The organism is Gammaproteobacteria bacterium (genome assembly GCA_019748175.1).
Taxonomy (GTDB): domain Bacteria; phylum Pseudomonadota; class Gammaproteobacteria; order JAIEPX01; family JAIEPX01; genus JAIEPX01.
Genome location: JAIEPX010000028.1, coordinates 1 through 40,836 on the forward strand (window position 1 = coordinate 1; position 40,836 = coordinate 40,836).

Here is a 40,836-nt window from a genome sequence, read left to right on the forward strand (position 1 = left end):
AACAGGATGTTTCGACCGAAGCCTACACGGATGTATTTACGGCGGTCTTGAAAAGGTTGTCTTGCCCAGTCCAACTCATTATCATCTTAATATTTACGTAATTGTTAAGTGAAATGACAGTCGGAATATCACGTCGACTTGGCGAGCGCTAAAAGATTTATTCCTACGACGCCTTAGCTCAATTCTGGTTCGCGCCATAAAGTTGAGAACAACACCATCACGACGGGACCAATAAATAAGCCCACTAGCCCTAGAGCTTCGACGCCGCCCAAAATTCCAAATAATACCGCGAGAAAATGGAGTTGGGTGGCATTACCAATAATGACCGGGCGCACAAAGTGATCTGCCACAAACATCAAGATAGAACCAATAACTAATACTGCAACAGCGCCTGCAAGACTTCCTTTAATCAATAGAACCAATCCTACAGTGATAAAGGCTATTGGAGCACCAAAGGGAATCATGGCTAAGAGTGCGGTAGCTGCACCAAGCATGACAGAAAATGGAACACCTAATATAGCGTAGCAAGTGCCCATAATCACACCAACGCCCAAACCTACTAAGACTAATCCGTTTACAGTTGCCTTGATCGCATTCGGTAAATTACTTGAATAAAGATGCCAACGATGACCTAAACAATAATCACCTAAGGCATTGATCTGCTTAGCCAAACTTTCCCCATCACGGTAAAAGAAAAATAAACACAAAAGAGCGAAGCCAAACACAACGGAGCGATGGGCCACTTGCAACCCTACTGTTTTTGCAAAACCACTAAGTGATTTAATGGAAGAGGTTTCAGTTTGAAGCAATTCAGATACTGCCCCTTGATGTCCCAATTTATCTTGCCACATGTTCTGTAGGTACTCACTTCCCCAGGGCAGACTTTTAATCCACTCCGGCTGAGGAACCCCTTCTGTATTGGATTGAATGAGGAAGTTCGCAAATACACGCGCCTCATGTAGCCCTTTAATGGTCAACCACACCAAAGGCACCATGACTACCAGAGTAAATGCGAAAGTCAGTAGCGCAGCAACTAAGGTTTTACGATACCCCATCCAACGTTCAAAACGCTGATAAACCGGCCAGGTTGCAATCGCGATGATTCCCGCCCACACCAAGGGAAGCAAAAAATGCATGGCTACAATCGCTGCCATAACAACAACAGTAATAGTAAATCCGATGCTAATTAATTCACGATGATTTTGATTCATGTATCCCTCATTAAAAGCTTATATCACTGACGTAGAATTATAACACTCTATAAGATATTTGCATAAACAAACTATTGCGCATAAAAATCATAATCCATGAATTGAAAAATCAGTAATAAATCAATCAAAACACAACATCTAGTTGCATTAGCAAAAATAATTCACAACATATTGCGCTAAAAATTCTTGTTCGCAAATGAAAATTTATTATGTTAATATGGAAAAATAAGTGATCACAGTTAAGAGAAGTTATTTGCACTCAAAGTGTTAAAAGATTTTCATTGCGCGATGAGGGGTTTTAGGGGAGAGAATCGTGATTCTTTCCCCTCAATATTTTTAAGGAAGCATCTACCGGTTTAATATCAGCTACATTAAATTCCGAGAATTGAATGAGCTAAACATATATTCCTTAACCGGTAGATGCTGTGCAAAGATAATTACGAATTAAAGGATGCTTTATGGAAGAAGCCAGCAGGGAATCGCTGCGCAGCAGTGGTTCTGGTCCCGTATCTGATAAATTTCTGCAAATATTTTTTAGTGCGGTAAAAGATGAAGAATTGCGCAAGCAACATTTATCTTCAAAACATCTTACTGGATGGAGCAATAATTGGAAAATAATGAGTGTGGAACTTCAAAAAAACTCCACAGTAAAGCCAGTCATTACAACCGATAATGTGCATCCTTTTTTTAATTGCGCATTAAATTATTGTCGCGCTAAAGGACATAATATCATTGTATTTCAATATTTAAAAATACTCGCGTTTTCACATTCAAATTTCCATGCTGCTAGAGCGGCTGTTAATATTTGTATTAATCAACTATTTTCAGAAAAAGAAAATGCAAATATAAATTTCAAAACTGTTATTCAAGATGGCTGTGAAATTGCATTACATGCAGCTGAAAAACACCAAACACCCGGTTATTTATTATCAGCAATAATGAATTTTTTTGCAGCTCAACATTTTACAAAAGCCAATAAAGTTCTCGCACTACAATACTACTCTACTTGCTATGAACATTTATTAATGGCAGATGCATTAGAACCTTATAGTGAAGCTCAAATTGAAAGCTGCTATGAAGGGCAAGGAATAATTGCAAGCAATAGTTGGGGCTGTGAAACAATTCAAGATCTGATTGCACATTTCTTTAAGCTAATTGATGCTTCGCTATTGCTTACACAAAAAATACAAAGAGAAGTGGCAAGTGAAGTTAGGCTGTTAATTCCTCTTCTAGAAGCCGTACCTGATCAAACCAGTGGGTTGATGATGGATCTGAACTAATCAACCTAGTTTCTGCAGTTGGAATCTGCGTCAAACGTTATCGCGTTAATCACCTCACCTAACTCATCGTGACCTAGTGTCGAGCTTCGGTGAGGTGACAGCTAATAGGTTATTACAGCCTTACAGTCACTGATTGTGTTCCTTGATTTTCAGTGCTTTCCTCTACCCTGATCTGCTGTGGCTCTTGAAAATTAAACCGAAGCCCCTTAGGTTTTAATGGCTTCAGTTTCAGATTCCTGTGTAAATCTACTGACAATGGACTATTTGACTGGTCACGCAATACTGCAGGATCAAAAGTAGGAACTTCAGTATCAACCTTGTTATTTTGATGATCTAGAAAAGCCTCTAAAACGGGATGGATTACTTGAAGCCCGTTATAGAAAAACTGAAGCAACGCATGATTAGTCGGATGTGCAACAAAATTAAATAACAACACATCTTTTGATATGGCATTCACAGTATCTTGTTCGGTTAGATCACCCAACGCTTCTAAAAGACATGTAAGAATAGGCACAAAAGCACGTGCTTTACCAGGGCGTACATCCACACAACCTCGTACAGCGCCTGTTTGACAATCCCCTGCGAAACTCTCTTCTGATAATTTCACCGGTCCTTCAACACATTGTATTAAAGCATTTCTGAATTCACTCGCAATAGGTTGAAATTCAGGATGATGCTTAATCCAGGTACGCCACTCTTTCTTATCAGCGACTAAGTGTTTCATCTCATCACGATATTTCTCTATGGTGGCCGCTACCCAAACCATTGCCCTCTCCCGATCTGGCCACTGATCATTAATTCCGGAAATTTTAGCAAGAAACCGCCATCGTCCATTGAAAAATCCAGTCAATAAATCATTAACGAGCGGGCGAAAATATTCTTCAGCTTGAGGATCAGTTAGTACAGTTTGTATATCTACAACCTGTAAGAACCTTCGAAGTCGCTGACCATGAGCTTGAAATCTTTGAATAAGATCCTTCGCTTGTGGATTTGCATCAACATACGATCTAAAAGCTGGATCAAAGGCATTGTAATTTAACGCTAACACTTTGAAAAAATTCTGATTGGCTTTAAAAAATTGTAGCATTTCGAAAGTTTTCGATGTGTCTAAAGGAGTGATTAATGACTTCAAACTCTGTAGTTGTTCAATGAGAGGATTCAAGAAATCGCGCGCAGCTTGTTTTTCAAGAACTTTCTGACGGTTACGCAAATTCAAAAGCCGAACTAATAGCCCTTTATTATCCTCCAAAATGGCTGTAAGGATTTCATCAGCCTGAGGATTCGATTGTCTATACTGATCTAAAACCTCGTTAGTTCTTCCCGCTAATATATCTACGAAAACGGATTTTCGTTTTTGAAAAAACTCTAGCACGCTCTCGACAGAGTCTTCTGCTAATGGAGAAATTATCGTTTTAAATGCGTTCATTTGATCAAGTTGAGCTGAAAATTTGAGTAACGCTTTACCATATTCTGGGTTTGATATTTTCGATGAAACTTTATTGAGCTGAATTCTAACCTGATCTTCATTCTTTGGTCCAACTAATTCAATCAGCCATAGAAAGTCAACAGCGGGCAATGTTTGTTCGACCATGTCGCCAGCTAAGAGAACAGGATTACCCGCATATTGTGTTAAAAGCGTGGGTAAATAATCCCTACGTCCATGACACCAGAGAATGAAATCTTGATTACAAACAACCCAACCATCAACTCGCCAACGTGCTAAGATTTGGAGAAGTTGGTCATAGATAGAGAGATGCCCTTCCTCAAGTAAAGTACCTAAACTTTCGAGCCCATCGATGTTGCTCAAAATGTCATAGAAATCTCTGCTACGAAAATGAAGTTCTGGATCATATTGTTTTTTCACAGCCCTCAACAACGATATCCCACTTCTAACATTCAAAGAATAACGTTTGACAAAGTCTGTAAAAGAGCGGGTACCAACACTGTTCAAAATTTCCGTGCTTCTAAACAGAATTTCGGCCAGACGATTTTTTGAGAGAGGTCGACTAGGGGTAGATGGAGCAATTTCCGTATTGCGAGCTCCGAGAGCACTTTTTTTCATAAAAACACCTTTTTCTATAGTATTAAAATTAAGAACTTATTATTAACTTTATGCCTTTGTGACATGAGCTATTACATTTATAGTAATATTTAACTCACTGATCGTCAACAACTTTATATGGAAAAAAGAAACTTTATATAGAAAAAAGGAATTATCCTAGATTTTATGATTATTATGAATCACCAGCAATTCCCGGCTAAGGAAAATTATTTGCCTTCAAGATAGAAGATTTTCCTTTCGCGATGAGGGGTTTTAAAATCAACAGCTATGAATACGGGGAATTGAGCAACCTAAATACCTAAAATCTTTAACCGGGAGATGCTTATGAATCTCGGTAATCATTCACCACCTTGGCTAGCATGGCAAAAAACGTTCCCATCATATGGTGAACAGTTACGAAGATCGTTGAATCGTCGCACCTAATTGAGTCAGTTTTTCTTCAATGCGCTCATAGCCTCGATCAACGTGATAGATTCGATCCACAACTGTCTCACCTTCTGCGACTAATCCTGCTAAAACCAAGCTTGCTGAGGCTCGCAAATCCGTCGCCATCACGGGGGCTCCTGTTAATTTTTCAACACCCCAACACGTAGCGGTCTTGCCTGTTAATTCAATTTTAGCACCCATTCTTTGTAATTCTTGAACATGCATAAACCGATTTTCAAAAACATTTTCAGTCACAACAGCAACACCTTCAGCCACAGTATTTAATGCCATCATTTGAGCTTGCATATCCGTCGGAAATGCCGGATAGGGGTTCGTGGATATACTGACTGCTTTAGGACGATTATTGTTCATCGACAATTCAATCCAATTTTCGCCTTGAGATATTTCCGCACCCGCTTCTCGAAGCTTTGATAGCACCGCACTCATAATCGTAGGATCAATACCTTTAATTTTGATTTGACCACGTGTCATCGCAGCAGCAACTAAATAAGTACCCGCCTCAATCCGATCAGGTAACACTGTGTAGTGCCCACCGCCAAGTTGTTCAACACCATCAATAATTATTGTATCTGAACCAGCACCTGAAATTTTCGCACCTAAGGTGTTGAGAAATTTCGCTAAATCTTCAACCTCAGGTTCTAATGCAGCATTTCGTAAGACCGTCTGACCTTCTGCTAAACAAGCTGCCATGATTAAATTTTCAGTCCCGGTGACAGTCACCACATCAAAAAGAAAATCAGTACCTTTCAAACGATTCTTTGAGCTCGCTTTAATATATCCATTCTCAACCTCGATATCGGCACCTAATGCTATCATCCCCTTAATATGTATATCGACGGGACGTGAACCAATAGCACAACCTCCTGGCAAAGAAACTTCTGCTTTTCCATAGCGAGCCAACAATGGGCCTAGCACCAAAACAGATGCGCGCATTGTTTTCACTAAGTCATATGGGGCGTAAAAATTTTCAACAGTAGAGGAATTCACACTGATTTGCATACGGTCATCGACACTCAGATGCACGCCCATCGACCCTAATAGTCGCATGGTAGTCGTTACATCTTGGAGATGAGGAACATTTGCTATGGTCACAGGCTCATGAGCCAATAAGGTTGCCGCTAAAATAGGTAATGCGGCATTTTTAGCTCCAGAAATTTTAATTTCGCCGCTGAGTGGTTTTCCACCCTTAATAATCAGTTTATCCATTGACTCACCCTGCAATTATTGCTGAGAAGAGCCAACCTAATTGGTAAGACTACTACTCAGCACGTCCAAAACCCCGTATACCTGAGCAATATCGACTAATTGCTGCGGCATCTGCGAAAATCGGATGACTCTACCCCTTTCTTTGGCATCACGCAACCAGGCAAGTAACAAAGCCACACCGGAACTATCGCATCGGGTAATATTGTTGAATTCGAAGATCGGTTCATCGGTCGCATCAATATATTGGCGCCCTATTCGTCGCCATCGGGGTACCGTCGTAAATACGAGATCCCCTGTTACAGTGAAAGATTCTTGACCCGCAAAACTCATGATATCGCCCTACTGTGAGAGCGGATTTGGGCGAGCAGTCCTGACATTCCTTTTGCTTCTAACACCTCAGCAAATTGAGAGCGGTAGCTGGCCACCATACTAATACCTTCAATACTAAAGTCGTACACCTTCCACGCAGCGCCGCTATTTTTCAAACTATAATTCACTGCAATTCGCTGACCTGTAGGTCTCACAATTATCGTTTGCACAACAACCCGAGATTGCCCCCCAATGTTTTCACGAAGTGGAAGAAAATGTACTTTGTCACCATTATAATCGAGCAACGGTGCTGAATAGACATTAATCACAAGATCAGTAAATTCGCGAATAAACGCTTGTCGCATTGCAGGAGAAGATTCATCCCAATAACGACGTCCGACCACAGACTGAGACATTGATGTAAGATCAAATTTTGGTACAACAATTCGACGAATTTGGTCTTCTAAATATTTAGGATGACTTTTCAAAGTCCCTTGATGAGATTTCAGAGCTGCCAACATTTCAATAGTGGACTCTTTTAACACCGTAACAGGCGCCGGGTCGTTTGCATAAATTGCACTACTCGCAAACACACTGCAAAAAAGCACTAAACTTGCGAAAAATTTTCGAATTACAACATTATCGATCATGAACTGGCTTCTCCTTTCCATCCGATTTAAAAAGCATTTGACCGATCAAATTTTCTAAAATTAATGCGGGATGGGTGATCGCAATCTGACCACCTTCCGTTAAATTAACTTGATCAAATCCCGGTGTTAACGCAACATAATTTGCCCCTAAAATACCTTCGGTTTGAATGCGCGCTTCAGTATCTGTGGGTAATTGATTACTATGATTTTCGATCAGCAATACGACTTTTGCTCTAAACGTTTTACGATCAAGAAGAATTGAATCCACTCGACCAATAGTCACGCCAGCAATGCGTACAGGTGCTCGTTGTTTTAAGGATCCAACATTATCAAATTCCGCAACGAGTCGATAATGATCACTCTGTGAAGCAGGTGTTAGCCCACTCACATGAATGGCCAAAAACAATAAGGCCAGCATTCCTATAACCATAAAAATGCCAACAAAAATATCGATCGATCGATTTCGCACGCTTACCATCCTTTTAACATTACAGCAGTCAGAATAAAATCAAACCCCAATACTGCTAATGAAGCATAGACCACAGATCGAGTTGTTGCCAGGCTAATGCCTGGTGCCGTAGGTACCGCATAATAACCCTGGTATACTGCTATCCAAGTCACCACAAATCCAAATACGCCTGCTTTAATAATGCCGTTTAAAATATCCTGATGAAAATCGACAGAACTTTGCATATTGTTCCAAAATGCGCCCACATCAATCCCCAACCATTTTACACCCACTAAATAACCACCCCAAATCGCTACAACATTAAAAATCATTGCTAAAATCGGCATAGAAATAACACCAGCCCAAAATCGAGGTGAAATCACGCGCCAAATGGGGTCTACCGCCATCATTTCCATACTGGCAATTTGATCAGTTGCACGCATTAATCCAATTTCAGCCGTTAATGCAGAACCTGCACGGCCAGCAAACAAAAGTGCCGTTACTACAGGCCCTAACTCACGCACCACGCTCAGAGCCACCAACTGACCTAATTGAGATTCAGCGCCAAAACGTTGCAACGTATTCACGCCTTGCAATCCGAGCACCATTCCAATAAATAATCCTGATACCATAATTATCGACAATGATAGCACACCTACAACATACAGTTGCTCTACCAGTAATTTAAAACCTTTTACCAATCGCGGAACACGAAATAAAATTCTCGTTAAAAATAATCCAGACGTTCCTAATTGTTGGAATTGTTGAATCCCAATTGCACCAATTTGCGAAAATTTGTCAATCATAGAACCTAATCCTTAGCTATCAATTCAAGATCTTCAACAAATGTTTTTGAAGGATATTGGAATGGAACAACACCATCGGGCAAACCTTGCATAAATTGTTGCACGACTGGAGAGGAATCTTTGAATAATTCTTCCGGCGTTCCTTCACCAGCAATTTTTCCATTAAATAATAAATAAATATAGTCGGCAATACTGGCCGTTTCTTGAACATCATGCGAAACGATTACAGACGTTAACTTTAAGGCCTGATGAATTTCTTTAATTAATTTAACCAATACTCCCATCGTAATAGGGTCTTGGCCTGTAAAAGGTTCATCATAAAACATTAACTCAGGATCCATCGCTAAGGCTCGTGCCAATGCCACCCTTCGTGACATTCCTCCCGATAATTCAGAAGGCATTAAATGTCGAGCACCTCGCAGTCCAACCGCATTCAATTTCATCAACACCAAATCGTTCAAAATATCATCAGCCAATCGTGTATGTTCACGTAATGAAAATGCGACATTTTCAAAAACACTGAGATTCGTAAACAAGCCACCACTTTGAAATAACATTCCCATTCGTTGGCGTAATGTAAATAATGCTGACTGAGAAATCTGATGAATATCGATGCCATCAAATAAGATTTGTCCGTGATCAGGATACAGTTGCGCACTCATCAATCGTAATAATGTGGTTTTACCTGTACCACTAGGTCCCATGATTGCTGTGATTTTCCCTCGTGGAATTTCCAATGAAATATTATCAAAGATAAGTCGGTCTCCACGAGAATACCTCATGTTTTTCAATGATACCAATGCTGATGTCACACCTAACTCCTTTGTCCAAGGGGTCAAGTCTTGACCCACTCTCGACCCCCTCTTTATCTTAGCTCATAACCTGAATTTTGCACTACATCTTATCTAACACTTTAACTCCCAACAGATCGAGGCCCTGCTTCAGAGTGATGCTCACTTTATGGCACAGCTGCAATCGACTATCGCGAATATCCGTGTCTGTAATATTGAGGATTTTACAGTGCTCATAAAACCGATGAAATAGCACCGCTAATTTATGGAGATAATTACACAATTTGTGAATGAGCAAATCCTCTACTACACGCGCAACCACCTCATGAAATTCCAACAAATGAATTGCTAATTCATGCTCAATTGGCTCGACTAAAGAATCCGTAGAAAAACTTTTTATTTTCTCTAATTGGCTCACATCAATTTCGCCCTTTCGAAATATGGATTGAATTCTCACAAACGCATTTTGTAAATAAGGCGCTGTATTTCCATCAAATGACAAAATGACATCCCAATCAAATACATAATCTTTAATTCGTTCATTACACAGATCAGCATATTTGAGTGCGCCAATTCCAATAATTCGCGCAATTTGTTTTTTCTCTTCTTCACTAGCATTAGGATTTTTTTCATCTACTATTTTATAAGCGCGATCAATGGCTTCATCAATTAATAATTCTAAACGAATTGTTTCTCCACTTCGCGTTTTAAAAGGCTTTTTATCTTTTCCTAGAACAGAACCAAAAGGCACATGTTGAAATTCAACCGATTTTTTTGCCCAACCTGTTCGTTTTACAGCCGCAAAAACCATATTAAAATGCTGCTCTTGACGAGCATCAGTAACATACACTAATCGATCTGCATTGTAATGATTCATTCGATATTTCGCTGCCGCTAAATCAGTCGTAGAATATAAATATCCTCCGTCTGTTTTCTGAATGATCATCGGCAATGGATTTTTATCTCGGTCAAAATAGCCATCAAGAAAAATGACTAAAGCACCTTGGCTTTCTTCAGCGATTCTTGCTTTTTTTAATTCGTCAACAACATCATCCAACATGGGATTATAAAAACTTTCACCACAATCATCTTCACGAGTCAGTAATACTTCTAAACGCTGATAAATTTTCTCAAAATATTGACGACTAATATCAACTAAATGTTGCCAAATTTGTAGAGTTTCTTTGTCCCCTCGTTGCAATTTAACAACACGTTCTCGTGCACGATCGGCAAATTCCGGACTGGCATCAAACGCAACTTTAGCTTGCTGATATAATGCTGTTAAATCACTCATGACTGTCAATTGATCGGTAATCAGCTGACGTTCCACCATATACTCAATCAACATACCGAATTGAGTTCCCCAATCACCCAAGTGACTTTGTCGAACCACAGTATATCCTGCAAAAGACAAAATTCGAACAATAGCATCCCCAATAACTGTCGAACGCAAATGTCCTACGTGCATCTCTTTTGCAACATTGGCACTGCCATAATCTATCACCACCGTTTTATCACGGTGTTCTGCACCCTCTGAATACTCTTGAGGATTAAAAGCAATGAGATGTTGGGCCACATTGTCTTTGCTCAATGTAATATTAATAAACCCAGGACCTGCGCTCTCTAATTTCTCAAAAACGGACGGCCCTGAAGTTTGAGCACTAAGAGCACGTTGAATCACCGCATCGGCCATTGCTTTAGGATTCTCTCCACGCGCTTTAGCAAACCCCATCACAAAGTTTCCTTGGTAATCACCAAATTCAGGACGGCTTGCCCGTTGAATGCTCGATTCTTTTATAATATTCCCCTCACCCAACAAATCGGTGATCGCTGATTGAAAAATGTTCAACAATTCTTTTCGAATCGATAGCATACAGTGCCCCTTAAGTATTCTGTCATTACCGCAGTCTCGCATATTCATTTTAAAATGTGTAGTCTAACAAAGTAATCCAGCAATATTTGTTGGTTTTGCGCTAATTTCTGATAGTTCAAAACAGTTGAAAACATCGAGAAAACTCGACTTTCAGAGCACATCCTGATACAATGGTCGGATTATGGAAGTTACCGCAATCACCGATCTTACCTCAGAAAAATTGAGCCAATTAGGCAAGTCTGTCGTTCGTGCAGAAATGCAAGCCATCGCTACATTAATTGAACGCATCGACGATAATTTTTCGCAAGCGTGCCGCTTGATACTAAGTTGTGATGGTCGAGTCGTTGTCATCGGCATGGGAAAATCTGGACATATCGGCGGCAAAATTGCCGCGACACTCGCAAGCACCGGTACACCCGCTTTCTTTTTGCATCCCGGCGAAGCAAATCATGGCGATCTGGGGATGATTACCTACCGCGATATCGCTTTAACCATTTCAAATTCAGGCGAAACCGCTGAAATTGTCAGCTTACTTCCTCTGATCAAAAATCTTCGTATTCCGCTGATAGCTATTACAGGAAATCCTTCTTCAACTATGGCCAAACGTGCAGACGTTCATTTGAATATTGGCGTGGTACAAGAAGCCTGTCCGCTGGGATTAGCTCCAACATCAAGCACAACGGCGACACTCGTGATGGGTGACGCCATTGCCCTGACGTTACTTGAAGCCAAAGGATTCACCGCTCAAGATTACGCCCGCTATCATCCTGCAGGGAATTTAGGAAAGCGCTTACTCCTGCGTATCGAAGATGTTATGCGACGCGACCAAGCCATTCCACGAATTCATTTCGAAGCAAACGTTCAAGATGCCTTGATCGAAATGACTCAAAAACAACTTGGAATGACATCCGTACAAGATAGCTCAGGAAATCTCGTCGGAATTTACACCGATGGTGATCTCCGTCGTACCCTTAATCAAGGTCTTGATTTACATACCACCATGATGAAACAAGTCATGACTCAAAATTACAAAAAAATATCACCACAAATGCTCGCGTATGACGCTCTAATGATGATGGAAAATCATAAAGTTACTTCCATTTTAGTCGTTGATGATCAACACACATTGCTGGGCGTTGCTCACATTCACGATCTCTTAAATGCCGGACTTTAGCGTCATGCGGAATTCACTTTATAAAGCGCGCGCAACACCTTGTTTAATAGATAAAAAACATCACTGGATTTTCCCTTGAATCGTTCATCTGCACTGAGCTATGCGCTCGTTACGCTCGTCATTGCAGTCAGCGCATTTATCTTTTGGCAAGTTAACGGAGATACAGGCCGAACAGTTAACCAAGCCGTAAACCCCGAGCATCATGATGCGTATATCATTGGCGCGCATTATCACAGCACTGATAAAAGTGGGAATCTTCATGAAAGACTGCATGTGAACAGCGCAAAACATTATCCTTACCAAAACACCTCGGAACTTCATGAACCTGAATTAGATATTTTTGGCCCGCACGGAGAAATGTGGCACATCCACGCCACGAAAGGCACTAGCACTCAAGGCAGCGATACCGTTATCCTTTACGATAAGGTTCAGATCGAACATCGCGTCCGTTCCAGCGCACCCGCCGTTGTAGTCACAACCGATAAATTGACTGTACATCCTAACTTAAAAACAGCCGATAGCGATTCCGTAGTGACCATCAATTACCCACAAATTGTTCTGCGGGGCAAAGGGTTGCACGGCGATATGAAAGCTGGCACATTAAAACTACTAACAGATATTAGAGGTCAGTATGAACCGATTGCTCGCACTGCTCAGCCTAGTGATAATACCCACGCTAAGCTTCGCACTCCCCTCTGATTCGCAATCCTCGATCACAATCCCTTGAAACGTTTATTAGATTTTCTCAATACAAGGACCACACTCTGTGAGCCTGCTCTTCCACCTAAGATCTTATACAAATATAAAAAAATAGATGACTTCACTATAAAATTACTCTTGGAAGATGAGCTCTATTTTGCAAAACCCAGTGAGCTTGGCGACCCAAACGAAGCGTCTTTCTATTACAAAGAAAACCCTATACCAATTCGTGAATTTGATAGTGGGAATATAACGAATGTTAGTGGCGCAGCTGCTGCAAAGCACGTTTCAGAAGCCTTAGAAAAATATGGCTGTCAACCTGGCGTTTTATGTTTAACAGAAAGAAACGATGACTTGCTAATGTTTGATTACTATGCTGATAGTCACAAAGGCATCTGCATTGAGTTTTCATGGGAAAAACTTGGGATATGGTATAAAACCAATAATCAATTACAGAGACCCACAATAGTTCAATACAACAATGTCCCCTTGTCGCTATCAGTCAGCATTGACAGAAATTGGGATAATCTATTCAACACAAAGTGGTCAGGATATGAGCACGAAAAAGAATGGCGGCTTTTTTACAAACCTGGGATACTGAAAAATTTAAATGTGCGTAAAGCAATTACTGGAATAATTTTTGGTTGCAAAACTCCAGAAGAAGATAAAAAATATCTAAAAAAATGCTTGGAAAACAGAACTGATTTCTCATTTTATCAAGCTGAAGTTGAGGAGAAAAAATATGCTTTAAAAATTATCTCTGGTTAAATATTCAAACCTACATAAAGTAAGAAAGTATGACTAAAATACTCGCAAGCGTTTGATTTTGGATGTCGCAATTAGCTGAAGCACATAGAATTATCAGGAACACACTTCAACAAGCACACAGCAAAACTAATTGTTAGCTATAATCGTTATGTTTGTTAAAAAAAATAAACGACACGTCAGCCTCATTTTCATCTGGAAAAACAAGAAGTGCGCAAAAATTTGTAATCCTAGGCTTTTTGAAAATATCCAAATAATCGATATGACCGTAACAATATAAACTTATCTCTTTATTCCTAGCCTTTTTTATTTCATTTAAATCTACCGGAAAGTTATACCAAGTGATCTCACCTGGAAGAAGAACAATTTGACTATTCATAGGGCCAATGTTATTTTGCTCAAACGTGTTAATATCAAGATAACTAAAATCTTTAGGCAACAAGTACCCAAAAGAAAAAGATTGCATACTGCAATGTGAATTTAAAATTCGTGCTGGTGTTTTACCGCCATTCTTAACAAATACCACTATATTATCCTGTATTAGGTCTCCAGGTTTTAACTCAAGAGGCTTGCTTTCTACTTCTTTAAGTTTTTTACAATTTAATTTAAATCCAGTAACGCCGATATACGCCCTCGATTCTTTTTTATTTGCGGAGATCATTACCAAAATATGCACCCCACCTACCACAACCAAGAGAAATGTAAAAAATGACAGGATTATATTGCCATATTTATCAACGTTTGAGCTTAAAGATTCCTTTGGCAAAGAATTATTATCATTGTTAATTGAGATACTAATAGGAGACACTGTGGAGCGATCTTGCAATTTTTGAGCCAAGGAAACGCTTAAGCAGAAAGCTAGAAAAAAAGATACAACTGTAACAACTAAACGACATCTCATGATAATATTCCATCCATTAAAATATATGGTTACTAAGAAACGGGATATATATTTTTTCAAATCTATACCCATCAAACACAACATTAACAATACAATTATAGACTATCGTATCAATAGCTGAGGGAGCTAAACTAAAAATGGAATTTGGGAAAAAGTTAGATATTAAAGCAGATCATATACCTAGGTGGATTAAAAATGCATTGTTAGATAAAGTTAATCCAACAACAGATGCCTAATCCAGGGTCTAATGTTGAAAATCTCTAGAAATAAAGCCGCCAAACCAGAAGCTTATATAATCTTACCCGCCCACAGATCTTCCAAGAATTCACGCCATGGGTAAACATCAATATCTTGTCCACTGTCTGTAAGTTTTCTTCTTCTAGGCGATGTATTCACAACGATTGATTTTTTTGGTCGATAACTTTCCTGGAATGCATGCAATCCTTTTAAATTGGATTTCTTTAAGATATCATTGATTTTGACTTCAATGGCGACTTCACCATCTCCGAGAATAAAGTCCACTTCAAGACCACTTTGTACCCGCCAAAAACTAATTTCAAATTCTAAATTATTTAATCCACGATAGGCCATCAATTCCATCAAAATATAATGTTCCAGCAAACGCCCAGCTACATCGCCTTGCAACGCCGCAATCTGCCGCTTCATTAAGCGATTTGTTATGCCTACGTCAAATAAATAAAACTTTGGGGTTCGCGTTAAATCTTTGCGCTTTTTATTCTCTTTATAAGGATATAAATAGTGACCAAGAAGAGTATCCACAAGAATCTGGTAATACTCTTTTACTGTCTTATTATCAACACCACAATCACTCGCTATATTTGTGTAATTGATCAACTCACCATTGGAAAAAGCAGCTATGTCCAAAAAATTAGCGAACGATCTTAAGTCGCGAACTAAAGCCTCCGCTTGAATCTCCTCTTTTAAATAATCGTTCACGTAAGCTTTTGCACTTTTTTCCCAATGATCTGCTAAATAATGCGAAGGTATCAGTCCATAATTCAATGCACGTAATAGATCAAAATCAGGGATTTCGGGGTAAACGAGTGGGTAAAATTCATAGCGCCAGGCACGCCCTCCTAGGAGATTAACATCCATCCGTTTTAACTTTCTCGCACTTGATCCGCAGAGAATAAAATTCGCGGGTGAATTTTCAATCAAATAGTGTACCTCATCTAATAATGCAGGTACTTTTTGTATTTCATCAATAATAATGGGGTGCTGATAAGATGCGTCATCCAAAGACAAAACCTCTTCGCGTAGTAGCTGTGGTGACTTTAATAAGCGTATATACACATCATTCTTTAGAAGGTTGTAATATGCCGACTCCGGGAACTTTGTTTTAAGATAAGTTGATTTCCCCGTTTTCCGGGCACCCCATAAGAAAGCAGATTGCTTTCGCGGCAACTCCAAATCGAGATACCGAGGCAATATAACGTGTTGAGTATTCATAAAGATAAAGCTCTGTTAATAGTCAGATCGCAATCATAGCACAAATATGGAATAGACTCCATATTTTGGCTCAAAATATGGGGTCTATTCCATATCCTCTAAGACTCTCGTATTTATTGGTTTATACCCTGATATGCACTAGAAAGTCATGCCATTCGAAGACCCACAAATTGTTCTGCGGGGCAAAGGGTTGCACGGCGATATGAAAGCTGGCACATTAAAACTACTAACAGATATTAGAGGTCAGTATGAACCGATTGCTCGCACTGCTCAGCCTAGTGATAATACCCACACAAAGCTTCGCACTGCCCTCTGACTCACAATCCCCCATCACAATTTCGTCGACTTCGGCTCAATTTAATCAGCGTACTAACACACTAACCTATCAAGGCAATGTCGTTTCAAAACAAGGCACTACCACACTTAACGCTGAACAAGTCGTCGTACACTTTACTACCGAAAATAAGATTGACAAAATGCAAGCATTAGGGCACCCTGCCGTTTATAGCACATTGACCAGCCCACAACGACAAAGACTCTATGCTTCGGCCAATACGATCGAATTCAACCCACTTCAATCAACCGTGCAACTGTTAGAGAATGGGAAAGTTTCACAAGGTGGAAACGTTATGAAATCGCCTCACATTGTGATTGATATTGCGAATGAAACGGTGGTTTCAAAACCGTCCGCACAGGGCAAAACCATCATTGTGTTAGAACCAATAGCCAAAGCAACTAGTGAAATCAAATGACAAACTCAGTAGAAGTCAAAAATGTAGTACTCATTCGACGTAAAAGACGTCTAGTCAACAACGTCTCGCTAAAAGTGAATCCTCGTGAAATTGTTGGGTTATTAGGCCCCAACGGCGCTGGCAAAACCACCATTTTTGAAACAATCATCGGTCTGCATCGTCCCAATGAAGGTCAGATTATCATTAACAATACTGACATTAGCGCACTGCCAGAATCCTCTCGCGCACGAATGGGGCTGGGCTATCTTCCACAAGAAAATTCCATTCATCGAGGCCTGACGGTGGCTGAAAATATTTTGGCACCTCTGCAAATTCGTCAGGATTTAAATGCTCACGAAAAACAAACCGCCCTCGAAGACTTATTACACGAATTTAACTTAGCTCATTTGCGACACAACAAAGGCGCTACGCTTTCAGGTGGTGAACGACGTCGTACTGAAATAGCGAGGTCTTTAGCTTCGAACCCGTCATGCATTCTCCTCGACGAACCTTTTGCAGGTGTCGATCCTCTCTCCGTTGAAGAAATCAAAAAAATGATCACTCACCTCAAACAGCGTGGGCTGGGCATTTTAATCACTGACCATAATGTTCGAGAAACTCTGGATATTTGCGAACGCGCTTACATTCTCAATAACGGCGAAATTATTGCTGAAGGTTCACCCAAAGCTATTCTTTCCAATCAAAAAGTCCGTGATGTTTACCTAGGCCAAGATTTTGCCCTCCATAAACAGGAAGAAGAGTCCGTTTCTTAGAAAAATCCCAAACTTAATCCTTCTACTCTGCACTCAATTAAGATAGGTTCCCTGTAATTTTACCTTTCAACTTTTATGCAAACTTTAAAAGGAGCAACATCATGATGACCAACTTGAATTTATTGGCCATTGCAGCGTGCGTATTATCTTCATTTATTTTAGGCGGGCTCTGGTACAATATTTTATTTCGAAAATTTTATAGTGAAGAGTGCAAAGGAAATAAACCTTCACACCCCGCGCTTGTATTTCTGGCTGCATTTATTCTTTGGATTATCAGTGCATTCGCCTTCGCGAAATTCCTTGGTAATTCACCTGAACTATGGGCAGCAATCAGTATTGGTTTCATTACCGGATCATGCCTCGTCGCTACTTCATTCGGTGTAAATTATGCCTTTTCCAGCAAAAAATTAAGTATCTTTCTAATCGACGCAGGCTATCATATTTTACAATTCACACTCTATGGTGTGATTTTAGGATTGTGGCACTAACAAAGCACGTCAGGGGTCATATCTTTGCTTGACTCATCCCTAATCTGACCCCGATGTACGATGTAATTCTTTGATAGGGACCTTCTAATAGACCCCTCTTTTTCCATAAATTTTAAAATTGAATTCTTATCTTTTTTTTATCTTTAGGTTTAATATTTTGTAGAGCTCAACAAGTCCCCATGGATAATTTGTTTCAGTGAATGTATATAGATCATTAAAAGTATAAGGGTGTAATGTTATATGGGGCTCCATGCGCTCTAGTTTTTCTCGATAAAATGGTCGATCAAGACCCGCTTCTGGGTTTATGACATGAACTTTTGTTCCTGAATTCTCAACAGCATCATATATTATCTTATTAATATGCTCATCACAAAAACCATAACCAATAATTACAACATCATTCATATTAATTTTTTCGTCAAAATTATCAAGATAGAACTTTAGCAACGGATTATTTTCAAGATGCTTTTCTTTTCCAAATATTAAAAGGTCATTTTTTTCTTTATCTTTCCAACTTATTGAACCATGCAACTTCCAATAAAAGAGCTTTTTGACTTTAAATATCCCTTGCGAGCTTTCATTATAAGAGTATCTAATGTTTTTGTTTCAGAATATTCATCAGAATATTTTTTTCTATAGTCTATTATAGCTTCTTCTATAATTGCATTATGACACATTCGGTCTATTTTTCTGTCAGAATAATTATTGTATTCTTCGGGCTTAGAGTTACATATATTAAATAAACCTGGGTAATACAAATCAATCCCATCATTACTGCCTGCACCTCGATAATGAAATAGTTGAGGGTGCTCAAATAATACATCCATATTCAATGTAAAAACATCTAGAGAATCGTTTTCATCTATATTTTCAAAGAATTTTAAGATAAAATGATTTCTTGTATTACGTTTTATATCATCTTCAATATTATTGTAACGATCAATCATGGATCGAAATATATCTATAACAGCTTTTTTGAATTCTTCAAAATTCGAATGATCGCTTTTATTTTCGAGTTCACTGCAGATATCTTCAAAATTGGCATTTTCACATTTGAGTTTCTCTAAAAGGTCAGGATTGTTGCTAAGTTTATTATGTAGAGTATTTTTTAGATCTATAGTTGAAGGAAGTCCAAATGACTTAGAAAAACCTGCCCCTGTTAAAATAACTAATTTTCGATTATTACTACTACTCATATAATATCCTTTCAGTTTCATGCAATAATAATTATAGCTCATCTTAATCTATATATTTACTTTTTAGATATTTTCTTATGAGTTCTGTATCTAGGCTTTTCAACCTCACAACCACCAGACTCCTTTCGCCCCCCATCTCATGTAGATTTCACGAATGGGGAATGGAGTCAAATCCTGAAATATGAAATAATCCTTACATACATTGTGAGGACCAATCGACTATACAATGACTATCAGTTTTTCATATATTTAATAAAATGTACTATACTTACAGTGTGTAAACATTTAGGAGAAAAATTATGCAATCTCATCATACTGGTAAAATAATAGATTTTCTCACGAGTCCACAGGGTCAGATATATGGCTATCGTATTAGTGAGAACGGTGTGGAGTATATTGCTCATCTGGGTGATATAAACAGCACAGAGCATTTACTTTATGACCTTCGTGACCATAAACAACTTTCCTCCCCTATTGAACTCGAAACTTTTGAGATTGGAGATAATGTTCAGTTTGAACCTTTTGTTGAAAAAACACATGCTATGCATGTTAAAAAAACTGAAAATTAACAGCGGGGAAAAAACAAGTGTTAGATCTATAAGGTCACTACTTGTCCTGTAATATAATTTGAAGCACTGATCTTAGATCTGACACCTACCCTCCTCAATTTGTCAAAACTTATGACTAGGAGCATTTGAAAGTTCAGATAGATTATGAATCTCCTTCGCAAGATAATGAACTGTATCAACCAAGGGAATTCCATGTGATAATTTTGGATTCGAGTTAATTACTTCGTCCACTGCTCGGGTATATAAATCATTACCTACTCCATCTTTTAACAAACGCAATACGGCTGTCGTACAAACATGAACCGGGAGATCGATTTTTTCATGTTGCGCTAAAGAATGTAATATATTTCTCACTAACATATCAATTCCATAATAAGTCCCAAGATCAGAAGCCTGATTCATAACTAGACGAGCATTTGAAACTTGATATTTCATCATTTTAAACAATGTATCAGTAATACTGATAAAATCTAAACTAGTAAAAGTTAAAATTCTTTCAGGTAATGGCTCTCCATATTGTTTTTCATCTGCGTTATATGGGTTGCAAGTAGCCTTGTACTCAGAAGTTAATATGTCTAAAAGATCTTTCTTTAATGCATCAGTGTTAAGATGTTCTGGCGATTTTATCAATAATAAGCGTTCTCTTAGATTTAGTAATCGCCCAGTCGAAGAATTCCTGTCGGGATACCAACTAACGTACGCATAAAGGCTTGAAATACAGGACATTTCTTTTTTAGAAAGTTTTGCCTGATCTTGAATTCTTATCCTAAGCTGATCATTAAGTTCTGGATGTTGTAAATTAACACGTAGTTCAGCAGCCGAATGACCATATGGGTCTATACGTGTATTCTCATCTTGGCTTTCTCGCAGAGCTAACTTAACTTCATCCGCAGTTAACGGAACTCGATCATAAATTCGAAGAAATCTGTTAACCATAATCTTTCTTGATGGTGGCCAAGTGACAACGCGAAACGAGATTGGTAAATTCTCAAGATCGCTTAAGCTTCCTAGCCCCATTAATGAACCAGGACGTGAATTTACTGTGGAAAAAAAACGTTTCAAATCTAGTCTCCTTTATTTTTATTACATGCCTCTCAGTTCAAGTTTTCATTATTCTTACTGGATTACAAAATTATTATTGAAAAAAATGTGTAGGTTATTAAGTTAACTTATGAGCCAAGCCGTTATCTTTTGATTCTATTTCGTTTTCAAATTTGGAAAGCCTAGTCAAATAAGTTCCAACAATAAAGGGTGTAATACCTTCAAGATCCACACAGAGATTTACTGCTCTTGTAATATGTTGTTTAGCTTCTGAGTAAGCACCTAACTCAAATAATTTTTTTGCCTCATCCCACTCAGACATCATTAAAAAAAAGTCATTAGCTGATCTAGTGTTGATAAAAGAAGGTAATTCCAATTTTTCTTTTAGAGCCTTAGTTTGAGATGCCCCAACAATATTGGAAAGAAATCTTTTGTATCTCATAGTACCTCGCTTCTTAAGAAATTTATATAATTGTACTCGCTTTCTGTTAAAAAATCAATGATAACATGCCTATTTTAGGTAAGATCGTGGGCTATCTCTCTATTTTGAGTACCTATTAACCACTAGGAGTCAGATATGAATGCCCTATTCAGCGGGGATGACTTTAAAGATAATGCCAAACGCTTTGCTAAATCCGCCTGCTTTATAAGTAATGGCAAGAAATTTTCCAATCTAGCTCTTATGAATACGAGGTCCGCAGTAACGGTCATAGGCTCCAACTGATTGGCTACTATTATCATAACACCCTCAAATATCACTATAGGCTAAATGCCAGAAAATATAAGCTTTCTCAGGAGATTATAAGATATCTAGTGGCCATATAAAGCCTATTTTGGCCGGTCATTAACGCTATCCACAAGGGGCTCAGGTCTAAGAGCGCCACCCTTCCGCACCCACCTGGTGGAGCTTCATAAGTAAGAATACGAGGTCTCGGCTTAACGAACTGATAGCTAGAGACAAACCCAAAAATAAGGAGTACAATCCCCAGCACTTTTAGTCATTAGTGGGGGATTGATGCAACTACAGCTTACCGGTCAAAACATTGAAATAACCGAGTCATTACGCGAGTTCACGCAAAGTAAATTTCAACGTCTCATGCGCCAAAACGATAGAATAACCAACATCCACGTCGTACTGGCTGTCAATAAATTAATCCACTCTGTTGAAGCCAAAGTCCATATTCCCGGTGCCGAGCTTCATGCTGAATCAGAATCGGATGATATGCACAAATCCATACTTAATGTCATCGACAAATTGCTTCGTCAAATCGAAAAACACAAAGACAAACACTAATCAATCCAATGAACATTACTGAACTTCTTACAGCATCGAATTTTGCAGCGAAAGCGAATTGCGTCAGCAAAAAAAGCGCACTTGAAAGTGTTTGCTTACTTGCTACTCAAGGTAACTCATCCATCAAACAAAAAGATGCACTGAATGCTTTAATTGAAAGAGAAAAATTAGGCAGCACGGCTATAGGATTTGGAGTCGCACTTCCACACGCGCGACTAGAAGGTTTGGACAAACCACTCGCTTCTCTCATCCAATTAGCCAATCCTATTAATTTTGATTCACCTGATGATGAACCCGTCGATATTTTATTTGGGTTACTCATACCTATTGAGAATACTGAAGAACACTTGAAAATTCTCTCGAAACTTGCAGAATTATTTTCGATAAAATCATTTCGTGAACAATTACGCGATGCAAAATCTGAAGATGATTTATTTCGAATTGTAACGGGGAAACTGCGATGACTTCACACATAACCACTGGCTTATTAATGAGCATTTATAATCAAGGAATTTTTATCATAGGCCCTAGTGGAATAGGAAAAAGTGAATTAGCACTGAATCTCATCGATAGAGGTCATCAGCTTGTGAGTGATGACGCCGTCACATTAGAAAAAGAGCATGATCAAATCGTTGGAAGTTCTCCCAATATTCTTTTTGGATGCTTAAATATCCGTGAATTAGGTGTTATCCATGTTGAACAATATTATGGTGTATCCTCGTTGTGCAAAAAACATGTGGTAGATCTCATCATTGATCTATTACCGCACGAACCAAAACAATCACTGAATCCATTGATGCTTGAATATACGACTCACTCCCTACTCGATACTGAATTACCTTATGTTCAGCTCACCACTGCTCCTTCAAGAAATCTTGCACTGCTCATTGAATTAGCAACCATGCAATCAATTCAGCGCAAAAAAGGCTTCGACTTTAATCAAACGTTTATTGCAAAAACCAACGAAAATATGGGACAACCCTCATGAGTGTTGCAGTTCTAATTGTGAGCCATCATAACATTGGCAAAGCACTCGCTGATGCGATTGATACATCGTTTAATCATCAATTACCTCTAAAACTTTCAACGGTCGGAGTCCCTTCTGATGCCGACCCAGATAAATTAAAATTATTAGTGAAAAATGCTATTGCTAAACTTGACTCTGGTGAAGGTGTTTTAATTTTAACTGATTTATACGGTTCCACACCTTCTAATATTTGCAAAGATACACTGGAAACAGGCCATGTTCGAATTGTTACCGGTTTAAACTTACCCATGTTATTACGCGTGATGAACTATCCAAATTTATCGCTCGACGAAATTGCTGCGAATGCTGTATCAGGTGGACAAGGTGGCATTGTTGAGTGTCGTTCAGACGATTCGGAAAAGAATAATGATTAGTGAAAAAGTCACCATCATCAACAAATTAGGTTTACATGCGCGAGCATCCATTAAACTCGTCAATCTCGCTGGTCATTTTTCTGCTGAATCAAAGCTCACGCTCGATAATAAAACAGTCAACTGCAAAAGCATTATGGGCATCATGATGCTCGGCGCTGCTAAAGGCACTGAACTCGAACTCACCGTCTCCGGCTCCGACGAACTCGAAGCCTTCACCCAAATCAAAGCCCTTTTTGAAAATCGCTTCGACGAAGCTGAATAAGAATAATAATAATGAGTCAGCAATTCCCGCTAAAGTAAAATCATTTGCATTCAAGGCGTTAGAAGAGCTTCCTTTCACGATGAGGGGTTTTAGGGGAGAGTCGTGATTCTCTGCCCTAAATATATCAAAGGAAGCATCTCCCGCTTTTAAAATCAACACCCCTGAACAATGCATTGAGAGACAAAAAAACACCCAAAATCCTTAAGCGGGAGATGCTATTAATGAGCACGCGTATCATCGGAGCGTTTTGGTTTCTTACGTGATTTTGATTTTGCAACAACAACTTCCAGCGGAACTTCAGCCGCAGCAGTTAAAGGCTGTGGTTGATAAGTCAATGCCACTTCCAAGACCTGATCAATCCATCGAACAGGGATAATCTCCAATCCGTGCGTAATATTTTTTGGAATCTCTTTTAATTCAGGCTGATTTTCAAATGGAATTAAAACTTTCTTAATACGGCCACGATGCGCAGCAATTAATTTTTCCTTTAATCCACCGATCGGTAAAACTTCACCGCGCAGTGTAATTTCACCCGTCATCGCAACATCGGCGCGCACAGGAATCTTTGTAATCGCAGACACAATAGTTGTCACCATACCAACACCTGCGCTCGGACCGTCTTTAGGTGTTGCACCTTCAGGAACATGTATATGAATATCATTTTCCTGGAAAAATTTATCTGGAATTCCAAGCACATGTGCACGTGAACGCACCACTGTCATTGCTGCTTGAATAGATTCTTGCATCACATCACCCAAACGGCCTGTAATCGTCGTTTTACCTTTTCCAGGCATTACAGCAGACTCAATCTTAAGCAACTCTCCGCCTACTTCAGTCCAAGCCAAACCAGTAACCTGACCCACTTGATTTTGTTCTTCAGCAGAACCATAACGGAATTTTTTCACACCCAAATATTTTTCAATATTGCGACCCGTAATAATAGCTTTCTTTGATTTACCTTTTTTATTCTTGAAATAAAGCTCTTTTACAACTTTACGACAGATCTTTGCAATATCACGTTCTAAATTACGTACACCCGCTTCACGAGTATAATGCCGAATAATTTCGAGAATACCACTTTCTGTTATACTGATTTCTTCAGGTTTTAATCCGGCTTGCTCAAATTGTTTAGTCACAAGATAACGTAATGCAATATTAAGTTTTTCATCTTCAGTGTAACCCGCCAAACGAATTACTTCCATACGATCTAATAATGCAGGAGGAATATTGAGTGAATTCGATGTTGCAATAAACATCACATCAGATAAATCATAGTCAACCTCTAAATAATGATCATTGAATGCATGATTTTGTTCAGGATCTAACACCTCCAATAATGCCGATGCAGGATCACCTCTAAAATCCATCGCCATTTTGTCGACTTCATCCAACATAAATAAAGGATTACGCACTTTTACTTTGGCCAATTTTTGAATGATTTTACCTGGGAGTGATCCAATATAAGTACGTCGGTGACCACGAATTTCAGCTTCATCTCGAATTCCACCTAGAGAAATACGCACAAACTCTCGACCCGTTGCCCGAGCAATAGACTCACCGAGCGATGTTTTACCAACACCAGGAGGTCCTACCAAGCATAAAATCGGTCCTTTCACTTTCTTCGCACGTTGCTGGACAGCTAAAAATTCAATAATCCGCTCTTTAACACGCTCTAAACCAAAATGATCATGTTCTAACACCGCCTCAGCTTTTGATAAATCTGAACTAACAGTGGTTTTTTTCTTCCAAGGCACTGATAACAGCCAATCGAGATAATTTCGAGAAACCGTTGCCTCAGCCGACATTAGTGGCATCATCTTTAATTTAGTCAATTCGGCCATCGCTTTCGTTTTAGCTTCTTGCGTCATACCTGCTTTATTAATCTTATCTTCCAACTGCTCTAATTCAGTCATGCCAGTTGATTCGTCAATTTCACCCAATTCTTTTTGAATCGCTTTCATTTTTTCATTGAGATAATATTCACGCTGACTCTTTTCCATTTGAGATTTAACGCGTTTTTGTACACGTTTATCGAGTCGCATTTTATCAATTTCAGCTTCGAAATGAACAAGGACTAATTCTAATCGCGAACGAATATCCCGAGCTTCCAAAATCAGTTGTTTGTCATGTAAACTTAATGGAACATGAGCGGCAATTGTGTCCGCCAATCGAGCAGGATTTTCAATGCCTGCTAATGAATTAAGAATTTCTGGTGGAATACGCTTATTTATTTTCACGTATTCTTCAAAACACGTCAACAGCGAACGAATAATAATCGATAAATCTTCTTCGGGCTCTATCACTTCATGTACAAAAGATATTTCTGCGGTTGAATAATCAGTGCCTTCAGTAAAACTGACAACATCAGCACGTTGATTTCCTTCTACCAATACTTTAACCGTTCCATCGGGTAATTTTAGCATTTGCAGAACAGTCGATAAGGTTCCGACCTGGTACATATCCTGTGTTTTAGGATCGTTAATACCACCTTCTTTTTGAGCAACTAAGAAAATCTGCTTATCACCTTCCATAGCCGCATCAAGTGCCTTAATGGATTTTTCTCGACCCACGAATAGTGGTATCACCATGTGCGGATATACAACCACATCACGCAAAGGTAATACAGGATAAATCATAGCTTTAGTTGTAGGCATATTAACGCTCTCCCTTTCTAGCAGATTTCGGTACCGCAGCTTCACTCACAGTGGCTTTCTCTTGAGTTTTTGAACTGACTTCACCATCACCGGCATAAATTAATAAAGGTTCACTCTTTCCTTGAATGACTGACGCATCAATCACTACTTTACTGAGATTTTCAATTGAAGGTAATTCATACATGGTATTTAACAAAACATGTTCTAAAATCGAACGAAGTCCACGCGCCCCCGATTTACGTGCCATCGATCGTTTAGCGACTTCACGCAATGCATCGGGACGAAATTCTAATTCGACATTTTCCATACCAAATAATTTTGCATATTGCTTTGTCAATGCATTTCGTGGTTCTGTTAAAATTGACATTAATGCATTTTCATCCAACTCATCCAGCACTGCAATTACTGGTAATCGACCAATAAATTCAGGAATTAATCCAAAACGAATTAAATCTTCTGGCTCAACGAGCTTCATTAATTCACTAAATATTTTTTGATCTTTTTGACTATGCACATTTGCAGAGAATCCTATTCCACTTTTTTCTGTGCGCTGACGAATAACTTTATCTAAGTCAGAAAATGCGCCGCCACAAATAAATAAAATATTCGATGTATTGACATGCAAAAATTCTTGTTGAGGATGTTTACGCCCACCTTGTGGCGGAATACTCGCAACAGTGCCTTCGATTAATTTTAACAACGCTTGCTGAACACCTTCTCCAGAAACATCACGTGTAATCGAAGGATTTTCAGATTTGCGAGAAATCTTATCGATTTCATCGATGTATACAATTCCACTCTGCGCTTTTTCAACGCTATAATCGCAATTTTGCAATAATTTTTGAATAATATTTTCAACGTCTTCACCCACATAACCCGCTTCAGTAAGCGTGGTCGCATCAGCAATTGTGAAAGGTACATCAAGAATTTTAGCTAAGGTTTGAGCCAATAACGTTTTACCAGACCCTGTTGGACCAATGAGCAGAATATTACTTTTCCCAAGCTCAACTTCATTATTACCAGGATCACTGTACAGACGCTTATAATGATTGTAGACAGCAACAGATAAAGCCTTTTTGGCGAAATCTTGACCGATCACGTATTCGTCTAAAGCGGTTTTAATTTCAGTTGGAGTGGGCAGTTTTGTATCAGCCTTAACCTCAGAGATGCTTCCAGCCTCTTCACGAATAATATCATTGCATAAAGCTACACATTCATCACAGACAAAAACGCCTGGTCCGGCAATCAATTTTCGCACATCATGCTGGCTTTTATTACAAAAAGAACAGTACATGCCCTTCATTTCTTCACTCATTTGTTACCCCTCTAGTATCTTATATATGGACTATTTCCCATATTTCAATTATAGCGCGAATATCCGAATTTGTCTGAGAAAGACGGATGGCGAGTGGATTGATCAGAAAAAGCGAAATCAGGCAATTTCTACCTTTGGAAGCATAATACCCGCATCAGCACGCGTGGCAATAATGGCATCGACAAGACCATACGAAACGGCGTGCTCTGCCGACATGTAATGATCTCGATTGAGATCTTTTTCAATGATATCAGGTGACTTACCAGTATGCTTAGAGTATACCGCATTCACTTGATCACTCACCCGCTGGGTTTCCTTAGCATGAATCTGTATATCTGACCCTTGCCCTTGATAACCGCCTAATACTTGATGAATCATTATGGTAGAATTGGGCAAACAGAAACGTTTACCTTTTGCCCCTGCGCATAATAACAATGAGGCAATGCTGGCGCCTAAACCGAAGCACAAAGTACTCACATCTGGCTTAATAAATTGCATCGTATCGTAAATCGCCATTCCAGCAGTCACATGACCGCCAGGAGAGTTAATATAAAGACTAATATCCTTATCTGGATTTTCGGATTCCAAAAATAATAATTGCGCAATCACTAAATTAGCCATATGAGGCTCAACTTCACCCACTAAAAAAATAACTCGTTCTTTGAGTAATCGTGAATAGATATCATACGCACGCTCTCCACGAGCTGATTGTTCAACCACCATAGGCACTAGCTGATTCGTAAACATGGTACTACACTTCCTCGTGTTTAGGGTTCATAAACTCGTCATAAGAGAGTTGCTTCTCAGTCACCTCAACTTCTTCCAAGAATTTTTCAACCACTTGCTCTTCAAGCACGTTAGATCGAAAATAATCCATACTGCGTGGATTCTTTTTATAAAGCTCTACAAATTCCGCAGGATGCTCGTAAGAAGCAGCAAACTCTTGTAATTTTGTCATCACTCGATTTTCATCGACTTTCAAATCAAAATGTTCGATGGCTTCTGAGAATAACAGTCCTAATTTTACGTTTTGAATTGCCTTTTCTTCAAAATGCTCTCGTGGTAAAGCATCGATTAAATTTTTATTTTTACCGCCCATTCGCTCTAAAAATTCTTCTTGCGATCGTTTAATTTCTCGATCAATAAGTGACGTAGGAATTTCAAAAACATTTTTCTCAATCAAAATCTTCATCAGATCTTGTTTAACTCGATCTTTACTGCGTTGCTCAATATCCTTACGCATATTATCTTCGATATCTTTTCGTAACGCAGGGACTCCACCTTCTTTAACGCCGAATTTCGTAGCGAATTCTTCGTTCATCTCAGGTAATTCAGGCGTAGAAATTTTATTCACTGTCACATCAAATTCCGCTGCTTTTCCAGCAAAATCTTTCGCATGATAATCTTTTGGAAATTTCAAAGATAATGAACGTTGTTGATTTTTTTCGACCCCGATTAACCCATCTTCAAATCCAGGGATCATCATTTTGCTACCTAATTCTAACTCAACATCTTTTGCACTTCCGCCATCAAATTCTTTTCCGTCAATTTTACCCACAAAATTAATGACGAGTTTATCACCCAATTTTGCAGGCCCATTCACTTCAGTCCATTTAGCATGCTGTCGTTGCATTTTATCAAGCATTTTATCAACATCTGCTGATGACACACTTGATTTAACTTGCTGAATTTTGATTCCTTTGAGTGAAGCTAGCTTAAATTCAGGGTACACTTCAAAAATCGCTTCGCATTGCACTTGTTGATTTGAATCTGCAGGTAACAGCTCGATATGGGGTGAGCTAGCAATTTTTAATTCTTGTTCTTTTACGATGCTTTCTAATTTGGTGCCTACTAATTTTTGAACAACATCATCACGTACTGATTTACCATATCGACGTTTAACTTCAATTAAAGGTACTTTTCCAGGTCGAAATCCTTTCAATTTTACTTTGCCCGTTAATTCTTCGAGTTGCTTCAGCACTTCTTGCTCTATATCGTGATCAAGAATTGTAACCGTGATCTTTCTCTTTAATTCACTCAATCGCTCTACCACTTCTGACATGATCATAGACCTCTAAAAAATTAATACCTAAAATTGGTGCGAGAGGAGAGACTCGAACTCTCACAGGTTACCCCACTGGAACCTAAATCCAGCGCGTCTACCAATTTCGCCACTCTCGCGGACCTTCCACCGATTGGTGGGTCGTGTAGGTTTCGAACCTACGACCCGCTGATTAAGAGTCAGCTGCTCTACCAACTGAGCTAACGACCCAACGTTTAGCATTTTGGGGTGAGTGATGGGACTTGAACCCACGACCACCGGAATCACAATCCGGCGCTCTACCAACTGAGCTACACCCACCAAGACACATCGCCTAACTGGCGCGCCAGGCAGGACTCGAACCTGCAACCCCCGGCTTAGAAGGCCGGTGCTCTATCCGGTTGAGCTACAGGCGCACAAACCTTGCGCAATAGTACCGAGGCCCAACTTAACGATTTGAGTCTTGACACCATTACTCTTTAACATGGTCGGGGTAGAGGGATTTGAACCCCCGACATCCTGCTCCCAAAGCAGGCGCGCTACCAGACTGCGCTATACCCCGAAAGAATCCGGTATCATACTTAGCAAATGGTGATGGTGTCAAATCTCAATTTAACGATTTGAATCTTGAGATTTGACACCATCACCATATAGGGTATCATCGTGATGATCATCTTCAGTAATATATCCTGGATTTAGAGACCAATATGCAAGACCTCGCTGAAATCATCGACAATGCTTACGAACACCGACAATCGATTACACCTAAAAATGTCGATAGCACAATTCTCGATGCTATTATCACATCGATTGATTTATTGAATCGTGGTTTAACTCGCGTCGCTGAAAAAACGCCTGATGGATGGAAAGTAAATCAGTGGCTAAAAAAAGCCGTATTACTGTATTTTCGCGTCAATTCTAATTCTTCAATGCAAGGCGGCTTCACTCAATTCTACGATAAAGTCCCGATGAAATTTACCGACTACTCTCCCGAACAATTGGAAAAACAAGGTGTTCGTATTGTACCACCGGCGTGCGTAAGACATGGGGCCTTTATTGCTGCAGGAACTGTGTTAATGCCTTCGTACATCAATATTGGTGCTTTTATCGATACCGGCACGATGGTTGATACCTGGGCCACAGTGGGTTCATGCGCACAAATCGGCAAAAATGTTCATTTATCTGGCGGTGTAGGCATTGGCGGAGTGCTAGAACCATTGCAATCTAATCCAACCATTATTGAAGACAATTGTTTTATTGGTGCACGATCAGAAATTGTTGAAGGTGTGATTGTAGAAACTGGCGCTGTAATTTCCATGGGTGTTTATATTGGTCAAAGCACAAAAATTTATGATCGAGAAACCGGCGAAATTAGTTACGGGCGAGTTCCTGCAGGAGCAGTCGTTGTTCCCGGAAATTTACCCTCTAAAGATGGAAAATATAGCTTATATTGCGCAGTGATCGTTAAACGCGTGGATGAGAAAACACGTGCGAAAGTTGATATTAACACTCTTCTAAGAGACTAAACTTCAATAATATTATGCCGATCTAAATAAATTTTCTTGATCATCACACGATTTATTTTCTTCTCCTTCCGCATCAGAAATTGAATTATAAACCGAGCCGCCTAACGAATCACTACTATTACTGATATTTAAGAGCTCTCTTTTTACTCTAGACTTCATCACGAACATTCCATCCAAAGACTTAGCCAAACATCTTTGTTCTTTTTTTTGAGCAGCTTTCTTTTCTTTTAAACATTGAGATAACGTGCCAACTAAAGATCTAAATTTTTTTTCATGATCAATTTTTTCTTCAAGTAAATTAAGCACATCCACAAATCTACGTTCACTAAAGGGTAATTCGACACAAACATTCGCTTGCAGTATTTCATCTCTGCGCATTTTAATCACAGCACGAGGAAATTTACCTTCCACCTCAATCATTTCATATTCCAATTCTGGTCTAGGAACCAGAATTCCTTCAATAGAAATATTAAACCGAGGATCATCTTTCCAAGCAGATTGCTTAATAAGCTCAGCAAATTTTTCTAAAGCATTGATGACAGCAAGAGAATCGTCAACAACATAGACATGCTCAATTTTTACATTAGGATGTTTTGAATAAAGTTGCGAAAGTATATTCACAATATGCAAATACTTACCCATCTCAGCAAGCGTTTCCTCATCAAGGAATTTCGCACAGACTAATAAATCTTCTTTTTCGACACCTAGCACTTTCCAAGATTCAAAAATTCGCTCTTCAAATTCTCCCAAAGTCGCAACACCAAAAAGAACTTTTTTATTTTTGCATACGCTTAATGCTTGGATATGAGTTCGCAATGAGGGTAATACTCGAAGATTCATTTCATACGGTTTCTCAAAGGAGCGTCGGCATCTGGCTCCTTCACTATGGCGTTTGGTCACAGTGAGATCATGATCGTATATCACTAATACTGCAATAAACTCTTCCTGAATTTCCATACTTACCTCCGTACTTAACTTGGATATTGCATAATAATTCTCGTAGTATTATTCATGTAGTATCCAGGCTAGACACAAAATCGCATTATATTCTCATTCTTAGAATTTTTATAGAGGTACAATATACCTATCAATCAGGTATAAATTCTTACAAATATAGGGGACCACGCGCAAAAACCAAATACCTGCACTTAAAAGTGGACCAACCCGGAAGAGTTTGCTAGATTAAAACATATCAACTAACAGCGTGGACAACGGCTTTATGGACACTCTCGAGCTTGCTCAACAACTGATACGTGAGCCCTCAATTACTCCCGAAGATGGCGCTTGCCAATCAATTCTCGCGGCACGTTTAGAAAAAATGGGTTTTTCTATCACGCATTATCCTTTTAGCAACGTAAAAAATCTTTGGGCTCGACGAGGAAAGTCTGCTCCACTATTAGTGTTTTGTGGTCACACCGACGTTGTTCCGCCAGGACCTCTCGATGCGTGGCAATACCCGCCATTCGAACCTACCATTGTTGATGGTAAACTTTTTGGTCGCGGTGCAGCTGATATGAAAAGTGGCGTTGCTGCGATGGTTTGCGCTGCAGAAAAATTTGTTTCAAAATATCCTAATCATTCAGGATCCATCGCCTTTTTGATCACAAGTGATGAAGAAGGTGACGCAATAGATGGAACACAAAAAGTACTCGCTAACCTCCCACCCTCCGATCGAGCTATCGATTATTGCATTGTGGGCGAAGCAACAAGTGATCAGCAATTTGGCGATACCATAAAAAATGGGCGACGTGGATCACTATCAGCGAAATTAACGATTCATGGAAAACAAGGTCATATCGCCTATCCGCAACTAGCTGAAAATCCTATTCATCGATCCTTTATGGCTCTTCATACAATGAGTCAGATCAGTTGGGATAATGGCGACGAACATTTTCAACCCACATCTTTACAATTTTCCAACATCCACAGCGGCACAGGTGCTGGAAATGTTATTCCGGGTAAATTAGAAGCCCACTTTAATTTACGCTACTCTCCAAAGCAGACTGCTGAAAAAATTAAAGAACGCATTGAGACAATACTCAAAGATCAACAATTAAAATATGATATTCTCTGGACACATGGTGCAGAACCTTTTATCACACATCCTGGAGAATTAACTCAAGCATTGAGTAATGCCATCAAAAACACAACTGGAATTTCACCACAATTGAGTACCACAGGGGGAACTTCGGACGGAAGATTTATCTCAAAAACAGGGGCTCAAGTCATAGAATTTGGAGTGATTAATCAAAGTATTCATCAAGTTAACGAAAACACAATCGTCAATGATTTAACGCAATTAACAGAAATATTTATTAAAACGTTAGAGTCACTTCTTCTTTCCTAATCTACACTATTATCTTGATAATCATGGCGAAACCCCAGATCTATCGTGAGGACTTTCATGATCTGGATTCCATTCATCAACATCACCATTACGGGGTGAGATATCACGCGCGCTTGGAGACTGCGTTAAACTTCTTAAATCAAGAGTAAATGAAGTTCTTGGTAGCGGACTCTTTAGACTCGCTCGACTATGACTTGCAGCGTTTGATGTTTGCTCTGCCGGATTAATTATTTCTACTACTGGTATATCCTCAGCTTGAAATTGTGGGCTGGCTGAGTTACTTCTCCTCTTAGAAAAAGTTGGCGTTAATGGAGTACCTGAAGAAGATTTTGAAGTCAATCGAGCGCGTGGCGATGTTTTTTGGCGAGAGTTCGCTCCTAATTTTGAGCTACCACCTTCATCCGATTTTCCATCAACAAAATTAGATGAGCTTACACCGCTTTTACGTTGTGTTGAGTTGCTACCAGGCAACATCACAACATCTTGTCCAAGATCTGCCGATTTAGCACGATTTCGCGTTAGCGCAATAAAATTACGTGTTCTTGTTTTATTTAGGCCACGTGCAGCATTACGAACCATAACATTGTCGCAGATATAGTTTAATCCTGTTTTCGCAACAGGTGTTTTCCTGCTATCCAAACCAATGATCAGAGCATTTAGCTCATCCACAACTGATTTTAGTGTGGTATAGATACTACGAGTATTATGGTTAATCCTGTGAATTTCTAAACAGGAATTTGCAGGATGCAACTGAATAATTGGTGCTAATCTGTGAATTGATTGCTCAAGCAATGTCATTAATTTCGCAGGCAACTTAGTTAAGAGACCATTCGCGATGACATCACGAATAAAGTCTATATCTTGAGCTATTTTACGTTCATATAAATGCTCTTTTCGAATATTTAATCTCGAATTTTTCCACCAAAGATCAAGGCTATAGAGAGAAGTTGCTATGCCTTCTTTAATTTTTCTATATTCATCTGTGTCCAAAACCAAGGGCAAAATACGATGTACAAGAGTATCAATAACATCCTGCAAAAAAAGTACCAAATGTAAGTTTTCCTTGATGATAGCATCAAGATCAGCTTTGAATTCTTTGATTGCAATGATAGTAAAAGCATTCATATCAGTAAATTGTCGTCGATACTGAAATGTTTGCATCCCATTTTCAAAAGCTATTATTTCGGGGTGAAAAGAGTAACAAGCAACATTGCTAACCTCATCTATTTTTTTCCACTCACTATTTGATGAGTCCGAGTTATCTTCTAACCATGAATCTGAAAAAACAGATTCCCACTGCCCGAGGCTTATATTTTTTGGCCGAACGTTTAATAGTGATTGGCGGAGACCACCAAGATCCATATTAACTGAATTCGGTGAATCAACGAGTTCATTCATGTCGGTGATTTGCAACAACGATTCTAGCAATAGCAAAATGCCCGATGTTCCCCTGAGTATTTCATCAGAAAATTGACGCTCCACTCCTGAATCTCGAGATAAATCAGGATTTCTCTGACTCTCTTCACTAGCGGGTAAAGCTGCGCTGTTCGTTCGAAATAACTTCATTTTGCCTCCTGCATTATATTCGATAAATCACATGATTTACTTGGTTCACACTATTTCACTTAAGGGAAGGTGTACTCTATCTCGAGACTAGACTAACAAAAATCATTAATCGATTCTAGCTTAGCTTGACCACAGTGACCTCGCAAGGTAAGCTCAATGAATATATGTTTTTCCGTGTAATGGTGACCTTGCTGGTCCCCTCGCGACGATGAGCTGTGAACCCCGCCAGGCCCGGAAGGGAGCAACGGTAATAGTCACATTGGGCGCCGGGGTGTGGCTAGTGAGGTTGCCTCCATTTTGAGGAGAAGGGGTTCGGCTTAGGGTGAACGGGTCAAGTCTTGAATCATGAATTGCCCACTTCCTGGCCCCTCCTACTTTTCTAGAGACTAAGGAACCTCCATGGAATACCAAGTACTCGCAAGAAAATGGCGACCAAAAAGCTTTGCTGATATGGTAGGTCAACAACATGTGGTGCAAGCACTTAGCAATGCACTCAAACAAAATAGACTGCACCATGCCTATCTATTCACTGGTACACGCGGTGTAGGCAAAACCACTGTCGCAAGAATAATTGCAAAATGTTTAAATTGTGAAACTGCCTTAACAGATCAGCCTTGTGAAAAATGTAGTGCTTGCACAGAAATTAACGCAGGACGATTCATCGACCTTATTGAAGTAGATGCTGCATCACGCACTAAAGTCGAAGATACTCGAGAATTATTGGATAATGTGCAATACGCTCCGACCAAAGGTCGATTCAAAGTTTATATTATCGACGAAGTTCATATGTTGTCTGGGCACAGTTTTAACGCGGTATTAAAAACATTAGAAGAACCCCCACCACGTGTAAAATTTTTGTTGGCAACCACAGATCCACAAAAAATTCCGATGACAGTACTTTCTCGTTGTCTGCAATTTCATTTAAAAAATCTCACCATCGAACAAATTGCAACTCAACTGAACTACGTCCTTGAGCAAGAAAAAATTCCTTTTGAGTTACCCGCATTACAACAACTGGCCCGCGCAGCTGACGGTAGTATGCGTGATGCGTTGAGTTTACTCGACCAAGCGATTGCACATGGTGATAATCGAGTGAGTCTCGACACGGTTCGTGCAATGCTCGGAACACTCGCACCTACACATTTATACGGCATTATCGAAGCACTCATCAACAACGATGCTCAAGCAGTTTACGATCAAACACAAGCCTTGTCTGAATTCGGCGTTGATTTTTCTCACATCATGGAAGAATTGCTGGCACTTTTACATCAAATGGCATTACTCCATGCACTACCTAACTTGACGTCTAATTTATTTGCAGACAACGAAATACCTCGTGAATTAGCTAAAAAACTCTCTGCAGAACAATTGCAGCTTTATTACCAAATTGCGATTCTTGGTCGACGAGATTTATCGTTAGCCTCCACACCGCGCAGCGGATTTGAAATGACATTATTACGAATGTTAGCCTTTTATCCTGAAAATAGTGCTCCAACGATTAATACAATCAAAAAAGACAACAACACACCGATCGAAAAACAAGCATCAAAATCGAATCCAGTTAATTCGCGCACTCAACAAGGAAATTCACCACAAAACGAAACTACAAACACTGTCCGTCAAGCAACATCGGACACTCATCGCCCACAAAGCACACACACCAATATTCCTGCAATCAATACCGATAGCTGGGAAACAATTCTGCCACATTTAAAACTAACAGGCGCAGCTCTTGCCGTCGCACAACACTGCACGTTACTCTCAATCACTGATCACTGTGTGACACTTCAAGTGAGCTCCGGACAGTCGCCAATGATCAATGAAAGATTAATCGATCGTTTTCAGGAAGCTCTGTCTCATGCATTGAACATGAAACTTCGCGTTGAAATTAAGATAGGCTCATCAGAACAGCCTACACCTGCCCAAAAACAAGCCGCAATACAAGAAACTCGACAACAACATGCAGAATCCGCTATTCATCAAGACAAAAACGTACAGGCTATTTTAAGCACCTTTGGAGCTACAATTTTGCCAGACTCTGTTGAGCCTGCTTAGACAACTCCATACCCTGTATTGAACTTGACCAAACCTCCTACAACGATACATAATGACCCTAGCGTCGTACGGATGCAAAATTGTTTAACCGATGTTCAGATTAGTAATACGAGGAGATCAAAATGGTAAATCCTAGCGATATGAGTGACTTGGTCAAAGTCGCGCAAAAAATGCAAGACAGTTTTAAACGCGTGCAAGAAGAACTAGAAACTGCTCATTACGAAGGCGTATCTGGTGCTGGCATGGTCAGAATTTCTCAAAATGGTAGACACTACGTTCCCGAAATGGACGGGGTAATGATTACTCAAGAAGCCTACAACTTAGGCCCAACAAAATTGGGTGATTTGATTGCCGCTGCATTTAATGCAGGAACCAAACTTGTTGAATCATCCTCACAGCAAAAGATGATGGGTCTTTCTAAAGAGCTTGGTTTGCCTGAAAAAGACAAAGAATAACACGTAGGATTATTTTTCATGTTCAGCCCGCTGATCAATGAATTAATACAAGCCTTTCGATGTTTACCAGGAATCGGCTTAAAAACAGCCCAAAGGATGGCGTTTCAAATTTTGGAACGCCAACGTCCTCAAGGATTAGCCCTGGCCAACTCTTTGCAATTAGCAATCGAAAAAGTCGGAAATTGCAAAGCCTGCAGAACGTTTTGCGAAACAGAATTTTGCGGATTGTGCTCAAATCCTGCTCGACACTCTCACCAGTTATGCATCGTTGAATCACCGGCTGATGTCATTGCCATCGAGCAAACAGCAACTTTTCGTGGATACTATTTTGTGCTGATGGGTAGACTCTCACCCATTGATGGAATAGGACCTCAACAAATTGGCATTAATCAACTTATCGAGCGACTCGATAATGCACAATTTACTGAAGTTATTTTAGCGACAAATCCAACTATCGAAGGTGAAGCAACGGCCCATTATCTCGCGAATCTTATTCGAGAAAAATCCATTGCTTGCACACGATTAGCGCATGGAATTCCTATGGGTGGCGAACTAGAGTACCTCGATGGCAGCACTCTTTCTCGAGCTTTCACTGCCAGAACAGCCGTTGCTTAAAGTCTCATTTGATTCTGTGAAATTCACTTCCTTTCGAGTCACTACTAAAGGTCGCTTGCGGACTTGAGAATGAATCGCTGCAACATATTCCCCGATGACACCCAAAAATAATAGCTGCACACCTCCAAAGAAAAATAATGCAACAATTAACGTTGGAATGCCTCGAACAGTCACCGTACCATAATAAATTATATTATAAACCAGAGCAAAAGCTGCAAATAATAAACTCAGGATTGCAATGATGAGCCCACTAAACATACATAATCTCATAGGAAAATTTGTAAAAGAAATTAACCCATTAAGTCCTTGATCAATTAAATGATAAAAACTATTTTTTGAAAAGCCTTTTCGACGAATCTTCCAAACATAATTAACACCTACTGATCGAAATCCACAATTCGCAATCATCCCACGAATGTACGGATAATAATCATCATGCTGTTTTAATGCTTCCACCACTACTTTATCAATTAATTGGAACTCTCCAGCATCGAGAGGAATATTAATATCCGCACACCGCGATAATACTCGATAATAAATTTTTCTAATTAAATGCATTAATTTAGATTCTTGGCGATTCGCTCGCACACCATACACCACTTCATATCCTTGTTCCCACAATTTTACAAATTCGGGAATTAATTCGGGTGGGTCTTGAAGATCTGCAGGTAACATCACAACCACAGCATCACCGCGGGCCTTACAAACACCATTAAAAAGTGAACGGAACGGGCCAAAATTTCGAGAATTCACAGTAATTTTGATTCTTGAATCCTGTTTTGCATTTTGAGTCAAAATATCAACCGTTGAATCAGACGAAGCGTTATCACAAAAAATATGCTCGTAATCGTAGTTAGATAATTTCTCACTAAACAACGCTTTAACAGCATCGATACAATCCTGCACATTTAATTCCTCGTTAAAACAAGGAGTAATCACACTAATTAATTTCTTAGGCATGAGAATAGTTCCTTTTTTGTGAGCGATGCCAATCAAGTGTAGCAGAAATTCCATCAATAAATTGAGTTGCTGGAGCCCAACCTACAACATCTCGTAATCGATCAACATTAGCTTCAAGATCTATAATTCGATTGGATAGAACAGGTAATTCGCCAATTCCTAATGGCAATGTAATATCGATCATATCACGAATAATTTCAATACACTCACGCAGTGGACGTGAATTTCCAGATGCTATATTAAAAACACCTTCTGCTAGATCCGATGTTGCCAATAAACTAATTGCCTCAGCTGCATCTTCAACATACAAATAATCCCATCGTTGATCTCCTGTACCTAATATCGGACACTCACCAGCGAGCAACTGATCAATGAGGTAAGAAATTAAGGTATCAGGATGATCGGAGGGACCATAAACCGAGAACACTCGAGCCCAAACGAATCGAATTCTAGCATCTGCCGCGACACGTTCCGCCATTGTATAAGTTGCTAACTTTGCAGCACCATAAAGCGTACTAGGTTTAGTAGGACTTGCCTCAGAAATAATTTCAGCTGAGGGAGCATATTCTGCTTGGCTTCCTAAGCCAATAAAAGCTTTTACTTCAGATCGAATAGCAGCCAGTAAAAAATTGAGAGAAAGGTTGATATTGTTAATTTGATCATAAGAATCACGAGCTGATTTTGAAACACCATCCCAACCCAAGTGTAAAACAATATCGGGGTTAAATTTGCTCAGAACCAATTCTAAATTAATCTGATCCTCAAATTGTACAGGTAATTGTACAACTCGATCGAGACAATCACTGAGTCTATGCGTATTCGACAGATTTCTTAATAGAATTCCAACCGTATGATTCTTAGATAATAGTCTTGTAACGTGCGAACCAATAAATCCTGTGCTTCCTGAAATTAAAATTCTCATGTACCTTCCATCTCAACCGGTTGAGAAAAGGGTTCCATTTCAGTAATCGGCTTTCCAAAAGCGATTTTTGGATACGCATTAGCTTTAGAGTGGATCATGACTTGCAATAACACGGGTTTGTCGGCATCTGAGAATAAAAACTGCATCCCCTCATCAATCTGATTAGTTTCACTAATAGTTTTACTACAGATTCCATAAGCTTCACCAATTTTTTCAAAATTCGGAGCACTATATCCCCATGCTGTAGACTGATGCCGACTATCAAAATACGAATCTTGAAATTGCCTGATCATACCCAGAGAATTATTATTTAATATGATTAATTTCAGAGGCAATCGATGATGCACTACCGTTTGTAATTCTTGAATATTGAGTTGAAAGCCACCATCGCCTGCAATCACAACTACCGATTTTTTTCCCGCAGCAAAGCATGCACCCATTGCAGCTGGTAGGGCGTATCCCATGGCCCCCATCCCAGCCGAAGTCATAAAGAATTGATTTCGCAATAATCTTAATGATTGGGCAGCCCACAT

Annotated in this window: 42 protein-coding genes, 5 tRNA genes and 1 other RNA gene; 19 read left to right on the forward strand and 29 right to left on the reverse strand. The window is 39.4% G+C overall.

Going from position 1 to position 40,836, the window contains the following annotated elements; all coding sequences use genetic code 11:
• Positions 1-173: 173 nt before the first annotated feature.
• On the reverse strand, positions 174-1,211 hold the full coding sequence (locus K2X50_10045) for an AI-2E family transporter (protein MBX9587583.1): 1,038 nt from the start codon (positions 1,209-1,211) through the stop codon (positions 174-176).
• Between the two features lie 458 nt (positions 1,212-1,669).
• On the opposite strand from K2X50_10045, the gene K2X50_10050 reads away from it, so the two are divergent.
• Positions 1,670-2,491, forward strand: a complete 822-nt coding sequence (locus K2X50_10050) for a DUF5630 domain-containing protein (GenBank protein MBX9587584.1) — start codon at positions 1,670-1,672, stop codon at positions 2,489-2,491.
• Positions 2,492-2,603: 112 nt separating this feature from the next.
• Here K2X50_10050 and K2X50_10055 read toward each other — a convergent pair whose 3' ends face one another.
• The 8 genes from K2X50_10055 to argS all read right to left on the reverse strand — a co-directional run bounded on the left by K2X50_10055 (position 2,604) and on the right by argS (position 11,083).
• On the reverse strand, positions 2,604-4,553 hold the full coding sequence (locus tag K2X50_10055; GenBank protein MBX9587585.1) for a hypothetical protein: 1,950 nt from the start codon (positions 4,551-4,553) through the stop codon (positions 2,604-2,606).
• A gap of 393 nt (positions 4,554-4,946) precedes the next feature.
• Positions 4,947-6,206, reverse strand: a complete 1,260-nt coding sequence (murA, locus tag K2X50_10060; GenBank protein ID MBX9587586.1) for a UDP-N-acetylglucosamine 1-carboxyvinyltransferase — start codon at positions 6,204-6,206, stop codon at positions 4,947-4,949.
• A 36-nt stretch (positions 6,207-6,242) separates the two neighbouring features.
• Positions 6,243-6,536: an STAS domain-containing protein gene (locus K2X50_10065; GenBank protein MBX9587587.1), complete on the reverse strand. Its 294-nt coding sequence runs from the start codon at positions 6,534-6,536 to the stop codon at positions 6,243-6,245.
• A complete protein-coding gene (locus K2X50_10070; GenBank protein MBX9587588.1) occupies positions 6,533-7,165 on the reverse strand; it encodes an ABC transporter substrate-binding protein in 633 nt (210 codons plus the stop codon). The genes K2X50_10065 and K2X50_10070 overlap by 4 nt, the downstream gene beginning before the upstream one ends.
• Positions 7,155-7,643, reverse strand: a complete 489-nt coding sequence (mlaD, locus tag K2X50_10075; GenBank protein MBX9587589.1) for an outer membrane lipid asymmetry maintenance protein MlaD — start codon at positions 7,641-7,643, stop codon at positions 7,155-7,157. The genes K2X50_10070 and mlaD overlap by 11 nt, the downstream gene beginning before the upstream one ends.
• Positions 7,637-8,419, reverse strand: coding sequence for a lipid asymmetry maintenance ABC transporter permease subunit MlaE (mlaE, locus tag K2X50_10080; GenBank protein MBX9587590.1), 783 nt, complete (start codon positions 8,417-8,419; stop codon positions 7,637-7,639). The genes mlaD and mlaE overlap by 7 nt, the downstream gene beginning before the upstream one ends.
• A gap of 5 nt (positions 8,420-8,424) precedes the next feature.
• Positions 8,425-9,201 (reverse strand): ATP-binding cassette domain-containing protein, encoded by a 777-nt coding sequence (locus K2X50_10085; GenBank protein MBX9587591.1) that lies wholly within the window; start codon positions 9,199-9,201, stop codon positions 8,425-8,427.
• A gap of 112 nt (positions 9,202-9,313) precedes the next feature.
• Positions 9,314-11,083, reverse strand: a complete 1,770-nt coding sequence (argS, locus tag K2X50_10090; protein ID MBX9587592.1) for an arginine--tRNA ligase — start codon at positions 11,081-11,083, stop codon at positions 9,314-9,316.
• Between the two features lie 181 nt (positions 11,084-11,264).
• Between argS and K2X50_10095 the strand changes: the two genes are divergently transcribed.
• The 3 genes from K2X50_10095 (at position 11,265) to K2X50_10105 (ending at position 13,724) form a co-directional block, all read left to right on the forward strand.
• Positions 11,265-12,257 carry a KpsF/GutQ family sugar-phosphate isomerase gene (locus tag K2X50_10095; protein MBX9587593.1) on the forward strand — a complete coding sequence of 331 codons (993 nt, stop codon included), beginning with the start codon at positions 11,265-11,267 and terminating at the stop codon, positions 12,255-12,257.
• A gap of 75 nt (positions 12,258-12,332) precedes the next feature.
• Positions 12,333-12,956, forward strand: coding sequence for an LPS export ABC transporter periplasmic protein LptC (gene lptC, locus K2X50_10100; GenBank protein ID MBX9587594.1), 624 nt, complete (start codon positions 12,333-12,335; stop codon positions 12,954-12,956).
• A gap of 24 nt (positions 12,957-12,980) precedes the next feature.
• On the forward strand, positions 12,981-13,724 hold the full coding sequence (locus tag K2X50_10105; protein MBX9587595.1) for a DUF2971 domain-containing protein: 744 nt from the start codon (positions 12,981-12,983) through the stop codon (positions 13,722-13,724).
• Between the two features lie 133 nt (positions 13,725-13,857).
• Here K2X50_10105 and K2X50_10110 read toward each other — a convergent pair whose 3' ends face one another.
• Together K2X50_10110 and K2X50_10115 are read right to left on the reverse strand one after the other, a co-directional pair.
• Positions 13,858-14,622, reverse strand: coding sequence for a hypothetical protein (locus K2X50_10110; protein ID MBX9587596.1), 765 nt, complete (start codon positions 14,620-14,622; stop codon positions 13,858-13,860).
• A 288-nt stretch (positions 14,623-14,910) separates the two neighbouring features.
• Positions 14,911-16,092, reverse strand: coding sequence for an AAA family ATPase (locus K2X50_10115; protein MBX9587597.1), 1,182 nt, complete (start codon positions 16,090-16,092; stop codon positions 14,911-14,913).
• Positions 16,093-16,340: 248 nt separating this feature from the next.
• On the opposite strand from K2X50_10115, the gene lptA reads away from it, so the two are divergent.
• The 3 genes from lptA (at position 16,341) to K2X50_10130 (ending at position 18,084) form a co-directional block, all read left to right on the forward strand.
• Entirely contained in the window at positions 16,341-16,844 is a 504-nt protein-coding gene (lptA, locus tag K2X50_10120; GenBank protein ID MBX9587598.1) for a lipopolysaccharide transport periplasmic protein LptA, read from the forward strand.
• Positions 16,841-17,596: an LPS export ABC transporter ATP-binding protein gene (gene lptB, locus K2X50_10125; GenBank protein ID MBX9587599.1), complete on the forward strand. Its 756-nt coding sequence runs from the start codon at positions 16,841-16,843 to the stop codon at positions 17,594-17,596. The genes lptA and lptB overlap by 4 nt, the downstream gene beginning before the upstream one ends.
• 101 nt (positions 17,597-17,697) lie before the next feature.
• Positions 17,698-18,084, forward strand: a complete 387-nt coding sequence (locus tag K2X50_10130) for a DUF1761 domain-containing protein (GenBank protein MBX9587600.1) — start codon at positions 17,698-17,700, stop codon at positions 18,082-18,084.
• A 126-nt stretch (positions 18,085-18,210) separates the two neighbouring features.
• Here the strand turns inward: K2X50_10130 and K2X50_10135 are convergent, their stop codons facing one another.
• Together K2X50_10135 and K2X50_10140 are read right to left on the reverse strand one after the other, a co-directional pair.
• The gene (locus tag K2X50_10135; protein ID MBX9587601.1) at positions 18,211-18,615 is read right to left on the reverse strand and encodes an SIR2 family protein; all 405 of its coding nucleotides are present in this window, start codon (positions 18,613-18,615) and stop codon (positions 18,211-18,213) included.
• Entirely contained in the window at positions 18,600-19,280 is a 681-nt protein-coding gene (locus tag K2X50_10140) for a hypothetical protein (GenBank protein ID MBX9587602.1), read from the reverse strand. Before K2X50_10140 ends, K2X50_10135 begins: the two co-directional genes overlap by 16 nt.
• A gap of 299 nt (positions 19,281-19,579) precedes the next feature.
• Between K2X50_10140 and K2X50_10145 the strand changes: the two genes are divergently transcribed.
• Positions 19,580-19,849, forward strand: coding sequence for a hypothetical protein (locus K2X50_10145; protein ID MBX9587603.1), 270 nt, complete (start codon positions 19,580-19,582; stop codon positions 19,847-19,849).
• Between the two features lie 102 nt (positions 19,850-19,951).
• Here K2X50_10145 and K2X50_10150 read toward each other — a convergent pair whose 3' ends face one another.
• Positions 19,952-20,911, reverse strand: coding sequence for a hypothetical protein (locus K2X50_10150; protein MBX9587604.1), 960 nt, complete (start codon positions 20,909-20,911; stop codon positions 19,952-19,954).
• Between the two features lie 97 nt (positions 20,912-21,008).
• Positions 21,009-21,332, reverse strand: a complete 324-nt coding sequence (locus K2X50_10155; protein ID MBX9587605.1) for a hypothetical protein — start codon at positions 21,330-21,332, stop codon at positions 21,009-21,011.
• A 573-nt stretch (positions 21,333-21,905) separates the two neighbouring features.
• Here K2X50_10155 and raiA point away from each other — a divergent pair.
• Genes raiA through K2X50_10180 form a run of 5 tightly spaced genes read left to right on the forward strand, consistent with a single transcriptional unit; the run spans position 21,906 to position 23,847 of the window.
• Positions 21,906-22,184 (forward strand): ribosome-associated translation inhibitor RaiA, encoded by a 279-nt coding sequence (raiA, locus tag K2X50_10160; protein ID MBX9587606.1) that lies wholly within the window; start codon positions 21,906-21,908, stop codon positions 22,182-22,184.
• An 8-nt stretch (positions 22,185-22,192) separates the two neighbouring features.
• Positions 22,193-22,648 (forward strand): PTS sugar transporter subunit IIA, encoded by a 456-nt coding sequence (locus K2X50_10165; protein MBX9587607.1) that lies wholly within the window; start codon positions 22,193-22,195, stop codon positions 22,646-22,648.
• Positions 22,645-23,172 (forward strand): hypothetical protein, encoded by a 528-nt coding sequence (locus K2X50_10170; GenBank protein ID MBX9587608.1) that lies wholly within the window; start codon positions 22,645-22,647, stop codon positions 23,170-23,172. The genes K2X50_10165 and K2X50_10170 overlap by 4 nt, the downstream gene beginning before the upstream one ends.
• A complete protein-coding gene (locus K2X50_10175; GenBank protein MBX9587609.1) occupies positions 23,169-23,585 on the forward strand; it encodes a PTS sugar transporter subunit IIA in 417 nt (138 codons plus the stop codon). Before K2X50_10170 ends, K2X50_10175 begins: the two co-directional genes overlap by 4 nt.
• Positions 23,578-23,847 (forward strand): HPr family phosphocarrier protein, encoded by a 270-nt coding sequence (locus tag K2X50_10180; protein MBX9587610.1) that lies wholly within the window; start codon positions 23,578-23,580, stop codon positions 23,845-23,847. The genes K2X50_10175 and K2X50_10180 overlap by 8 nt, the downstream gene beginning before the upstream one ends.
• Positions 23,848-24,065: 218 nt before the next feature.
• Here K2X50_10180 and lon read toward each other — a convergent pair whose 3' ends face one another.
• The 9 genes from lon to K2X50_10225 all read right to left on the reverse strand — a co-directional run bounded on the left by lon (position 24,066) and on the right by K2X50_10225 (position 30,419).
• Positions 24,066-26,501, reverse strand: a complete 2,436-nt coding sequence (gene lon, locus K2X50_10185; protein ID MBX9587611.1) for an endopeptidase La — start codon at positions 26,499-26,501, stop codon at positions 24,066-24,068.
• Position 26,502: 1 nt separating this feature from the next.
• The gene (gene clpX, locus K2X50_10190) at positions 26,503-27,816 is read right to left on the reverse strand and encodes an ATP-dependent protease ATP-binding subunit ClpX (GenBank protein MBX9587612.1); all 1,314 of its coding nucleotides are present in this window, start codon (positions 27,814-27,816) and stop codon (positions 26,503-26,505) included.
• Positions 27,817-27,933: 117 nt separating this feature from the next.
• The gene (locus K2X50_10195; protein MBX9587613.1) at positions 27,934-28,563 is read right to left on the reverse strand and encodes an ATP-dependent Clp protease proteolytic subunit; all 630 of its coding nucleotides are present in this window, start codon (positions 28,561-28,563) and stop codon (positions 27,934-27,936) included.
• Positions 28,564-28,567: 4 nt separating this feature from the next.
• Positions 28,568-29,878, reverse strand: coding sequence for a trigger factor (tig, locus tag K2X50_10200; GenBank protein MBX9587614.1), 1,311 nt, complete (start codon positions 29,876-29,878; stop codon positions 28,568-28,570).
• A 34-nt stretch (positions 29,879-29,912) separates the two neighbouring features.
• Positions 29,913-29,997: transfer RNA gene (locus K2X50_10205), tRNA-Leu, on the reverse strand.
• A 15-nt stretch (positions 29,998-30,012) separates the two neighbouring features.
• Positions 30,013-30,088: transfer RNA gene (locus tag K2X50_10210), tRNA-Lys, on the reverse strand.
• Positions 30,089-30,102: 14 nt separating this feature from the next.
• Positions 30,103-30,178: transfer RNA gene (locus K2X50_10215), tRNA-His, on the reverse strand.
• Positions 30,179-30,196: 18 nt separating this feature from the next.
• A tRNA-Arg gene (locus K2X50_10220) sits at positions 30,197-30,273 on the reverse strand.
• A 69-nt stretch (positions 30,274-30,342) separates the two neighbouring features.
• A tRNA-Pro gene (locus K2X50_10225) sits at positions 30,343-30,419 on the reverse strand.
• 145 nt (positions 30,420-30,564) lie between these two features.
• Between K2X50_10225 and dapD the strand changes: the two genes are divergently transcribed.
• Positions 30,565-31,383: a 2,3,4,5-tetrahydropyridine-2,6-dicarboxylate N-succinyltransferase gene (gene dapD / locus K2X50_10230; protein MBX9587615.1), complete on the forward strand. Its 819-nt coding sequence runs from the start codon at positions 30,565-30,567 to the stop codon at positions 31,381-31,383.
• Between the two features lie 12 nt (positions 31,384-31,395).
• Here the strand turns inward: dapD and K2X50_10235 are convergent, their stop codons facing one another.
• Positions 31,396-32,340 carry a hypothetical protein gene (locus K2X50_10235; protein MBX9587616.1) on the reverse strand — a complete coding sequence of 315 codons (945 nt, stop codon included), beginning with the start codon at positions 32,338-32,340 and terminating at the stop codon, positions 31,396-31,398.
• Positions 32,341-32,602: 262 nt separating this feature from the next.
• Here K2X50_10235 and dapE point away from each other — a divergent pair, with 262 nt between their 5' ends.
• On the forward strand, positions 32,603-33,730 hold the full coding sequence (gene dapE / locus K2X50_10240) for a succinyl-diaminopimelate desuccinylase (GenBank protein MBX9587617.1): 1,128 nt from the start codon (positions 32,603-32,605) through the stop codon (positions 33,728-33,730).
• A gap of 21 nt (positions 33,731-33,751) precedes the next feature.
• On the opposite strand, the gene K2X50_10245 is transcribed toward dapE, so the two are convergent.
• Positions 33,752-35,296: a hypothetical protein gene (locus tag K2X50_10245; GenBank protein ID MBX9587618.1), complete on the reverse strand. Its 1,545-nt coding sequence runs from the start codon at positions 35,294-35,296 to the stop codon at positions 33,752-33,754.
• Positions 35,297-35,485: 189 nt separating this feature from the next.
• Here K2X50_10245 and ffs point away from each other — a divergent pair.
• From ffs to recR, 4 genes are all read left to right on the forward strand, one after another.
• Positions 35,486-35,582, forward strand: an RNA gene (ffs, locus tag K2X50_10250) — signal recognition particle sRNA small type.
• Positions 35,583-35,695: 113 nt separating this feature from the next.
• Positions 35,696-37,351, forward strand: coding sequence for a DNA polymerase III subunit gamma/tau (gene dnaX, locus K2X50_10255; GenBank protein ID MBX9587619.1), 1,656 nt, complete (start codon positions 35,696-35,698; stop codon positions 37,349-37,351).
• Between the two features lie 122 nt (positions 37,352-37,473).
• A complete protein-coding gene (locus tag K2X50_10260) occupies positions 37,474-37,806 on the forward strand; it encodes a YbaB/EbfC family nucleoid-associated protein (GenBank protein ID MBX9587620.1) in 333 nt (110 codons plus the stop codon).
• 18 nt (positions 37,807-37,824) lie between these two features.
• Entirely contained in the window at positions 37,825-38,421 is a 597-nt protein-coding gene (gene recR, locus K2X50_10265; protein ID MBX9587621.1) for a recombination mediator RecR, read from the forward strand.
• Here the strand turns inward: recR and K2X50_10270 are convergent.
• The 3 genes from K2X50_10270 to K2X50_10280 form a co-directional block, all read right to left on the reverse strand.
• Positions 38,359-39,381: a glycosyltransferase family 2 protein gene (locus tag K2X50_10270; GenBank protein MBX9587622.1), complete on the reverse strand. Its 1,023-nt coding sequence runs from the start codon at positions 39,379-39,381 to the stop codon at positions 38,359-38,361. The genes recR and K2X50_10270 overlap by 63 nt on opposite strands.
• Positions 39,374-40,303 (reverse strand): NAD-dependent epimerase/dehydratase family protein, encoded by a 930-nt coding sequence (locus K2X50_10275; GenBank protein ID MBX9587623.1) that lies wholly within the window; start codon positions 40,301-40,303, stop codon positions 39,374-39,376. Before K2X50_10275 ends, K2X50_10270 begins: the two co-directional genes overlap by 8 nt.
• Positions 40,300-40,836, reverse strand: a 537-nt coding sequence (locus K2X50_10280) for a thiamine pyrophosphate-binding protein (GenBank protein ID MBX9587624.1), incomplete at its 5' end; no start/stop codon positions are given. The genes K2X50_10275 and K2X50_10280, both read right to left, overlap by 4 nt.

Excerpts from the sequence above, each read along its gene's own strand:
- K2X50_10045 (MBX9587583.1), bottom strand. The coding sequence starts at position 1,211 with ATGAATCAAAATCATCGTGAATTAATTAGCATCGGATTTACTATTACT.
- K2X50_10050 (MBX9587584.1), top strand. The coding sequence starts at position 1,670 with ATGGAAGAAGCCAGCAGGGAATCGCTGCGCAGCAGTGGTTCTGGTCCC.
- K2X50_10055 (MBX9587585.1), bottom strand. The coding sequence starts at position 4,553 with ATGAAAAAAAGTGCTCTCGGAGCTCGCAATACGGAAATTGCTCCATCT.
- murA (MBX9587586.1), bottom strand. The coding sequence starts at position 6,206 with ATGGATAAACTGATTATTAAGGGTGGAAAACCACTCAGCGGCGAAATT.
- K2X50_10065 (MBX9587587.1), bottom strand. The coding sequence starts at position 6,536 with ATGAGTTTTGCGGGTCAAGAATCTTTCACTGTAACAGGGGATCTCGTA.
- K2X50_10070 (MBX9587588.1), bottom strand. The coding sequence starts at position 7,165 with ATGATCGATAATGTTGTAATTCGAAAATTTTTCGCAAGTTTAGTGCTT.
- mlaD (MBX9587589.1), bottom strand. The coding sequence starts at position 7,643 with ATGGTAAGCGTGCGAAATCGATCGATCGATATTTTTGTTGGCATTTTT.
- mlaE (MBX9587590.1), bottom strand. The coding sequence starts at position 8,419 with ATGATTGACAAATTTTCGCAAATTGGTGCAATTGGGATTCAACAATTC.
- K2X50_10085 (MBX9587591.1), bottom strand. The coding sequence starts at position 9,201 with ATGAGGTATTCTCGTGGAGACCGACTTATCTTTGATAATATTTCATTG.
- argS (MBX9587592.1), bottom strand. The coding sequence starts at position 11,083 with ATGCTATCGATTCGAAAAGAATTGTTGAACATTTTTCAATCAGCGATC.
- K2X50_10095 (MBX9587593.1), top strand. The coding sequence starts at position 11,265 with ATGGAAGTTACCGCAATCACCGATCTTACCTCAGAAAAATTGAGCCAA.
- K2X50_10110 (MBX9587596.1), bottom strand. The coding sequence starts at position 14,622 with ATGAGATGTCGTTTAGTTGTTACAGTTGTATCTTTTTTTCTAGCTTTC.
- K2X50_10115 (MBX9587597.1), bottom strand. The coding sequence starts at position 16,092 with ATGAATACTCAACACGTTATATTGCCTCGGTATCTCGATTTGGAGTTG.
- lptA (MBX9587598.1), top strand. The coding sequence starts at position 16,341 with ATGAACCGATTGCTCGCACTGCTCAGCCTAGTGATAATACCCACACAA.
- lptB (MBX9587599.1), top strand. The coding sequence starts at position 16,841 with ATGACAAACTCAGTAGAAGTCAAAAATGTAGTACTCATTCGACGTAAA.
- K2X50_10130 (MBX9587600.1), top strand. The coding sequence starts at position 17,698 with ATGATGACCAACTTGAATTTATTGGCCATTGCAGCGTGCGTATTATCT.
- K2X50_10140 (MBX9587602.1), bottom strand. The coding sequence starts at position 19,280 with ATGAGTAGTAGTAATAATCGAAAATTAGTTATTTTAACAGGGGCAGGT.
- K2X50_10145 (MBX9587603.1), top strand. The coding sequence starts at position 19,580 with ATGCAATCTCATCATACTGGTAAAATAATAGATTTTCTCACGAGTCCA.
- K2X50_10155 (MBX9587605.1), bottom strand. The coding sequence starts at position 21,332 with ATGAGATACAAAAGATTTCTTTCCAATATTGTTGGGGCATCTCAAACT.
- raiA (MBX9587606.1), top strand. The coding sequence starts at position 21,906 with ATGCAACTACAGCTTACCGGTCAAAACATTGAAATAACCGAGTCATTA.
- K2X50_10165 (MBX9587607.1), top strand. The coding sequence starts at position 22,193 with ATGAACATTACTGAACTTCTTACAGCATCGAATTTTGCAGCGAAAGCG.
- K2X50_10170 (MBX9587608.1), top strand. The coding sequence starts at position 22,645 with ATGACTTCACACATAACCACTGGCTTATTAATGAGCATTTATAATCAA.
- K2X50_10175 (MBX9587609.1), top strand. The coding sequence starts at position 23,169 with ATGAGTGTTGCAGTTCTAATTGTGAGCCATCATAACATTGGCAAAGCA.
- K2X50_10180 (MBX9587610.1), top strand. The coding sequence starts at position 23,578 with ATGATTAGTGAAAAAGTCACCATCATCAACAAATTAGGTTTACATGCG.
- lon (MBX9587611.1), bottom strand. The coding sequence starts at position 26,501 with ATGCCTACAACTAAAGCTATGATTTATCCTGTATTACCTTTGCGTGAT.
- clpX (MBX9587612.1), bottom strand. The coding sequence starts at position 27,816 with ATGAGTGAAGAAATGAAGGGCATGTACTGTTCTTTTTGTAATAAAAGC.
- K2X50_10195 (MBX9587613.1), bottom strand. The coding sequence starts at position 28,563 with ATGTTTACGAATCAGCTAGTGCCTATGGTGGTTGAACAATCAGCTCGT.
- tig (MBX9587614.1), bottom strand. The coding sequence starts at position 29,878 with ATGTCAGAAGTGGTAGAGCGATTGAGTGAATTAAAGAGAAAGATCACG.
- dapD (MBX9587615.1), top strand. The coding sequence starts at position 30,565 with ATGCAAGACCTCGCTGAAATCATCGACAATGCTTACGAACACCGACAA.
- K2X50_10235 (MBX9587616.1), bottom strand. The coding sequence starts at position 32,340 with ATGGAAATTCAGGAAGAGTTTATTGCAGTATTAGTGATATACGATCAT.
- dapE (MBX9587617.1), top strand. The coding sequence starts at position 32,603 with ATGGACACTCTCGAGCTTGCTCAACAACTGATACGTGAGCCCTCAATT.
- K2X50_10245 (MBX9587618.1), bottom strand. The coding sequence starts at position 35,296 with ATGAAGTTATTTCGAACGAACAGCGCAGCTTTACCCGCTAGTGAAGAG.
- dnaX (MBX9587619.1), top strand. The coding sequence starts at position 35,696 with ATGGAATACCAAGTACTCGCAAGAAAATGGCGACCAAAAAGCTTTGCT.
- K2X50_10260 (MBX9587620.1), top strand. The coding sequence starts at position 37,474 with ATGGTAAATCCTAGCGATATGAGTGACTTGGTCAAAGTCGCGCAAAAA.
- recR (MBX9587621.1), top strand. The coding sequence starts at position 37,825 with ATGTTCAGCCCGCTGATCAATGAATTAATACAAGCCTTTCGATGTTTA.
- K2X50_10270 (MBX9587622.1), bottom strand. The coding sequence starts at position 39,381 with ATGCCTAAGAAATTAATTAGTGTGATTACTCCTTGTTTTAACGAGGAA.
- K2X50_10275 (MBX9587623.1), bottom strand. The coding sequence starts at position 40,303 with ATGAGAATTTTAATTTCAGGAAGCACAGGATTTATTGGTTCGCACGTT.